This window comes from Microbacterium meiriae (genome assembly GCF_040702565.1).
Classification (GTDB): Bacteria; Actinomycetota; Actinomycetes; order Actinomycetales; family Microbacteriaceae; genus Microbacterium; species Microbacterium meiriae.
In genome coordinates, this window is the sequence record NZ_JBFBLJ010000003.1 from 386016 (window position 1) to 438734 (window position 52719).

Genomic DNA, 52719 nt, shown 5'->3' on the forward strand with positions numbered 1-52719 from the left:
CCGGCGCGGATCGCACCGAAGGCGTACTCATCGAGATCGAACGTCGTGAGGACGAGCACCCTCGTCTCGGGATGCGCGCCGACGATGGCTCTCGTCGCGGCGATCCCGTCGAGCTCCGGCATGCGGATGTCCATGAGCACGAGGTCAGGGGCGAGGGCAGCGCTCTGGGCGATCGCGGCGTTCCCGTCGGCGGCTTCTCCGATGACGACGATGTCGGGCTCCGCCTCCAGGACCATGCGGAAACCCAGACGGATCAGCTCCTGATCGTCGACCAGGAGCACGCGGATCGGCGCTGTCATGTGTTCTCCTCTCCGCCCGGCGACACGGCCGGGGCCTCGGCCGACGTCGGCAGGACAGCCCGCAGGGTCCATCGCCCCTCTCCGTCCGGCCGGGACTCCAGGGTGCCGCGGACGTGCGCGGCGCGCTCCGTGAGCCCTCGTAGTCCGAAGCCGCCCTCAGTGGGAGCCCCGGCTACGCCGTCGTTGACGATCTCCACCCTCACGGTAGCGGGCGTGTACTCGAGGCGCACGGACGCCGTGGTCGCCGTCGGCGCGTGCCGCATCGCGTTCGTCAGCCCCTCCTGCACGATCCGGCCGAGGGCATGGGCCACGTCGGACGACACCTCCGCCTGACCGGCTGTGGCGAGGGTGACCGGATACCCGGTCCGCTGCGCCGCCGCGACGGTCTCCTGTGGTGACGCGGGAGACACCGGCGCGAGGAGCAGCGGTGCGTCGTCGTCTCGCAGCACGCCGAGCATCGCCCGCATCTGGGTGAGCGCGCTGCGGGCGGTGTCCGCCGCGGAGGTGGCGGCTGCGCGGGCCTGCTCTCGGTCCGGGGTGGCGGCCGCTCCCTCGGACAGCGCCACGACCACGGTCAGGGAGTGCGACACGATGTCGTGCATCTCCCGCGCGATCCGCGCGCGCTCGGCGGCTGCGGCGAGCTGCGCCTGCTGATCCCGCTCCACGAGAAGCTGCCGCGAGCGGTCGATGACGGCGTCCAGATAGCGTTTGCGGTTGCCCACGTTCGCGCCGATCAGGGTGCCGATGAGCCCGAGCACGACCGTGCCGAGGAGCGCGTTGACCGCCTCTTGAAGGGTGAAGACGCCGGCCCAGAGGAGGAGCCCGGCCCCGGAGGCGGTCGTCGCGACCCCGATGCCGAAGGCCGTCCACGCCGCGCGGGCGGAGCGGTAGACGGCGAGGGAGTAACCGGCGATCAGCAGGAGCGGGCTGCTCCCGGGCAGGGCGGTGAACAGGAGGAAGGCTTCGAGCAGGATCGCCGCGACCGCGGGAAGCCAGGGCTTCCGTCGACGCCAGAGCAGGGTGGCGCACGCCGCGATCACGCACAGCGGCAGCAGGGCGGCGAGCACGAGCCCGACGGGCCCGCGGTCGGCGTCATCGATGCGCGCGGCGGGGGTGATCGTGAGGATGATGCAGAGCAGGGTGAGCAGGACGTCGGCGAGGACGGGATGGCGCGCCCAGAAACGACGGAACACCCCGGGAGGACGAGGGAGCCGCAGCCCCTCGTCCTCCCGGACGGTGTCCGTTCCGCGTCGCGTCGCCGGCACCCGGTCTCCTACGCGTCGCGCGTGCGGAGGACGGCCCAGGCGGCCAGCAGGCCGCCGACCACCCAGCAGCCCAGCGTGAGGTAGGCGACCGGAGCGTCGAGCGTCGCCGTGTCACCGGGCAGGATCGCGTTCTGCGCAGCGGCGACCGGCAGGTAGGCCGAGGCGTCGATCACCCAGGCCCAGGCCTCGCCGGCCATCGAGAAGAAGCTCGCGACGATCGGGAGCACGAACAGCAGACCGACCGTCGCCGCGATCGCCCCGGCGCCCGAGCGCAGGATGAAGCCGAAGGCCACACCGATCAGCGCGAAGACGGCCATGGCGAGCGAGGCGACCACGATCGGCAGGACGGAGCTCGAGGGGTCCGACCAGTCGATGCCCCGCTCGCGTTCCGCGACCACGGCGGAGACGGCCGCCGCCGCGGCACCGAAGATGACCAGCGACGACACGAACAGGAAGCCCGCGAGCACGAGCGACTTCGCCAGCAGCACGGACCCGCGGATCGGGTCGGCTGTCAGCGTCGAGCGGATCATGCCCGTGGAGTACTCCCCGGTCACCGAGATCGCGCCGATGATGCCGGCGAGCAGCATCGTGAACTGGATAGGCATGACGACGGCCTGGATCGGGTCGAACCCGGGGGCGTCGATCGCCTGGGCGATGAGGACGGCGATGCCGATCGTGAGCACGGCGGCGATCGCGATGGACCACCACGTCGACCGGAGGGTGGTGAGCTTGATGGCCTCGCCGCGCACGGCGCGCGCGAACGTGAGGCGCCGGCCGGAGTCGGCGGCGGGGGGTGCGACGGCCGGGGTCGTCACGGCGGGGGCGGCGGTCATGAGAGCTCCTTCGTGCGGTACTCGACGGCGTCGCCGGTGAGGGCGAGGTAGGCCTCTTCGAGGGATCCGGTGGTCGGGGTGAGTTCGTGCAGCGGGATCCCCCGCTCCGCGGCGAGGTCGCCGATGCGCGCCGCCGGGAGCCCAGCGATGTCGAGCAGATCGGGAGCCGCGCTGACGATCTCCACCTCGGGACCGCCCACGGCGGCCACGAGGTCGGTCGGGCGCGGCGTCCGCACGCGCACGCGGTTGGTCGTCCACGAACGGACCAGCTCGGCGAGCGGGGCATCGGCGAGGACCTTGCCCCGTCCCATCACGATGACATGGTCGGCGGTCTGCGCCATCTCGCTCATGAGGTGACTGGACAGCAGCACCGTCCGGCCCTCGGAGGCGGCGTGTCGCACGAACTGCCGCACCCAGCGGACGCCCTCGGGGTCGAGGCCGTTGACGGGCTCGTCGAGGATGAGGGTGTGCGGATCGCCCAGCAGTGCGGAGGCGATCCCCAGGCGCTGCCCCATGCCGAGGGAGAACTTCCCGGCGCGCTTCCGGGCGACCGAGCCGATGCCGGCGAGCTCGATGACCTCGTCGACGCGGGAGGTGGGGATGCCGTGCGTGGCGGCCATCGCGCGGAGGTGATCGCGCGCCGTCCGTCCGGTGTGCACCGCCTTCGCGTCCAGCAGCACGCCCACCTCGGTGAGCGGTGCGCGGAGCTTGCGGTACTCCCGCCCGGCGACGGTCGCCGTCCCGGCCGTCGGACGGTCGAGCCCGACGATCATGCGCATGGTCGTCGACTTCCCTGCGCCGTTCGGTCCGAGGAAGCCGGTGACGCTGCCGGGCTGCACGGTGAAGGACACGCCGTCCACAGCGGTCTTGTCCCCGAATCTCTTGGTGAGGCCTTCTGCGGTGATCATGGGTTCCACGCTACGGATCGGCGGGCCGCGGCGCGTCCTCCCGGAGGACGATTCCCGGAAGCGGTGGGATCGTCCTCTGGGAGGACCGTGTGGGGGAGGACGGGTGGGCTGCGTCGCTCCGATAGTGTCGACAGGTGACCCCCGCCCGCCGACTCCCCGCTCCTCTGGCCCTCGGGGGAGCCGTCGCGATCGGGGTCATGACCGCGGTCCAGGCGCGCATCAACGGCGTGCTGGGCGTGCGCGTCGACAACGGCATCGTCGCCGGTTTCCTGTCCTTCGCGGTCGGGCTCGTGGCGCTCGCCGTGGTCATCTCGTTCCTGCCCTTCGCCCGGCGCGGCGCGATGCGCCTCGGACGGGGGATCCGGGAGCGCAGCATCCCGTTCTGGATGCTCCTCGGCGGTGCCTGCGGTGCGCTCACCGTGTCCACTCAGGGGTTGACGGCGGGGATCCTCGGCGTCTCGCTCTTCACCGTCGGCGTCGTCGCGGGACAGACCCTGCACGGCCTCGTCCTCGACCGCATCGGCTTCGGCCCGGCCGGCGTCGTGGCCGTGACCCCCGGTCGCGTGATGGGCGGCGTGCTGGCCCTCGCCGCGGTCGGCATCTCCCTCTCCGGCGATGTGCTCGCGACCGCCCCGCTGTGGATGCTGCTGCTTCCGTTCGCCGCCGGCGTGGGCATCGCCTGGCAGGCGGCGACCAACGGGCGGCTGGCCCAGCGCGTGCAGTCGCCGATCGCCGCCACCCTGATGAGCTTCATCGCTGGCACCCTGGTGCTGGCGGTCGCCGCCGGCACCAGCGTCGCGGTGCGGGGGTGGCCGGCCGCGCTGCCGACCGAGCCCTGGCTCTACCTCGGCGGTTTCCTGGGGGCCGGCTACATCCTGCTCGGCGCGTTCATCGTCGCGCACACGGGCGTGCTGCTGATGGGCCTGGGCTCGGTGCTCGGGCAGCTCGTCACGTCCGTCGTGATCGACCTGCTCTGGCCGGCGCAGGCGGGACCGGCACTGTGGCAGGTGATCGCGATGGTGATCGTGGCGGTCGGCTCGGTCCTCGTCGCGGTGCCCTGGCGTCGCCGCCGGCTCTAGGAACCGCTCTTCCTGGCGGCCTTCTTCGCCTTCTTCTTCGCCTTCTTGCGGGCCTTCTTGCGGGCCTTCTTGCGGGCCTTCTTCTCCGCCGTGGCGGCCTTCTTGTCCGCGGCCTCCCGCGCGGCTTCCTCCGCAGCCGCCCGGGCTTCGGCGGAGAGCTTCGGCGGGCGGGTCAGGAGGGCGCGGGCGTCGACGGTCTTGCGTCGGCCCGGGCTCTTGCCCTCCGGCTTCGCGCCGACGTAGAGCCACCCGAGGAGTTCCTCGTCCGTACCCAGTCCATGCATCCGCGCGACCGGCTCCGAGCGCGTGTAGTGCCCGGTGCGCCAGATGACGCCCCACCCCGCCTCATCGAGCAGCAGGCTCAGCACATGGGCGACGCCGGACGCCACCGCCTCCTGCTCCCAGCGCGGTACCTTCTCGCTCGGGCGGTAGCTCGCGACCACCGCGATGAGGAGCGGAGCACGCAGCGGCTTCGTGGAGGGCTCCGCGTCCCCCTGCGCCTCGGCGATCGCGGCGCCGAGCGCCTCACGGTCCGCGCCGCGGAGTTCGATCAGACGCCAGGGGCGCAGCGACGAGTGGTCGGCGACGCGGCCGGCGGCGCCGACGAGCGTCACCAGCTCCTCACGTCCGGGAGCGGTGTCGCCGACCTTCGACCAGGACTGCCGTGCGCGGACGGCGTCGAGGGCGCTCACGACTCGTCGGGCGTGAAGTTCAGCGCGATCGAGTTCATGCAGTAGCGGTCACCGGTGGGCGTGCCGAAGCCGTCCGGGAAGACGTGGCCGAGGTGCGAGCCGCACGACGCGCACCGGACCTCGGTACGGACCATGCCGAGGCTGTCGTCCTCGAGCAGCTCCACCGCGTCCGGGCGGACCGACTCGTAGAAGCTCGGCCAGCCGCAGCCCGAGTCGAACTTGGTGCCGCTCTTGAAGAGCTCCGCACCGCAGGCGCCGCAGGTGTAGAGGCCGGCGCGCTCCTCGTCGAGCAGCTCACCGGTCCAGGCGCGCTCGGTCGCCGCCTGGCGCAGCACGGCGTACTGCTCCTCGCCGAGCTCTTCGCGCCACTCGTCTTCGGTCTTGTTCACGCTGTAGGGCATCGTGTCCTCCTGAGTCCCTTCCATTCTCCCTTGTGCGGAGCCTTCGTGGCGCTCCGCGTCAGAATGGACGAATGACCCACGCCGTGCACGAGCGCTATGCCCGATTCGCCGCGATGGAGGCGCCGGGGCGCAGCGCGCTGTATGCGGAGTGGGCGGCGGGGGTCGCCGAAGACCAGGAGATCACGCACCTCCTCCAGCGGATCCCTGCGACCCGACGTCAGCCTCCCCTCATCTTCGCCGTGTCCCGCCTGCTCGGTGCCGGTCATGGGCCGTACTCGGAGTGGCGTCGCTTCGTCCTCGCGCACGCCGACCGGCTCGTCGAGGAATGCACACGGCGCGCGCTCCAGACCAACGAGCCGCTGCGTACCGCCGCGCTGCTCCCGGTGCTCTCCGAGATCGACGGACCCCTCGCTCTGCTGGAGGTCGGCGCCTCCGCCGGCCTCTGCCTGTACCCCGATCGCTATTCGTATCGCGTCATCGACGGAGACGGACTCGTCCGTCAGGCGCTCGATCCCCTCGACGGCCCCTCGTCGGTGGTGCTGGAGAGCGTCGTCTCCGGCGACCTCCCGTCGCTGCGGATGCCCGAGGTCGTGTGGCGTGCGGGGATCGACCTCGCGCCGCTGGACGCCGCCGACGACGAGGATCGGCGCTGGCTGCGCGCTCTCGTGTGGCCGGGGGAGGAGGGGAGGGAGCAGCGCATCACGGCCGCTCTCGACATCGCGGCCGCCGACCCGCCTCTTCTCATCGCCGGAGACGCGGCCGTCCACCTGGAGGACCTGGCGCGGGCCGCCCCGGCGGACGCCACGCTGGTGATCACGACGCCGGGCGTTCTCGTGCACATCCCGCGAGCGGAGCGGGAGGCGCTGGTCGCGAGGATCGCGGCGCTCCCCGCGCGCTGGGTCACGATCGACCCGCCCGCCCTGCTCGACGTCTGGGATCCGCCGGTCGCCGCGGAGACGTGGCCCGGGTTCGTCGTCGCGCTCGACGGTCGGGTGCGCGCCGCAGCCGATCCGCTCGGCGCCCGGTGGGAGTGGCGCGCGGGCGAAACGCCGACCACGACCTAACCTGAGGACATGCCCGCAGACCACCTCACGGAGCGCGATCGCGCGATCCTCGCCCTGGAGGCCGCCTGGCCGCGCCACGGCGGCATGAAGGAGGAGGTCATCCGTACGCGGCTGGGGATGAGCGCGGCGCGCTACTACCAGCTCCTCGGTCGGCTCATCGACTCGGAGGCGGCCCTCGCCTTCGATCCGATCCTCGTCGGCCGCCTGCGTCGGCTGCGGGATGCCAGGAGCGCCCGGCGGTCGGCGCGGGTCCCCGGCTTCACGGGCTGACCCGACCCGCGGCACGCGATCGGGCTCGTCGCGGAACGGTTTGCCAGGGACGTGCCGCTAGCATCGAGGGGTGTCCAAGCCCCCCCGTGACCGTTTCGACGAGGTCCCCCGTTCCACCGGACGCGTGGGAGCACACCGCGCCGAAGCCCCGGGCATGAACGGCTGGGTCGTGCTGCTGTGGTCCTTCGTCGCCGCTCTCGTGCTCATCATCGCCGGCATCTTCGGCGCCCTGGCCGTCATGGGACGGATCGACCTCTTCCCGGAGGCGGCGCCGTCCGCGGCCCCCACGCCTGAGCAGACCGGGGTGATCGACCCGAGCTATTCGGTGCTCATCCTCAACGCGACCCCGGACAGCGGGCTGGACGATCAGATGCGCGACACCCTCATCAACGCCGGGTGGGCGGCGGCGACCGTGCTCGCCACCGACAGCGCCAGCGACGACTTCGAGACCACGACCGTCTACTACGTCAGCGCCGAGGACGAGGAGGCGGCGAAGGGCCTCGCCGGCGTCATCGGCGGTGCCGAGGTGCAGCAGAGCGACTACTACGCCGGCCAGACGGAGGACGGGCAGAAGCAGCTCACCATCGTGATCGGCGTCGACCGGGCCGCGTCGGTGCCGGAGACTCCCGCGCCCTGACGCCCGTCTCCCTCCCGGATCGTGCGGCTTGCACTCGATGGTGTCGAGTGCCAGAATGGCGTTAGCACTCTCTTACTCTGAGTGCTAAACCCACCGTCTACGTCCAGGAGGGACGACAAAACTCATGGCAAAGATCATCGCCTTCGATGAGGAGGCCCGCCGCGGCCTCGAGCGTGGCCTCAACATCCTCGCCGACGCGGTCAAGGTGACCCTCGGCCCGCGTGGTCGCAACGTCGTGCTCGAGAAGAAGTGGGGCGCCCCCACGATCACGAACGACGGTGTCTCCATCGCCAAGGAGATCGAGCTGGACGACCCGTACGAGAAGATCGGCGCGGAGCTCGTCAAGGAGGTCGCTAAGAAGACCGACGACGTCGCCGGTGACGGCACGACGACCGCCACGGTGCTCGCCCAGGCCCTGGTCCGCGAGGGGCTGCGCAACGTCGCGGCCGGCGCCGACCCCATCTCGCTCAAGCGCGGCATCGAGAAGGCCGTCGCCGCGATCACCGAGGAGCTGCTGAGCACGGCGAAGGAGATCGACTCCAAGGAGCAGATCGCCGCGACCGCCTCCATCTCGGCCGCCGACCCGGCGATCGGCGAGCTCATCGCCGAGGCCATCGACAAGGTCGGCAAGGAGGGTGTGGTCACCGTCGAGGAGTCGCAGACCTTCGGCACCGAGCTCGAGCTCACCGAGGGCATGCGCTTCGACAAGGGCTACCTCAACCCCTACTTCGTCACGGACCCGGAGCGCCAGGAAGCCGTCTTCGAGGACCCGTACATCCTCATCGCGAACCAGAAGGTCTCCAACATCAAGGACCTCCTGCCCATCGTCGACAAGGTGATCCAGGACGGCAAGGAGCTCGTCATCATCGCCGAGGACGTCGAGGGTGAGGCCCTCGCGACCCTCGTGCTGAACAAGCTCAAGGGCATCTTCAAGTCGGTCGCCGTCAAGGCTCCCGGCTTCGGCGACCGCCGTAAGGCGCAGCTGCAGGACATCGCGATCCTCACGGGCGGCCAGGTCATCACCGAAGAGGTGGGCCTCAAGCTCGAGAACGCCACGCTCGACCTGCTCGGCCGTGCGCGCAAGGTCATCGTCACCAAGGACGAGACCACGATCGTCGAGGGTGCCGGCGAGGCCGACCAGATCGAGGGCCGCGTCACGCAGATCCGTCGCGAGATCGAGAACACCGACAGCGACTACGACCGCGAGAAGCTGCAGGAGCGCCTGGCGAAGCTCGCCGGTGGTGTGGCCGTCATCAAGGCCGGCGCTGCGACCGAGGTCGAGCTCAAGGAGCGCAAGCACCGCATCGAGGACGCCGTCCGCAACGCGAAGGCGGCCGTCGAGGAGGGCATCGTCCCCGGTGGTGGCGTCGCGCTCATCCAGTCCGGCACGAAGGCGCTCGACGCTCTCTCGCTCGAGGGCGACGAGGCGACCGGTGCGAACATCGTGCGCGTCGCGATCGAGGCTCCGCTGAAGCAGATCGCGCTGAACGCCGGTCTCGAGCCGGGCGTCGTCGCCAACAAGGTGTCCGAGCTCCCCGCGGGCCAGGGCCTGAACGCCGCCAGCGGCGAGTACGGCGACATGTTCGCACAGGGAATCATCGACCCGGCGAAGGTCACGCGTTCCGCGCTGCAGAACGCCGCGTCGATCGCCGGTCTGTTCCTGACGACGGAGGCCGTCGTCGCCGACAAGCCGGAGAAGGCTGCTGCTCCCGCGGGTGACCCCACGGGCGGCATGGACTTCTGATCCTCTGACAGGATCGGAGACCCCGGTCTCACCTACAGAAAGCCCCCGGCTCCGGCCGGGGGCTTTCTGCGTGTCCCTCAGCGGAACAGGCTCGCCGAGTACTGATCTGCGTCGGCGTACTGGGTGGCCACGGCGCCGAGCGAGGTGCCGATACCGTCCAGGACGAGCTCGACGTGCTGCTGGGCGCCCTGCCACTCCTCCGCGCACCCCTGGAACGCCGTGGCGGCGGTGCCGACCCAGGCGGTCTGCAAGTGCCTGAGCTGCGACATGAGGGTGGCGGATTCGGCGCGCAGACGCTCGATGGTGGCGCGCGTCGCGGCTTCGGCCGCGTGGACGGCGTCGGTGTCGACGGTGAAGACGGTCATGGGAACTCCCTTCGAGGAAACCCCGACGATACGCAGGCGGCAGTCCCGGGGCGCCCGGAGAGGGAGCGCGGCACCGTGGACGGGAGAACGCCGCGGTGCGAGCCGACTGTGCAGAAGAGGCGGTTACGGCAGGTCGAGGCGGTCGAGCGGCTGCGTGTCCTCGAGGAGATGCTCCGGGGTCGAGCGCGCCGGCGCCAGTGGCAGCGTCACGGTGAAGGTGGCTCCGCCTCCAGGGCTCTCGGAGACCGCGATGTCGCCGTTCAGAGCCTTGAGGATGGAGGCGACGATGGCGAGCCCGAGACCGGATCCACCGGTCTCCCGTGCCCGGGACGTGTCGGCGCGCCAGAACCGCTCGAAGATCTGCTCCCGGATCTGCGGGGGGACACCCTCGCCGTGATCGACGATCGAGATGCTCGCGGTCCCGGCGACGCGGTCCGAGTCCACCACGATCTCGATCGGACTGTCCTCCGGGGAGAAGCGGCGCGCGTTCCCCAGGAGATTCGTGACCACCTGGCGGACCTTGTTCTCCTCGCCGAGCACGATCGGCGGCGTCCGGACCGGGATGTCCGCGACCTCGGTGAAGTCGATGGCGGGGGGCTGCTCCGGCGTGCGCGGACGGCGGCGCAGCCGCGACAGGGTGGCGCGGGGCCGGGTCTTGGGTGCGGGGTCCTGGGCGATGGGCACCACGGGCGTGCGGATGGGGGCGGTCGGGACGTTCTCGACCGTCCTGTCGATCACGGAGATCACGCGTCCGGGCGCCGCGGCGCGCACGTCGAGGGCGGCGTCGCGGGCGATGGGGCGGAGGTCGAGAGGGACGATCTCCGGCTCGCGCTCCTCGTCCAGCCGTGCGAGCGCGAGGAGATCCTCCACGAGCACGCCCATGCGGATCGCCTCCTTCTCGATGCGCTCCATCGCCCGAGCGGTGTCCTCCTCGCCCTTGATCGCGCCCATGCGGTACAGCTCGGCGTACCCGCGCACGCTGACGAGCGGGGTCCGCAGCTCGTGACTGGCGTCTCCGATGAACCGGCGCATGTGCTGTACCGTGCGGTCGCGTTGGGCGAGGGACCGGTCGACGCGGTCGAGCATCGTGTTGATGGCCGCATTGAGGCGGCCGACCTCGGTGGTCGGCTCCAGGTCGGTGAGCCGCTGTCGGAAGTCGCCGGCGGCGATCGACATGGCGGTCTGCTCCACCTGCCCGAGCCGTCGGAAGGTCAGCGTCACGAGGCCGCGGGTGAGCAGCGCTGCGACGAAGATCGTGATGAGGGCGATGGTGATGTAGATGCCGAAGTACTGACTGATGATGCGGTCGGCTTCGGCGAGGGGGAGCGCCACCATCTGGATGCTGAGCGGGTCGCCCTCCTGCTGCACGACCGCGGCAGCCGCGTGGTAGACGCCGCCGTCCGCGTCCTCGAGCGCGAGGACCTGCTCCTCATTCGCCTGGGCGTCGGAGAGCGAGTACTCGGCGGGGAAGACCGGAGCTCGGCCCGACGCGCTCGGCGCGGTCGCGCGCAGGGCTCCCTCCGCGTCGTAGACCGCGAACGAGAAGTCACGCGGCTTCTCGTCTCTCGGCGTGTATGTGGTGACGCCGTCGATCGTCGTCGTGTCGAAGTACCGGTTGACGAGGTCGCTGGTCACCAGCGCAGGGAGCTGCGCGTTGATGTTCTCCACCAGGGCGTTCCGCAGCAGCGGTACGGTCCCGATGCCCGCGACGAGGAGGCCGAGCGCGAGGACGGCCACGGTGACGCCGGTGACCTTGGCGCGGAGGCTGATGCGCCGCCACCACGCGGTGACCGCATCCGGCTTGTGCGCCATGCGGTCCTCCCTGCTGCGACGGCGGTGCCGTCCGGGGACGGCGGGTGCGGACTTGACGGTCTCAGACCGTCTTGCCCACCTTGAGCATGTACCCGAAGCCGCGCTTCGTCTGGATCAGCGACTCCTCGGTGTGCGGGTCGATCTTGCGGCGGAGGTACGAGATGTAGCTCTCCACGATGCCGGCATCGCCGTTGAAGTCGTATTCCCAGACATGGTCGAGGATCTGCGCCTTCGACAGCACCCGGTTCGGGTTCAGCATGAGGTAGCGGAGGAGCTTGAACTCGGTCGGGCTCAGGTCGATCGGCTCCTTGCCGACGTGCACGTCGTGCGTGTCCTGGTCCATCGACAGCTCGCCGGCGCGGATGATCGACTCCTCGTCGGCCTGCATCGTGCGGCGGAGGATGGCCTGGGCCCTGGCGACGATCTCGTCCAGGCTGAACGGCTTGGTGACGTAGTCGTCGCCGCCGGCGTTGAGTCCCTCGATCTTGTCCTCGGTGCCGTCCTTGGCCGTGAGGAAGAGGATGGGTGCGGTGAAGCCGGCGCCGCGGAGGCGCTTGGTCACGCTGAACCCGTTCATGTCGGGGAGCATGACGTCGAGGATGATGAGGTCCGGCTCCTCTTCGAGGACGGCGGAGATCGTGGCGGCGCCGTTGGCCACCGTCTTCACCTGGAACCCGGCGAAGCTGAGACCCGTGGAGAGCAGGTCGCGGATGTTGGGCTCGTCGTCGACGACCAGGATGCGCGCAGCAGTCATGACCCCATTATGGTGACTTCGGCCATGCGCGGGCTGATTATCCTGCGGAACGGCGTGGATGCGGTCGATCCGTCGGCAGGTGGATGTGCTGCACAGGCGGTCGGGGGAGGATCGAGGCATGAGTTCGATCGAGGACGCCACCGCCGCCCGCGTCACCCCGTCCGCCGCGTCTCCTGAGGGGTCCGGCGGAGGGCTCGAGTACCACCGTCTGGCGCTCCTCCGCCCGCGCCCCCGGTGGTGGAAGCCGCTGCTCACCGGGCTCCTCGGCATCGCGTTCTACCTCGCGATCCTCGTGCTCGTGATCGTGCCGCTGGTCGTCGTGTCCGCCCTCGTCCCGGGTTGGGCGGCGGAACTGCAGATGATGTTCCGGACCACCGCCTACTTCCAGCTCGACCGTCCGTGGCTCCTCGTGGCGCTCGTGCTCCCGCTCATCCTCATGATCCCGGCGCTGCTGCTCGCCTCGCGGGTGGTGCAGGGGCGGGGCGTCGGCCTGCTCTCCTCGGTCACCGGGCGGCTGCGGATGGGGTGGCTCGGCCGGACCCTCGGGCTGGCACTCGCCGTGTTCGTGGTCTACTTCGCCGTGGTGCTCGGCTGGTCGGCCGCTGCGGGCGACGCGGTGACGCCGGACTTCTCCCACCCGGGGCTGCTGCTCATGGTGGTGCTCCTGCTCGTGCTGATCCCGTTCCAGGCCGCAGCGGAGGAGTACGTCTTCCGGGGGTACCTCATGCAGCTCGTCGGGAGCTGGCTGAGGCACCCCGCCTTCGCGATCCTGCTGCCGGTGCCGCTGTTCGTGCTGGGGCACGGCTACGACGTCTGGGGTGCGGCGAGCGTCGGCCTCTTCGCCGTCGTCGCCGCCTGGCTGACGTGGCGCACGGGCGGTCTGGAGGCGGCGATCTCGCTCCACATCGTCAACAATCTGCTGATCTTCCTGCTCGGCTCCGTCGCCGTGGTCGATGCGAACGCGACCTCGGGCACGCCGGTCGATCTCCTCGGCTCCGCGCTGGCGATGCTCGTCTTCGCCGTCGTCGCCGACCGCTGGGCCCGCCGCCGGGGGATCGAGCGGACCGCAGCGATCACCGACGGCGCCGCGGGCACGCATCAGCTCCCGCGGATGCTGCGCGGCTGAGCGCCGTCACCGCCGTCAGGCGGCGATCGCCTCGGCGTCCATGATCGTGTAGCTGTACCCCTGCTCCGCGAGGAACCGCTGCCGGTTCTGCGCGTAGTCCTGGTCGATCGTGTCGCGTGCCACGAGCGTGTAGAAGCTCGCGGTGTGGCCGGACTGCTTCGGACGGAGAAGGCGCCCGAGGCGCTGGGCCTCCTCCTGCCGGGAGCCGAACGAGCCGGACACCTGGATGGCGACCGATGCCTCGGGGAGGTCGATGGAGAAGTTCGCGACCTTGGACACCACGAGCAGCGAGATGTCGCCCTCCCGGAATGCCCGGTACAGCTCTTCCCGCTCCTCGACCGGAGTGGACCCGGTGATCTGCGGGGCATCGAGCGCCTGCGAGAGCGCGTCGAGCTGGTCGAGGTACTGGCCGATGACGAGGATCTGCTCGCCCTGGTGAGCCGCGATCAGCTCGCGCACCGCATCGATCTTCGCCGGGGCGGAGGCCGCGAGTCGGTAGCGCTCGTCGTCGGTGGCCGCCGCGTACTCCAGGCGGTCCGCCGGGGGAAGGTCGACTCGCACCTCGAAGCAGGCGGCGGGGGAGATGAAGCCCTGCGCCTCGATCTGCTTCCAGGGGGCGTCGAAGCGCTTCGGGCCGATCAGGCTGAAGACGTCGCCCTCGCGGCCGTCCTCGCGGACCAGGGTCGCGGTGAGGCCGATCCGGCGGCGGGCCTGGAGGTCGGCGGTGAGCTTGAACACGGGCGCCGGCAGCAGGTGCACCTCGTCGTACACGATGAGGCCCCAGTCCAGCGCGTCGAGGAGGGCGAGGTGCGCGTACTCGCCCTTCCGCTTCGCGGTGAGGATCTGGTACGTCGCGATCGTGACGGGTTTGACCTCCTTGGCCTGCCCGGAGTACTCGCCGATCTCCTCGGGGGTGAGGCTGGTGCGCTTGAGCAGCTCGTCCCGCCACTGCCGCGCGGACACCGTGTTCGTCACGAGGATGAGGGTCGTCGTCTTGGTGGCCGCCATGGCCCCGGCGCCGACGATCGTCTTGCCCGCACCGCAGGGGAGCACGACCACGCCGGAGCCGTCCTTCGAGAAGGCGTCGACGGCGTCCTGCTGATACGGGCGGATGGCCCACCCGTCCTCGGCGAGCTCGATCTCGTGAGGGGTGCCTGGCGTGTAGCCGGCGAGGTCCTCCGCCGGCCAGCCGATCTTCAGCAGCTCCTGCTTGATCTGCCCGCGGGCCCAGGCGTCCACGACGAACGTCTCCGGGGTCGGGTGCCCGATGAGCAGGGGCTGGATGCGCTTGTTGTTCGCGACCTGGGCCAGCACGGCGGGGTCGGTCGAGCGCAGGATGAGCACGCCTTCATCGTCACGCTCGATGACCAGGCGGCCGTACCGGTTCACCGTCTCGCGCAGGTCGACGGCGACGGAGGGCGGGACGGGGAAGCGCGACCAGCGGTCGAGCGTCTCCAGCATGTCCTCGGCGGTGTGGCCGGCGGCGCGGGCGTTCCACAGCCCGAGCCGCGTGATCCGGTACGTGTGGATGTGCTCGGGCGCACGCTCCAGCTCGGCGAAGATCGCGAGCTCGTGGCGGGCGCTCTCGGCGTCGGCGTGGGCGACCTCGAGGAGCACGGTGCGGTCGCTCTGGACGATCAGGGGGCCATCAGACATAGCTGACCAGTCTACCGGCCCGTGGCTGCACGGGGCCTAGGTCGGGACGACGGTCGCGGCGCGGATGCTCGACACGGGCAGGGTGCGCTCGACATCGGCCGCCCTGTCCCTTCCCCGCAGCCGTCCGCCGCCGATCCCGGTGGCTTCGAGGAGAAGGTCCCTGGTGGATCCGTCCGGCATGCCGACCGTCACCCGCAGCACGGCCTTCGCGCGCACCGCCGCCTCCAGCTCCCTGTCCAGCCACGCGGCGTCCGCGTCGGGTCCCTGGCGTTCGCGCAGCCGCGCGATCAGCGGTGCGTAGTCGGGGGCGGGGGCGGGGTCGGGTACGGCAGCCGGGTGTCGCGTGCGTACAGCGACGGTCCCGTCGCGATCGACGAGGGTCGCGGGGTACCTGGCGTCGGTCAGTGCCCAGTAGACCGTGTCCTGCCCGACCTTGGTCGTCAGCGAGCCGACGTGCGCGGTGAGCCCGAGCGGCCGGAGCGACTGGTCGACCGCCATGGCTTCGAGGAGGTGCGCGTCCGTGCTCTCCACCCGCGTGCGCCCCGTCTCCTCGTCCACGGAGACCCGCACGAGTCCGTGGCGCTGGCCGGTCTGCGCGACGAGGTAGCCGAGGGGCTGCGGAATGCCCGTGAGTGAGATCTCGCCGAGGAACCCCAGGATCGAGGCCTCGTCCTCCCCTGCGGCGAACGCATGTGCGACCGACTCCGCGGTGAAGCGGTACGACGAGGCCTGGGAGGCGGACTCCCGACGGGCCATGGTCCGCAGCCGCACGTCCAGTGCAGGCTGCAGGGGGCCCGGCGCGATCGCGGTGAGGTCGTTCTGGAGGAAGATCCGGTCCACCTCCGCGGGTAGGAGCGCCGAAAGGGCGGAGGGATCGGCCGCCTCGCCGCGCCGCAGCGCCGCGGACCACGGGGGCTCGGAGCCGTCCTCCGCGATGAGGCCGAGAAGACGAGCGGCCTCGAACTGTCGAGCCGCCTCCTCCGGCCAGGCCGGATCCCAGGGATGGGCGAGGGGCCATTGACTCGGCGGCAGCCACCCTCCCGTCGCCGTGCGGATCCCGCGGGGGAGCGTGTCACGGAAGGCGGTGGCCAGGAGGTTCCAGCGTGCGGGCGCGGGGGAACGGAGCCAGTCCTCAGCGGCCGGGGTGGTGCGCAGCAGGCGCTCGACGGGAGCGGCGAGACCGGCGCGCACGGCGAGCGCCACCAGCGGATCGACGCTCTCGACATTGAGGCCCGTCTCGGTGAGCTGACGCTTCTGGCCCGCGCTCACCGCACCGCCCATGAGGAGGGTGAACGGCTGCTCCCTGGCGAGGAGCAGGATGTCGGCGAGCACGCCGACGGTGGTGAAGGCGCGCTCCGCGGCGTGCGCGGAGACGGACTCCTCCGCGGCCGGTGCGGGGGTCTCGTCGAGGGGAGCAGGCCGAGACCTCCCGGCCACCGCCTCGGCGACGGGCGGGTGCGGTGTGCCGTCGGCGCGGAGCAGGGCGAGCGCGGTCAGACGCTCGCGGCCGGCGCCGGCTCCGTTTCCCGCCACGGCGTCGACGAGCGCGGCGGCCTCCGCGGCGGTCAGAGCGGGCAGCGCACGGCCGATCGACGCGGCGTCCAGCAGGGCCTCGGCCGCGTCGAAGAGATCCTGCCAGGCGACATCGGGACGCACACCGCGCGCGGCCAGCAGCGCCGTCAGCTCGTCATCGCTCGCCGCGGCCAGGTCGTCGGCCAACGGGCGTGCGTGCGTGCTCATCGATGCGGCCTCAGCGACGCGACTCGGCGCGACCCTTCCGCACGAAGCTCATCACCAGCAGCGCGATGATCATGACGAAGGCGAGCGGCAGCCCCCAGTAGGGGATCGCGGCGATCACCGGCCACAGGCCCTCACCGAACGCGGCCCTGTCCATGCCGAGCGCGGTGCCGATGATGATGACGAAGAAGCAGATCACCGACGCGGCCGCGATACCGAGCGCGGTGAACGCCAGGATGCGGTCGATCCGACGGATGGGGACCTCCGGTCCGGGACTCTGCGTACTCATCCGCCCCAGCCTACTCGCACGCGCGGGAGCGGTTCCGTTCCGCCCGTGACCGGTAGGCTGGGGGACACGCGCACGAGCGCGCTCCGTCCGCATTCGATCCAGCGAGGTTCTCCCATGCCCACCGGCAAGGTCAGGTTCTACGACGAAGACAAGGGTTTCGGCTTCATCGCCAGCGATGACGGCCAGGACGTCTTCCTGCACGCCTCCGCGATGCCGGCCGGCACCGCGGTGAAGGCGGGTGCGCGCGTGGAGTTCGGCGTGGCCGACGGCAAGCGCGGTCTCCAGGCGCTGTCGGTCCGGGTGCTCGAAGCGCCGCCCAGTCTCGCGAAGGCGAAGCGCAAGCCCGCCGACGACATGGCGATCATCATCGAGGATCTCGTGAAGCTCCTCGACGGCATCGGCGGCGACCTGCGCCGCGGCCGCTACCCCTCCTCGAGCCACGGCCGCAAGATCGCGGCCGTCCTGCGCAAGGTCGCCGATGACCTCGAAGCCTGACGCCGACGCGCGGCTCGTCGAGGCGCACGACCTCGCGCTCGCCGCCCTGCGCGAGATCACCCCTGCCGCCACGGTCGGGCCGGCTGCCGGCTTCACGCCGGAGGAGGACGGATCCGTCTCCCTGCGATTCGAGAACCGGCTCCCCGGCTACCCCGGCTGGTACTGGACGGTGACGGTCGCCCGTGTCGAGGACGAGGAGCCCACCGTCCTCGAGGTCGAGCTGCTCCCCGGCGACGGTGCTCTGCTGGCCCCGGAGTGGGTGCCGTGGGCGGAACGCCTCGCCGAGTACCGCGCACACCAGGCGGAGCTGGCCGAGGCCGCCGCTGCCGGTGGTGAGGACGCCGACGGGGAGGAAGAGGACGCCGACGGCGACCTCGACGACGACGGCATCGACGATGACGAACTCGACGAGGACGGCTCCGACATCCTCCATGCCGGAGACCTCGACGGCGTGGACATCGACGAGCTCGACCCGTCCGATCAGGACGACGAGCTCGACGCGTCCGATGAGGACGATGAGGACGATGAGGCAGAGGACTCCGAAGACGACGACGCCGACGCCCGCGATGCGGACGCCGGCGACGAAGAGGAGTGAGGCGGACGCTCAGCCGGCCAGGTTCTCCTGCACGAAGTCGATGGCCCGGATGAGCTGACGCACGTCGTCCGGCTCGATCGAGACGAACGTCGCCACCCGCAGCTGGTTGCGGCCGAGCTTGCGGTACGGCTCGGTATCGACGATGCCGTTGGCGCGGAGCGCCTTGGCGATCGCCGCGGCGTCGACACTGTCGTCGAAGTCGATCGTCGCGACCACGGGTGAGCGGTGCGCCGGGTCGGTGACGAAGGGGGTCGCGACGGCGGACGCCTCCGCCCAGTCGTACAGCGCCGACGACGACTCCGCCGTGCGCGCAGCGGCCCAGGCGAGACCGCCGTTGCCGAGGATCCACCGCAGCTGGTCGTCCAGGAGGAGCAGCGTCGTGAGCGCAGGGGTGTTGAGCGTCTGGTTGAGCCGCGAGTTGTCCACCGCGTGCTTCAGGCTCAGGAACTCCGGGATGTAGCGTCCCGAGGCGGCGATCCGCTCGATGCGGTCGATCGCGGCCGGAGACACGGCGGCGAACCAGAGCCCGCCGTCCGAGCCGAGGTTCTTCTGCGGGGCGAAGTAGTAGACGTCGGCCTGCGTCATGTCGACGTCGATGCCGCCCGCGGCGCTCGTCGCGTCGATCACCGTCAGGGCACCGTCGGCGCGGACGCGCTCGATCGGCGCGGCCACGCCGGTCGAGGTCTCATTGTGCGGCCACGCGTAGACGTCGACGCCGTCGACAGGTTCGGCCGCGCTCCGCGATCCGGGCTCGGCGGAGCGGACATCCGGCGCCTCGAGCCAGGGGGCTCCTGCCGCCTTGGCGAACTTGCCGCCGAACTCACCGAACACGAGGTTCTGGCTGCGTCGCTCGATCAGGCCGAAGGCCGCGGCGTCCCAGAACGCCGTCGAGCCGCCGTTGCCCAGGATGATCTCGTATCCCTCGGGGAGACGGAAGAGAGCGGCGAGCTGCTCGCGGACGCTGCCGACGAGGTTCTTCACCGGTGCCTGGCGGTGCGAGGTCCCGAGGACGGAGGCCCCCGTCGTGACGAGCGCCTCGAGCTGCGCGCCGCGCACCTTCGAGGGGCCGCAGCCGAAGCGGCCGTCTGTGGGCAGGAGGTCACGGGGAATCTCGATCGCCATGGCTAGATTCTAGGGGGATCCCGCCGTTCCTCCCGTCCGCGACCCCGTCCGATGTCGCCGGAGGAATGTAGGCTTGCCTAAGAACTTCCGGAGGGCCCACATGACGGATCTGATCGACACCACGGAGATGTATCTCCGCACCATCCTCGAACTCGAGGAGGAGAACATCGTGCCGCTGCGGGCGCGCATCTCGGAGCGCCTCGGGCACTCCGGACCGACGGTCTCGCAGACCGTCGGTCGCATGGAACGCGACGGCCTCGTCGTGGTGTCCGAGGACCGCACGCTCGAGCTCACCGACGCCGGGCGCCGCAAGGCCGTCGACGTGATGCGCAAGCACCGCCTCGCCGAGCGTCTGCTGTCGGACGTGATCGGGCTGGACTGGGCCTTCGTGCACGAGGAGGCCTGTCGCTGGGAGCACGTCATGAGCGAGCAGGTGGAGCGTCGTCTCGTCGAGCTGCTCGGGCACCCCACCGAGTCGCCGTACGGCAACCCGATCCCCGGTCTCGACCAGCTCGGCGACCTTCCCGCCCGCACCTTCGACGAGGGTGTGATCGGTCTCGTGCAGCGGCTGAACGCCGCAGGCGAGCCGGTCGAGGGGACGGTCCGCCGTCTCGCCGAGCCGGCCCAGGTCGACCCGGAGCTCCTGGAGCAGCTGCGTGACGCGGGCGTCGTGCCCGGGGCCCGCGGCGACTTCCGCTTCAACGAGGGCTATGTGCTCATCCAGATGGACGGCAAGGAGGAGGGTCTCGAGCTCCCCGTGGAGCTGGCCTCGCACATCTTCCTCGTCGGCGAACCGGCCTGAGAAGCGCTCACCGAGGATTGTCAGTTTCCCAGGGTGACATGATCGTTATCTTCCGGTAACCTCGGTCAGGTCCTCAGCGAAGAAGCCCGCTGGGGGCGAACCGCGAAGATCCGCCTTCCGGCTCGTCGTCTTCCCGACAGGGACGCACTCGAACCCGAGTAGTGCATCTCTGCCCTGGGGCAGAACGTCGACGGGCCAGCACCACCCGAGGTGCGAGGGCTCAGGAGGACCACGTTTTGGCCGCAGACATCGAACCGACCGCGAAGACATCTGAAGATCGAGTACCCGCCCGGCGCACCGGTGCACGGGTCAGTGCTCGGAAGATCGCAGCCCCCCTCCGGTCGGTGGCGATCTTCGGTGCTGTCGGCGCTCTCGTCGCCGCTGTCGCGCTGCCCGCCTACGCGGCGTCCAAGCCGATGGACGCCACGGCGCAGACCGTGCAGCAGCTCGCCGCGGTCGACGCGCAGTCGCTCGTCGTCGCGTCGGAGGCCACGGCCGCTCCGCTCGTACGTGGTGCCTTCAGCGCGACCACGCCGGAGGAGATCGAGAAGAAGAAGGCCGAAGAGGCCGCGGCCGCCGCGGCGCGGGCCGCCGCTGCCGCTGCTTCCGCCTCCGCCTCCGCACCCTCGTCAGGCACCTTCAACACGGCCGGCTACGCACTCGTCGCTCCCGGCTCCGGCCAGGTCCGCTACCCGCTGCCGCTCGGCTCCTGGAACGTCAGCCGCACCGTCGGCGGCGGCCACAACGGCGCCGACATGCTCGCGCCCGCCGGCACGCCGATCTACGCCGCCGCGGCCGGCGTCGTGCGCGCCTCCGCCGAGAGCATCGGCGGCTACGGCGTCGCCGTCATGCTGGACAGCGTCGTGGGCGGTCAGCAGGTCCAGACCACGTACGGACACATGCTCTACGGGTCGCGCCAGGTGCAGGCCGGGCAGACCGTCGCCGCCGGACAGCTGATCGGCTATGTGGGCAGCACGGGACGGTCGACCGCGAACCACCTCCATTTCGAGGTCTGGATCAACGGCGGCCTCGTCGAGCCGATGTCCTGGCTCTCCGTCAACGCCGGCTGACCGGGACACGTTCTCGAGCATTCATCTCCCGTTCCGCCCCGGTCCTCGCGGGATGGGTTAGCCTGAACCCGTCGTCATACAGGCGGGAGAGGCTGATGGAGCGAACACCGAGCATCCGAACCATGGACGCTCTCGGTCGTCACGTCCTTCGGCATTGCCCGCAGGGATGCCGCGGTGCTGCCGCGCGCGAAAGGCGCCGTCTGTAGACGGCGCCTTTTCTCGTCCCTGCGAACACTCCTCCTCCTGCACGACGTCGTGTGAGTCGAGAGTGCCGGGAAGCCGTCCCGGCGGATCGAGAGGATGACGAATGCGCACACTGGTCCTGAACGCCGGATACGAGCCCTTGGCGATCGTGTCCTTCAAGAGAGCCCTCGTCCTGGTCATGAACGACAAGGCGACGGTCATCGAGAGAGTCGAGGACGACCCCGTCTGGGGAACCCACGGCGTCTACGATCGCCCGGCGGTGATCATCCTCTCCCGCTACGTGCGCGTCCCCCTCAGCCGTCGCGTGCCGGTCACCCGCCGCGGGGTCCTGCGGCGCGACGGGCATCGCTGCGGATACTGCGGCAAGGCCGCGGCGACGATCGACCACGTCCTGCCCCGCTCGCGCGGCGGCGCGGACTCCTGGGAGAACCTCGTCGCCTGCTGCCTGCGCTGCAACAACCTCAAGAGCAACCGCACCCCGCAGGAGATGCGGTGGCAGTTGCGGTTCACGCCGCGCCCGCCGCACGGGACGGCGTGGACGGTGCGCGGGGTGGAGCGCAGCGATCCCCGCTGGGAGCCCTACCTCGCCCTCGCCGCGTGAGAGCCAGCGCGAGGGCGCGCAACCGTGGTCCCGTAGACTGGCTGTGCGCCCTCGTAGCTCAGCAGGATAGAGCAGCCCTCTCCTAAAGGGCAGGTCGCAGGTTCGAATCCTGTCGAGGGCACTCCCGCTTCCGCATGCGTCAGGGCTGCCCGCGCCGCCACAGCTTCGACGGCCACCAGATGGTCTTCCCGATGTCGTAGGCGAGTGCGGGCACGAGGAGCGAACGCACCACGAACGTGTCCAGCAGCACGCCGAACGCGACGATGAACGCGAGCTGCACGAGGAAGAGGATCGGGATCACCGACAGTGCCGCGAACGTCGCCGCCAGCACCAGCCCGGCGGAGGTGATGACGCCGCCGGTGATGGAGAGCCCGCGGAGGATGCCCTCCCTCGTCCCGTGCTGCTTCGACTCCTCCCGCACCCTTGTCATGAGGAAGATGTTGTAGTCGATGCCCAGGGCGACGAGGAACACGAAGCCGTAGAGCGGGACCGCGGGGTCGGCACCGGGGAAGTCGAAGATGCCGTTGAACACCAGCGCCGAGACGCCCATCGCCGTACCGAAGGACAGCACCGTCGTGAGGATCAGCAGCACCGGCGCCAGGATCGAGCGCAGGAGCAGCATCAGGATGATCATGATGACGACGAGGATCACCGGGATGATGAGGTTGCGGTCGTGGATGGACGCGTCGTTCGTGTCGATCGAGGTGGCCGTCACCCCGCCCACCACGGCTCCGATGTCGTCGAGCTCTCCGCGCAGCTCGCGCACGGTGGAGGCGGCCGCGGCGGAATCGGCCGCATCCGTCAGCGTCCCCTGCAGGAGCACCTGGCCGTCGACCGTCGTGGGCTCCGGAGCGGGGGTCCCGGGAGGGCCGACGGCCGTGATCCCGTCCGTCGTCACCGGGGCGGACCCGCTCGGGGAATCGGCCGCGGTGACGGTCACCCCGTCGATCCCGTCGTTCGCGAGGAGCACGTCGGCGGCATCCTGCAGGCGGTCCTCGTCCACGATCACGGAGACGGGGCTCCCTGAGCCGCCGGGGAAATGCTCACCGAGTGCGACCTGACCGTCGCGCGCCTCCGACGCTCCGAGCACGAGGTCGGACTGCGGGACGCCCTGTGCGTCGAGCTGTGTGACGCCGGCCGCGCCGGCGAGGAGGACGAGGGTGGTCGCGATCCAGATGACGCGGGGGCGCTTCTTGATAAGGCCCGACAGTCGCGCCCAGAGGCCGGGGGTGCGCATGCCGTGCTCCTCGGCCACGACCTCGGGCTCGAACCGGGGACGCCGGGGCCAGAAGACCGCGCGTCCGAACAACAGCAGCAGCGCGGGCAGGAGCGTGAGGGCCGAGAGCATCGCGAACACGATGCCGATCGCCGCGACCGGGCCGAGCGTGCTGTTCGACTTCAGGTCGCTGAGCAGCAGGCACAGGAGTCCCGCGATCACGGTGCCCCCGGAGGCGACGATCGGTTCGACCGATCCCTTCCACGCGGCGAGGAGGGCGACGCCCTTGTCCTGCGCGACCCTCAGCTCCTCCCGGAACCGCGCGACGAACAGGAGCGCGTAGTCGGTGGCGGCGCCGATCACGAGGATGAAGAGGATCCCCTGGGTCTGCCCGCTGAGCAGCAGGATCTCCCATTTCGCCAGCCACCACACGACGAGGAGCGCGACGCACAGCGCGAACAGGCTCGTGGAGAGCACGACGAGCGGCAGCAGGAACGAACGGTAGACGAGGACGAGGATCACGAGCACGGCGAGCAGGGCGACACCGAGCAGGAGTCCGTCGATGCCGGCGAACCCGGCGGCGAGGTCGGCTGTGAAGCCTGCCGGCCCCGTGATGTAGACCGTGATGTCGTCCGGTACCGCCGCGCGCAGCTCGTCGCCGAGAGCGGCGGTGGCATCGCTGAGCTCGGCGTCGCCGTCGATCGGGATGAAGGCCTGCACGGCCCGGCCGTCCTCGGAGGGGAGCGCGGGGGAGACGTCGTCAGTGACCCCCTCCACGTCCGGGGCGTCCGCCACGGCGGCGGAGATCGCCTCGAGTTCGGACGGCGTCAGCTCCTCCTCGGAGGTGAAGACCGCGATCGCCGGGATCGCGTCGCTGTCGGTGAACTCACCGAGGAGCTGCTGCACCGTCGTGGCGTCCGCGGACTCCGGCAGGTACGTCGTCTGATCGTTGGACGACACCTCGTCGACCTTGCCGAACAGCGGACCGCCGAAGGAGGCACCCGCCAGCCACACCAGGATGAGGGCGACCGGGAGGAACACGCGCAGCCAGGAGTGGCGTCGGGTGCGCTCGCGGGTCGGCGGCGTCGGTGCGGGGGCGGGGCGGGACATCGGGGTCCTTTCGGGAGAGGGGGCGGGGCGCGAAGGGTCAGGAGACCCAGGCGAGGATGAGGATCATCGTGGCGAGGAAGCCGGCGATGTAGTTGAGTGCGATGAACCGGCGCCAGGCGCGGTTGGTCCCGGCCGACGTCTCGTCGGTGACGTTCCACCACGGCGCGGCGTTGACGATGTAGGGCAGCGCCAGCACGGCGGCGAGCGGTCCCGGCCACGGGGTCAGCAGCATCGCACCGCCGGCGACGGCCCACAGCACGAGGGAGAGCCGGACGGTCGCCCTCGCGCCGATCACGGTCGCGATGGAGGAGATGCCACCCTCGCGATCGGGCCCGATGTCCTGCACGGCACCGAACGCGTGAGCGGCCATGCCCCAGAGGAAGAACGCGACGAGCACGAGGACGCTGGTCGTGGTGACGGGCGCTCCGGCGAGGGAGAGGCCGACGAGGGCGGGGCTGACGAAGTGCGTGCTGGAGGTCACGGAGTCCAGGAACGGGCGCTCCTTGAAGCGCAGCACCGGAGCCGAGTAGGCGAGGACGGCGAAGACGCTCACGGCGAGCCACAGCCACGACGCCGGGGTGCCGACGGCGAAGAGGTAGACCAGGAACGGTACGTTCGTGGCGGCCGCCGCCCACAGCGTCGCGCGGTGGATGCGCGGGGACAGCAGCGCGCCCTCGATCCCGCCCTTGCGGGGGTTCGCCAGGTCGGAGGCGTAGTCGAAGACGTCGTTGATGCCGTACATCGCGAGGTTGTACGGCACCAGGAAGTACAGGGTGCCGATCACGAAGGTCGCGTCGATCTCCCTGGTGCTCAGCAGGTAGGCGGCGGCGAAGGGGAAGGCCGTGTTGATCCAGCTGATCGGCCGGGACGAGAGGAGGATCTGGGCGATGTCGTGGCCGATGCCGCCGCGGGAGGTCTTCTCCGTCATGCGTGCTCCTCCCGGTCTGCGGCGGTGCGCGTCCGGGATCGGCGCGCGCGCAGGGCGGTCCACAGCGCGGGGAGCAGCAGCACCCCGGCCAGCGGATACGCGAAGTCCTCGAGCGGCGCGAGACCGATGTGCACGCCGGCGAGCTGCGTCGGCGCGTAGTGGAACAGCCCGGTGGCGATCATGACGGTGTCGAACACGGCGGTCAGCACGAGGAGAGCGAGCGCGGTGAGCGTGAGGGCGCCGAGGTGCGGGGTGCGCCGCGCTCCGACGCAGAGGGCGACCGCGGCCAGAGCGGCGACGGCGAGGAACACGGCGGACAGCTGCAGGTAGGTCATCGCGCCGCTCCCTCCCCTGCGCTGACCCGACGGCGATCCAGAAGCCGGACGGCGCCGCCGTAGAGCACCATCGTGCAGACGACGAGGAAGATCAGGAAGATCGGCTCCTCCAGGGGGAGCTCCGGAGCCAGGACGATACCCGTGGCGATCGCCGCCTCGCCGCGGAAGAAGATCCCCGCCGCGATGCCGGCCACGTCCCAGACGAGGGAGAAGGCGAGTCCGACGATCGTGACGATGGCCGCCGCCACGGCATCCCGCCAGAAGAAGAGACGGAACCGCCAGTCGAGCAGCAGCATGCAGCCGAGGGAGACGAGCAGGGCGGTCAGGTAGATCGCGCCCATCATGCCTTCTCGGGTGTGGGGGTTCGGGTGGCCGGCTCCGGCAACGGGCCGGGCGAGTGGTCGCCTCGGATGCGCTTGAGCACGATCTCGGCGCTGATGAGGCACATCGGCACGCCGACGCCGGGCGCGGTGGTCGCTCCGGCGTAGTACAGCCCCCGCACGCGCCGGGAGGCGTTCTGCGCGCGGAACATGGCGCTCTGCGAGAGGATGTGCGCGGGGCCGAGCATCCCGCCCCGCCACGAGTGGTAGTCGTCGCGGAAGTCGGCCGGACCCACCGTCTCCCTGACCACGATCCGCTCGCGCAGGTCGGGGATCCCCGACCACGCTGCGATCATGTCGATCGCGGCGTCCGCGGCCTTCTCGACCTTCGGCGAGCCGGCGCCGTCGCTCCCGCCGTGGCCGAGCTCGACGTCGGCCGGGACCGGGATCAGGACGAAGAGGTTCTCGTGCCCGTCCGGCGCGACCCCCGCGTCCGTCGCGCTGGGCCGACAGACGTAGGTGGACGCCGGCGTGGGGACGCCGGGGGTGCGACCGAAGATCGCGTCGAAGTTCGCATCCCAGTCGTCGGTGAAGAACAGCGAGTGATGGGGGAGCTCGGGCAGGGTCCCGCGGACGCCGAGCATCACGAGCACGCCGCCGGGTCCGCTCGTGCGCCGCGCCCACCAGGACTCCGGATAGGACTGCAGCGTGGGAGGCAGCAGCGCCGTCTCGGTGTGGTGGAGGTCGGCGCCGGAGACGACGATGTCCGCGTCCTCGACGTGCTGATGGCCGTCGCGATCCGTCCAGCCGACACCGGTCACGTGGGTCGCACCGTCCGCGTCCTGCGTGCGGATCCCGGTGACCTCGGCACCCGTGACGATCCGCGCGCCGGCATCCTGGGCCAGCGCCGCCAACCGCTCGACGACACGCCAGAAGCCGCCCTGCGGATACAGCACGCCCTGGTCGAGGTCGAGCGCGCTCATCAGGTGGTACATCGCCGGCGCCGTCCGCGGGTCGGTGCCCAGGAAGACGGCGGGGTAGCCGAGGATCTGCCGCAGCACCGGGTGCCGGAAGCGCCGGGCGGCGAAAGCCTGGAGGCGGGTGCCGAGCAGCGAGAACAGTCGCGGCAGCGCGCGCACCACCTCGGGAGCGGCGAGCGTCCTGGTGCGGGTGAACGGATTGTAGAGGAAGTACCGCCTCGCCATGGAGCCGGCATCGTGGGCGGAGGCGAGATAGGTCTCGAGTGCCGCGGCGGAGCCCGGTTCCATCGACTCGAACAGCGCGGACACGGCTTCCCGCCCGGCGGGCACCGTCACGGGGTCGTCGCCGGACTCGGGCGAGCGGAAGACGCGGTACCCCGGATCCAGCAGCGTCAGGTCGAGCTGCTCCTCGGTGGTGGTCCCCATCATCGCGAAGTAGTGGTCGAAGACCTCGGGCATGAGGTACCACGACGGGCCGGAGTCGAATCGGAAACCATCGCGCTCGATGGTGCCCGCCCGTCCGCCGACGCGGTCGTTCTTCTCCAGCACCACGACGTCATGTCCGTCGCGCGCGAGCAGCCCGGCCGTGGCCAGACCGGCCACGCCCGCGCCGATGACGACGACGCGGCTCATCGGTCCCGCTCCAGGGCCGTGACGAGGACGGCGCGCGCAGCGAGCAGCGCCTTGATCGGGTCCGGCACGCGCACCCGGCGGCGGTACAGCTCCGCGGCCGGCGTGCGTGCGACGCGGTGCGTCAGGGCGGCGAAGAGGGCGAGGGCGCTCCGGACAGCGGCACGGGCGTCCTTCGGGAGCAGCGGGATCGCGGCTCTCGCGTCGGCGAGCTGACGGTGGACGGTGTCGACCCAGGTGTCGCGGTCGGCGTCGGTGAGAGGTTCCGTGCCGCCGAGGTAGCCGCGCTGCAGGCGGTCGGTGTCGTCGGCGAGGTCACGGAGGAAGTTCACGTTCTGGAACGCGGCGCCCAGCCGACGCGCTCCGCGGTCGAGGATGTCGAGCTCCTCCGGCGTCCGCGTGGCGTCGCGCAGGAAGACCCGCAGGCACATCAGGCCGACGACCTCCGCCGAGCCGTAGACGTACGCGGCGTGTGCGTCGGCGTCATAGGCGGTGAAGCCGGACGGGCCGGAGATGTCGGCCCTCATCGAGTCGAAGAACGGCTGGGTGAGGTCTTCGCCGATCCCGCACTCGCGCGCCGTTCGCGCGAACGCGTGCAGGATGAGATCGCTGCTGTAGCCGGTCCGCATGGAGCGATGGGTCTCCGTGATGTAGGAGTCCAGGGCCGCGGCCTGTGCACCGGCATCGAGTCCGGCCTCGGCGGCGACGCCGTCGACGATCTCGTCCGCGATGCGCACCATGGCGTAGATGTTGCGCACGTGCTGGCGATGGCGTCGCCCGAGAAGACGCGTCGCCAGTCCGAACGACGTCGAGTAGGTGCGGATGACGTCGGATGTCGCGATCTCGGCAGTCCGGCTGAAGCGTCGCAGCGCCGCGTCGTCGCGGGGCTCGGAAGGGGTCGCGGTCATCGGCTGCGGCCCTCGATCCGGTCGGCCAGAGCGAGGATGATGCGTCCGGCGTCGGCCGAGAGCGTGCCCGCCTCCTCGGCTTCCGCCAGGATTGTCGACACGGCCGCGAGCTGCTCCTCCACGAGTCCTCGGACGAATCCCTCCGCGCCGCACTCGCGGAGGCGGTCGCGCATCTCCGCCGCGTCGTCGATGCTGAGGTCGTTCTCGCCGAACCGCAATTCGATGCCGGGCCAGTGGCTGGTCATCCGGGCGTACGCGATGATCGCGGTCTCCTTGCCCTCGCGGAGATCGGAATACGGGTCCTTGCCGTGGGCGTCCGGGTCACCGAACACCGACAGCAGATCGTCCTGCAGCTGGTAGGCGAGACCGAGGTGGCCGCCGATCTCGGTCAGCTGCTCCTCGGCGGCGGTCGGAGCGCCGGACAGGATAGCCGCCGCGCGGAGCGGGAGGACGAACGAGTAGGCGGCGGTCTTCGACGCGCTGGTGGCGAGGATGGTGCGGAGGTCGGCCGCGATGATGCCGTCGCTGAGGGCGACGTCGGAGTGCTCCCCGGCGACGGTCTCGAACACGGTCGTCTCGAGGAGAGCGAGGAGCCGCTCCCGTCGCGGCGCGGGGACGTCGGCACGGGCGAAGCCGAGCACGGCGGTGGAGAGCAGGAGGTCTCCGAGGAGGATGGCGCTCGAGCGGCCCCAGTGCAGCGCCGCATCGCCGGCCTCGTCGGGGCGACGGGAGACCAGGGAGCCGATGAGATTGGGACGGCGGCGGCGGGTGAGGTCGCCGTCGATGACGTCGTCGTGCAGGAGGAACGCGAAATGCAGCAGCTCGACATGAGCGGCCACGTCGATCGCCCGCGCCGTGTCCTTCTCCGTGAGGGGGGTCGTGGCGAGTGCGGACAGCAGGTCCATGAGCATGCGCGGGCGCAGGAGCTTCCCGCCGAGGGCGTGCTCGGCGGCCGTGTGCCACAGGGCGGCGAACTCCGCCCCGTAGTGCTCGGCGGCGGCAGTGCGCTCGGCGAACCGTCGTCGCAGCACCGCCTCGATCCTGGTGCCGAGGTCTTCTTCTGTCACCATGACCGCCATGGCTCAGACCTCCCCGTGTCGACGGAGGAGAGGGAGCTGCTCGGCGAGCCAGGGGCTGAAGGCGAACGGGGTGCGGATGACCGCGGTGAGCAGGTCATCGACATCGACCCACTCCCACTCCGCCACCTCGTCCGGGTTCGCCGAGGGCTGCTCGTCGACCACCGCGACGTGCACCGGACAGATCTCGTTCTCCACGATGCCACTCGCGTCCACGGCGCGGTAACGGTAGTCGGGGAGAGCGAGGCGGATCTCGGTCACCTGGATACCCAGTTCGTCGGAGCCGCGCCGTCGCACCGCGTCGGCCATGTCCTCGCCGGGCTGCGGGTGCCCGCAGAAGCTGTTGGTCCAGACCCCGGGCCACGTGCGCTTGCCGAGCGCGCGACGCGTGACGAGGAGGCGTCCCTCTCGATCCTGCACATAGCAGGAGAAGGCGAGGTGGAGAGGAGTGTCGGTCGTGTGGACTTCGCTCTTGGGCAGGATGCCGACGGCAGTCCCGTCTTCGGCGAGGAGTGTGACGTTGTCCATAGCGTCCTCTCGTCGTTTAGCTAACCTGGCGAAATATCAACTTAGCATGAAGCTGTTCGTGTGTAACATGATCGCATGCCCTCCGAGCCCCGCACCACCCCGGTCGCCCACGCGACGGCGGCGGCGGAGCGGGACGAACTCGCTCAGGGGTCCATCTACGACGTCGACGCCAGCGACCCGCGCAGTACGCTCGTCGATCGCTCGGGCGTCGCCCCGGAGGATCTGCGTCAGATCGGACGCCTCATGGAGGCGCTCGGCGGGCTGCGCGAGGCCGAGCAGCGTCTCTCGCAGGCGTCCCGGCGCTACATGCAGCTGAACGAGACCGACATGCGCGCGCTGCACTACCTGATCGTGTGCGACAACCGAACGGTCGTGGCGACGCCCAGCGGGATCGCCCACCATCTCGGGGTCTCCACCGCCGCGACGACGAAGCTGCTCGACCGGCTGGAGAAGGGTGGGCACATCCGGCGCTCGCCGCATCCCACCGACCGACGAGCCCTCGCGATCACCATCACCCCCGAGACCAGGCACGCCGCGATGGAGACGGTCGGGCGGCAGCAGGCCAAGCGCTTCTACGCGGCGGCGCGTCTGTCGGCGGCGGAGCGGGAGGTCGTGATCCGCTTCCTCCTGGACATGACGGAGGAGATCACCCTCCGCGATGAGGCGTGGGCGCTCGAGGGTGCGAAAGAAGATCCCGCCCGACCGTGAGGTGGGGCGGGACCGGGTCAATGCGCGGCGCGGTAGGCCTCGAGGATGGGCGCCGGTACGCGACCCCGCTCCGAGAGCGTGTAGCCGTTCTCCTTCGCCCAGGCGCGGATCGCGGCGACCTCCGGGTTGCGTGAGGGCCGCTTCCGCGACGAGGACGAGGACGAGGACCGTCCTCCGCCGGACGCCGCTCCCGATCCGGCCCGACGCCCGGCCGTGATGTAGGGCTCGAGTGCCTGTCGCAATTCCTCGGCGTGCGCGGAATTCAGATCGATCTCGTAGGAGGTGCCGTTCAGCGAGAAATGCACGGTCTCGCCTTCTCCGACCTCCAGGACGGTGCCGTCGATGTCGTCGACCAGCTGGTGCACAATTCGTCTCGCCATGGGGCCGACTTTATCGCGGGTGCGGGAATGCGCACAACAAAGGCCGTTTCGTCATGGCGAACAATGACGCAGCCGCCGAGAATGTCGATTCAGGGGAGAAGGCCGGCGCGACGCGCTTTGGTCACGGCGGCATGCCGCGTCGACGCATCCAATTTCGACATCGCGGTGCCGAGATAGGCCTTGACCGTCCCTTCCCGCAGACCGAGGTGCGCGGCGATCTCCGCATTCGTCGATCCCAGGGCGGCGCAGGCCAGGACATCCGTCTCGCGCGGGGAGAGGTGGACGACGGGGACCGGGCCGGTCGTGGTCGTCGGCAGGTCGTCTCCGGCGAGGGTCAGCAGTCGGCGCTCGACCTGCGCCAGCCGCGCGCGGATGCCGGCGTCGTCGACGGTCGCGGCGATGCTGCGGAGCTCGGCGAAGCTCTCCCGCAGCTCCTCGCGCTGTGCCGGCGCGACCGCTGCGGGTGTCGGCGATGCGGCGCGGAGGCGCCGCTGCACCTCGTCGCGGATGCGCAGCTCGTCAGCGACGGACTGGGCGACCTGCATGGCCGGGGCCGTGGTCACGCCGCCGATCCTCTCCTCCGCCCACGCGCCGGCATAGAGCACGCCGCGAGGGCGGCCCTGGACGACGATCGGCAGGGCGAGCAGGGTCCGCAGGCCTTCGCCGAGGACGAAGACGTCGTAGTCGTGGGTGATCTGGCGGGAGGAGCCGTAGTCGCTCGTCATCCGCGGACGCAGCTCCATCATGGCCCGCCCGCCGAGACCGCGCTCGGGGCGTACGCGGAGACCGTCGAGAGCGCGTGTGCGGGCTCCGACGATGCTCGTGACGCTCACGACGCCCTCTTCGATCAGCCCACCGAACGCCACCGGGAAGCGCGTGCGCCGCGCCAGCTCGCGCACCGCGTTGGCGACGAGCTCCGCCTCGGGTTCGACGGTGATCGGAGAGCTCACGAATACCTACTTTCGGGGGTGACGGCGGTGTTCCCCGTTTCGTAGCGTCGACCCTACCACTCGGGCGGCGACGGCCGCGCGTGCAGCGGACATGTGGCAAGGAGGCCCCATGAGCGAACAGGTTCCGACCCCTCAGAACGGTGCGATCGATTACGTCGCCGTCGAGCAATCCCCTCGATTCCTGCGGTTGAAACGGACGCAGCGGTCATTCATCTTCCCCCTCGCCGCGTTCTTCCTGGTGTGGTATTTCGTCTACGTCCTGCTGGCCGCATTCGCCCGCGATTTCATGGCGCAGCGCGTATGGGGGGATATCACCGTCGGGCTGCTTTTCGGGCTCGGGCAGTTCGTGACGACGTTCGCCATCACGATGGCATATGTCGCGTTCGCCAACAGGAAACTCGATCCGTTGGCGTCGGAGATCCGTGAAGAACTCGAGAAGGCGCAGGCCGACGCATGAGCATCATCCGCACGGCCACCGAGGATGTCGCGCTCGACATCAACCCGGTGTTCAACATCTCGATCTTCCTGGCCTTCGTCGCGGTGACATTGTTCATCGTCATCCGCGCCAGCAGGAACAACAAGACCGCCGCCGATTATTACGCGGCGGGGAGGTCCTTCACCGGACCTCAGAACGGATTCGCGATCGCGGGCGACTATCTGTCCGCCGCATCCTTCCTGGGCATCTGCGGTGCCATCGCGATCAACGGCTACGACGGATTCCTGTACTCCATCGGCTTCCTCGTCGCCTGGCTGGTCGCCCTGCTGCTGGTGGCCGAACTCATGCGCAACACGGGCAAGTTCACCATGGCGGATGTGCTCTCGTTCCGGTTGCAGCAGCGGCCGGTGCGGATGGCGGCGGCGATCACCACGCTCGCGGTGTGCTTCTTCTACCTCCTCGCGCAGATGGCCGGGGCAGGCGGTCTCGTGTCGCTGCTCCTGGGGATCGACGGGAGGGTCGGGCAGTCGGTCGTCATCGCCGTCGTCGGCATCCTCATGATCGTCTACGTGCTGATCGGCGGTATGAAGGGCACCACCTGGGTGCAGATCGTCAAGGCGGTGCTGCTGATCGGCGGCGCCCTCGCGATGACCATCTGGGTCCTCGCGATCAACGGCTTCAGCCTGAACACCCTGCTGGAGGCCGCCGTGGCGAACTCCGACAAGGGAGAGGCGGTGCTGGCGCCCGGCCTGCAGTACGGCGCGAACCCGTGGGACTTCCTCTCGCTGGGGATGGCCCTGGTGCTCGGCACCGCGGGCCTGCCGCACGTGCTGATGCGCTTCTACACCGTGCCGACGGCCAAGGAGGCGCGGCGTTCGGTGGTGTGGGCGATCTGGCTGATCGGCGGCTTCTACCTGCTGACGCTCGTGCTCGGCTACGGCGCCGGCGCGCTCGTCGGCGCCGACGTGATCGCGGCGGCACCAGGGGGCGTGAACTCCGCGGCTCCGCTGCTGGCGCTCAAGCTCGGCGGTCCGGTGCTCCTCGGGTTCATCTCCGCGGTAGCGTTCGCCACGATCCTCGCCGTCGTCGCGGGACTCACGATCACCGCGGCGGCGTCGTTCGCCCACGACATCTACGCGAACGTCATCCAGAAGGGACGCAGGGACGCGGAGGGGAAGCCCGTCGAGCCCGATCCCAACGGCGAGGTGCGGGTCGCCCGTCGGACGGTGATCGTCATCGGCATCCTCGCGATCGTCGGCGGCATCGGGGCGCAGGGGCAGAACATCGCCTTCCTCGTGGCCCTCGCGTTCGCCGTGGCGGCGTCCGCCAACCTGCCGACGATCCTCTACTCGCTGTTCTGGCGCCGATTCACGACGCGCGGTGCGGTGTGGAGCATGTACGGCGGGCTCGGCTCGGCGATCATCCTCATCATCCTGTCGCCCGTGTTCTCCGGCACACCCACGTCGATGATCCCCGGCATCGACATCGCGATCTGGCCGCTGAACAACCCGGGCATCGTCTCGATCCCGCTCGGGTTCGCGCTCGGCTGGCTCGGGACCATCACGAGCACCCGGCGCGAGTCGCCCCAGCTGGCCGCCGAGATGGAGGTGCGCTCTCTCACCGGCTTCGGTGCGGAGAAAGCCGTCGATCACTGACGCGTCACCCCTCGGGTGCGGGCCCGGCGGCCTACTCGCCGGGCCCGCACCCGAGGAGCGGGGAACTCACCGGGACTCGAGGTCCAGCAGGAACCTCTTCCGTTCCGGGTGACCGCCGTAGTGCCCTGCGGAGCCGTCGGACCGCACCACCCGGTGCACGGGCACGATGAGGGAGAACGGTGTGAGCCGACAGGCGGTGCCGACGGCCCTGGCCGCTCCGGGGTGGCCGGCGAGGACCGCGACCTCCCCGTAGCTCAGTGTCTGTCCCCACGGGATCTCGCAGACGGTGCGCAGCGCCGCCCGGTGGAAGCCGTCCACGAGGCGCCAGTCGAGAGCGACATGCTCGTCGAAGCGCACGGGCTCTCCGTCGAAGTACGCCTCCAGGAGCGGGACGAGCTCGTCGGCAGCTCCGGGCACGGGCTCCGGGACGGCGCCGAGCTGCCGAGACACGCCCTCCAGCAGCCAGGGCACCTGCGGATCCGCGGACTCGGACAGATCGAAGCGCACGATGCCGTCGTCGGAGAAGACCGCGAGGGCGTCGCCGAAGGGCGTCGGAGCGAAGTCGTAGCGGAAGGTCATGTCCCCATCCTGACCGTCCGGGTCGACAGCGGAGAACCGGTCGCCGGGTCCGTCGCGCGTTCCGTGGACAACGAGAGCGCACGACCATGCGGGCAGGAGTAGTCCGAGCGAGTGCCGCACCGGCGGTTTTTCACCGGAAACCCGCCGGGGATACCGATCTCCGGCGGTGTCGCGCCTAGGGTGTCAGTGTGTGGCGACGGGAAAGCAGGTCTGCGAACAACACGGCGGTGGACAACGCTGTGTCCCTCGGCGACCTGCGCGACTCGTCCACCGGCGTCGGCATCGCGCACGCCGCGGAGGCGGAGCGCACGCGGCTGCGGGCGGAGGCGGCTGATCTGGGTGGGCCTTCGCCGTTGAGCAGCTTCCGCGACGGCCCGGAGTCGGGCATCGACATCTCCAAGGCGCACCCCGGCAGCCTCCCGCAGTTCATCACCGGCAAGTCGACGCTCCTGTCCAACCTCTTCCGCGATGAGGTGGGTCTGCGCACCGCGCGGCTCGCCGCCGAGCGCATCACGGCCAAGAACACCGAGCTGCGCACCGTCCGCGGCATCGAAGCGGTCCACCTCGCCGTCGGCGTCGCACGGTGGCGCATCGGCGGGGCGACCTTCGCCGCCCCCGTCCTGCTGCGGCCGCTCGCGATCCGCCGCCATCACACCGATTTCGAGCTCAAGCTGCAGGGGGCGTTCGAGGTGAACCCGGAGCTCGTGCGGGTCGCCCGCGAGCACTTCGGGCTGACCCTCGATGCGTCAGCGCTCGCCGCACTCGCGTACGACGGCGGCATCTTCAAGCCCCAGCCCGTGATCGACAGCCTGCGCGCGCTGACCCGATCCATCGAGACGTTCTCCGTCGAACCGCGACTCGTCGTCTCCACCTTCGCCGACGTCGCCGGCGCCATGGCCCAGGACGGCGGCAGCCTCGATCATCCCGTCCTCAACGCGCTCGGCGGCCACGTCGGCGATCGTGAGCAGGTCACGGCACCCCGCGCCGTCCCGCACCACGTCGGGCCCGACGACCGTGCGCCCGCCTCGGACAACCTGCTGCTCGATGCGGATGCGGAGCAGGAGGCCGTGCTGGCCCGCATCGCCGCCGGGCACTCCCTCACCGTGGCGACCCTTCCGGGCACCGGAGGGACGCAGACCGTCATCAACGCGCTCGGGGAGCTCGTCCGCGCCGGGAAGAAGGTCCTCGTCGTCTCGGCCCGGCGGTCCACGCTCGACGGTGTTCGTCATCGCCTCGCCGGTATCGGGCTGGACAGCCTCGCGGTGTCGCCGGGGAGCCTGCGCCGCGATCTCGTCCGCGCGATCGGACGCAACGAGAAGGCGACGGCTCCGAAGGTCAGCGAGGTCGACGACGCGCTGGTGCGGCTGCGCACGGTGCTGCGCGACTACCGAGACGCGCTGACCGTCCCCGTCCCCGGTCTCGACGCCTCCGTGCTGGACGCGACCCGACACCTCACCCGCCTCGCCTCGCTTCCCGTCCCCCCGTCGACGACAGCGCGGTTGAGCGTGGATGCGCTGCGCAGGCTGGCAAGGGACCGCACGGACGCGGCCGCGGCGCTGGCGCAGGCCGCGCGCCTCGGAGAGTTCCGCGTCGGGCCGAACGACTCGCCCTGGTACGGCGTCACCTTCGGCAGCACCGAGGCGGCCCGCGCCGCGCACGAGCTCGCCGGACGCCTGCACGCCGACAGCGTGCCCGCCCTGCTCGAGCGCGGGTACGAGCTCATCGCGCAGACGCACATGCGGCCCTTCTCGACGATCGACGAACTCGGCGAGTACCTCGGGCTGCTGGAGGGCATCCGCGACACGCTCGACCGCTTCAGTCCCACCGTGTTCGAGCGGCCGCTCGGGGAGCTCATCCAGGCCCACGGTTCGCGACGGGACGCGCCAGGGATGTCGGGGGCCAATCGTCGTCGGCTTCGTCGCCTGGCCAAGGAATACGTCCGCCCGGGCGTGCACGTGACGGAGATGCACGAGGCGCTGCTGCGCATCCAGACCCAGCGCACCCAGTGGCAGCGGTACGTGGAGGCGGGCGTCGCTCCGGAGATCCCGCTCGGTCTGGCCGATGTGTCCTCCGCATGGCAGCGGGTCGAAGCGGAGTTGGCGGAGCTCGATGCCGCCCTCGGCCGCCGCGAGCCCCTCTCGTCCCTGCCGGTCGCACGGCTCGTGCGCATGCTCGCCGGCCTCGCCGCGAAGTCGGACGTCTTCGAGAACCTCGTCGAGCGTGCCCAGCTGCGCGACGAGCTCGCCCTCCTCGGCCTGGAGCCGCTGCTGACCGAGCTCTCGGTGCGGCACGTCTCCGAGGCGCGGGTGGGGGAGGAGCTCGAGTACGCCTGGTGGCAGTCCCTCCTGGAGCGCGCACTGCAGGACAACCGGGCGCTGCTCGGCGCGAACACCGCCGTGGTCGACCGCCTCGAGCGCGATTTCCGGCTGGTGGACGAGGCCCATGCGGCCATGGCAGGGCCGCTGCTCGCGTGGCAGCTCGCGAACCAGTGGCGCATCGCCATCGTCGACGAGCCCGAGCAGTCGCAGAACCTCCGCCGCGCCCTGACCCAGTCCGCGACGACGGCCGCGGAGGTCGTCAGCGCCGCGCCGACCCTCGTCGACGTGCTGGCTCCGGTCTGGATCTCGTCGCCCTATCTGGTGCCGGAGATCCCGGATGCGGTGGAGTTCGACACCGTGCTCCTCGTCGACGCCGCGGCCATCAACCTCGCCGAGGCGGCGCCGGCCATCCGCCGCGCCCGTCAGGTCGTGGCGTTCGGCGATCCGGTCACGCAGCGTCCCTCTCCCTTCCGCATCGCGGTCGACCCCGCCGAGGAGTGGGAGGAGGAGGTTCCGTTCGATGACGTCTCGGTCTTCGAGCGCCTGTCCGAGCTGTTCCCGGTGATGACCCTGACCCGCAGCTACCGGGCCGGCGGCGAGGATCTCGCGGAGCTCATCAACGACGCGTTCTACGGCGGCGAGATCGTCTCCCTCCCGTGGGCCGGTTCGTACCTGGGGCGCGGCAGCCTCACCGTCGACTACGTCGAAGGCGGTACCGGCGCGCCCGACCCCGTCTCGGGCGCCGTCGAGAGCCCGGACGCCGAGGTCGCCCGCGTCGTCACCCTCGTCGTCGAGCATGCGGTGCATCGCCCGACCGAATCGCTCATGGTCGTCACCGCCAGCACTCGCCATGCCGAGCGCGTGCGCGCCGCCGTGACCGCCGCCTTCGCGGGACGCTCCGACGTCGCCGACTTCGTCGCCCGCGACACCGCGGAGCCGTTCGCGGTGCTGACGCTCGAGGAGTCCGTCGCGGAGAGCCGCGACCGCGTCATCTTCTCCCTCGGCTTCGGGCTCACGAAGCACGGCCGTGTCCTCAGCGACTTCGGCGACCTGTCGACGCCCGACGGCGAGCGACTGCTGACCGTCGGGATGACCCGCGCACGGCGCTCGATGGTCATCGTCTCGTCCATCCGCCCCTCGGCCTTCGACGACGGGCGCCTCGAGCACGGCGCGGCCACGCTCATGTCGATCCTCGGCGGTCTCGCGGCCCGTGCCCGCGACGCGCGACTGGAGGACCTGGCCGACCCGCTCACCCTCGCACTGGCCAGGGAGCTCCGGCGTCTCGGGGCTTCGGTCGACGTCGACTATCGGGGACTCCTGCCGCTCGTGGCGCAGCACAACGGCAAGGCGGTCGTGATCGAGTCCGATCCGGAGTCCCGGGGAGAATCCCTGCGCGAGACGCTGCGGCTGCGCCCTCATGTGCTCCGTCGCCTCGGCTGGCACTACGTCCGCGTGCACGCGTTCGACCTCTACAGCGACCCGCGCACCGTGGCGTCCCGGATCGCGACGGTGCTCGGCATCTCGGAGACGGCCCCGCGCGCGGAGAACGACACGCAGCCCCTCGATCTCGGCGATCACCGGAATGACTGAGGGCCGGGACGAGCCGCGGCAGCGGGTCGTCCGGGTGCCGGGCTCCCGGCGGGCGCGGCTGACGCCGGTCGATGGCAGCGATCCGGCACCGGAGGTCCCGGAGGGCGGCGCGCCGCAGCGGTCGGCGCCCGGCGACCGGAAGGGTCCCAACGACGACCAGCTCCTCCGCGACGTGCCCCCGCATTACTGACGCGTCCGCCCCCGGAAAAAGGAAGACCCACGGCCCTCCGAGGAGAGCCGTGGGTCGTGAGGGCGGTGCGGTCAGACGCCGCGCGGGCCCTGCTGGGTCTTGAGCAGATCGCGGATCTCGACGAGCAGCTCCGCCTCGGTCGCGGCGGCCGGCTCCTCCTCCGGCTCCTCGGCCGGCGTGCCCTTGCGCGCCTCGACGTGGGCCTTGAACGTGTTCATCGGCAGGACGAAGACGAAGTAGACCACCGCGGCGACGGCGAGGAAGCTGATGAGCGCCGAGATGAGGTCGCCGATCGGGAAGACGACCTCTTCGCCGTAGATGTTGGTGACAGGGATGCCGAACTTGCCGGCGGCATCGGCCTTGAGGAAGAGCGCGATGAGCGGGTTGATGATGCTGTTCACCACGGCCGTCACGACGGCCGTGAAGGCGGTGCCGATGACGACCGCGACGGCCAGATCGATGACGTTCCCGCGGAGCAGGAAGTCCTTGAAACCTTTGAGCATGGAAACCCCCAAGTCGACTGGGCCTCAGTTCGAGGCGGGAGTCGACGCAGCAGCCGGTTTGGCGCTCGTCGTCGAATCCGACTTCGATGATGCCGAAGCATCCTTCGAACCCCCGGATTTGGCGCGCGAGTCCGTGCGATAGAAGCCGGAGCCGTTGAAGGTCACGCCGATCGAGCCGTACTGCTTGCGCAGGGCGCCGCCGCACTCGGGGCAAACCGTGAGCGCGTCGTCGGAGAAGCTCTGGACGGCGTCGAACTGGTGCCCGCACGCGGTGCAGGCATAGGCGTAGGTGGGCATGGCGGTCCTTGCGGGTCAGCGTCGCCGGGGCGACAGATGCAGCGTCTGCGACGGGGTCACGATGCCGTCGACCGGCTGGTCGTGCACCTCACGCGGCAGTTCGTCGAGTACCTCGGAATCATAGATCACCGCGTACACCGGAGGGCATTTCTCCATGGAGCCGATGGTCTTGTCGAAGTAGCCGCGGCCCCAGCCCATCCGCATCCCCGAGCGGTCGACGGCGGCGGCGGGGACGATCATCAGGTCGACGTCGTTCACCGCGATCGGACCGAGCACCTCGCCGGTGGGCTCCGGCAGCCCGTACAGGCCCTCCGCGATCTCCTCGGTGTCGTCGGCGACGGCCCAGTCCAGCAGTCCGTCGGAGCGGGTGACCGGGAGGAGGACCCGGATCCCGCGGCGGACCGCGCGAGTCACGAACTCCCTGGTGCCCGGCTCCGTGGTGGTGGAGAGGAAGCAGGAGACGGAGCGGGCCCCGAGCTCGTCGACGAGGGCGTCGAGGCGTTCGCCGATCGCCTCGGCGGCGGCCTCGCGCTGCGGATCGGACAGCAGCTGACGCCGCTCGCGCAGCTCGGCGCGGAGGGCTCGCTTGGCGTGCTCGACGTCGTTAGCCATGGTCCGAGTCTAGGGCGGCCCCCACCGGTAGGCTGTGGGAATGGCTCACGAGAAGATCAAGGCTGTCATTCCCGCTGCCGGGCTGGGGACACGATTCCTGCCCGCGACGAAGGCGATGCCGAAGGAGATGCTCCCCGTCGTCGACAAGCCGGCGATCCAGTACGTCGTCGAGGAGGCGGCGAACGCCGGGATCGAGGACATCCTCGTGATCATCGGGCGCAACAAGAACGCCATCTCCAACCACTTCGACTCCGTGCCGGAGCTCGAGGTGAAGCTCATGGAGAAGGGCGACACCGGTCGCCTGGAGCGCGTGATGAAGTCGAGCGACCTCGCCGACATCCACTTCGTCCGCCAGGGCGAGCCCAAGGGTCTCGGCCACGCCGTGCTCCGCGCTCGGACGCACGTCGGCGACAGCTCGTTCGCGGTGCTGCTCGGTGACGACCTCATCGACGAGCGCGACCCGCTGCTCACGGAGATGATCGCGGAGCACGAGCGCACGGGTGCCGCCGTCATCGCCCTCATGGAGGTCGACCCGGACAACATCCACATGTACGGCGCCGCCGCCGTCGAGGCGATCGAGGGCTCGGACGCCGTTCGTGTCACGGGCCTCGTCGAGAAGCCCGCCAAGGAGGACGCCCCCTCCAACCTCGCGATCATCGGTCGCTACGTGCTCCCGGCGTCGGTCTTCGAGATCCTCGAGCGCACCGAACCCGGAAAGGGCGGCGAGATCCAGCTCACCGACGCGCTCCAGGAGCTGGCGACGGCGGACGGCGGACCCGGCGTGGTCGGCGTCGTCTTCGGAGGCCGCCGCTACGACACCGGTGACCGCGTGGACTACATCAAGGCGATCGTGCAGCTCGCGGCCGACCGTGACGACCTGGGCTCCGAGCTCCGCCCCTGGCTCAAGGACTTCGCGGAGCGCCTCTAGGCGCCTCGTGGTCGTCGGAGGTGCGGCGTGGAGCTGTCGACGGGGATGCGGCACGGACCGGTCGAGCTACGTCTCATCCGGACGAAGGACGCGCGGCCTCTGCAGCAGGAGCTGCTCGCCAATCGCGCGTGGCTGCAGCCGTGGGAGGCGACCATCCCGCACGGAGCGGTCTCCTTCGACATGCGGGTCAGCATCCGTCGCCTGCTCCAGCAGTATCGGGACGGCGGCGGCTACCCGTTCGTGATGGAGTACGACGGCGAGGTCGCCGGACAGCTGAACGTCTGGGGCGTCGCCCGGGGCTCGCTGTGCTCGGCGACGATCGGCTACTGGGTGAGTGAGCGGTTCGCGGGTCGGGGGATCACCCCGACCGCGGTCGCGCTCGCCACGGACGCCTGTTTCACGGAGTACGGGCTGCATCGGATGGAGATCTGCATCCGCCCCGAGAACGCCGCGAGTCTGCGGGTCGTGCAGAAGCTCGGCTTCCGATACGAGGGGCTGCGCCGCCGGTACATCCACATCGACGGGGACTGGCGTGATCACTACGCCTTCGCCCTCACGCAGGAGGAGGTTCCGCAGGGTGTCCTCGCCCGGTGGATCCACGGACAGGTGCCGCCGCAGGCGGCGACGATCCCGCCGGCGGACCGTCTCACCCTCTGACGCCCCCATCGCGGGAGGACTCGCCGCGACACGCGCCCCGACTGCACGGCGCGGCCGGTCCGCCGCCGTTACCGTTGACCTATGGACGGGCCGGTGCTGAGTGGGGGAGTGATCGTGCTCGTCGCCGTGCTCCTGTGGATGCTGTATCTCCTGCCCTCCTGGCGGGGCCGCTTCCAGTACAACGCCGCTGAGCGCAACGCCGTGCGGCTGAATCAGGCGCTGCGGATCCTCGCCGAGACGAGTGAGACTCCCGGCGAGGTGCACATGGAACTCAACGCCCGCACCGTCGTCGCGCAGCAGAAGCTCGCGAAGCGGTTGCAGGCCGAGCGGGAGGCCGCAGAGCTCGAAGCGCTCCGCCAGGAGCTCGCTGCGACCCGCGCCGATCCCGTGATCCGTCAGGCCCGCGCCCGCCGCCGCGTGCGTCTGGCGGCGACCGGCGCGCTCGTGCTCGGACTCGTCGCCGTCGGTCTCGGCATCTGGCAGCTCCTCGCCACCGGGGGCGCCGTGCTCCTCTGGAGCGGTGGAGCCACGGCGCTCGTGGCGACCATGGTCCTGCAGCGGATGGCGTCGGTCGCGCTGCGCGCCGCCCGTCGTCCGCAGGCCGCGGCGGTCGAGACCGTCGAGAGGAGAGAGGCCCCGGTCCTGCACGACCAGGGCCCCGCCACCTGGACTCCGCGTCCGCTTCCGGAGCCGATGGTGTCGGTCACAGGATCCCGCGCACAGGCGGCTCGCGCCGAGATCGATGCGCAGGAGGAGCGCCGCAAGGCCGCCCGAGTGGCCGCGCTCCGTGCCCGTGCCGAGGAGATGGCGCCGCCGGCGCCGGTCACCCTCCTGGCGGCATCGACGGAATCGCCGTACGCACGTATGGGATTCGTCGACGACGCCGAGATCGAGGAGCACGTGCGCCGGCTTCTGCAGCGCCGGGCCGCCGGTTGACGGCTGCGGTGAGCGCGGGTCTCCACCGCTGATACCGGATGCGGGAGAGTGTCGCTCCTCGCGTCAGCGCCGCTCGGGGCCGTAAAGTCGTGGGATGGGAACCATGCAGTACGGCTCCGGCAGCGAGATCCAGATCGAGGACCGCGCCCTGGCCCATCTGAAGGTCGCGATCGCGACCAAACTCCGTCGGAACGAGAGCTTCACGCTGTCCTGGAAGCACCCCGACGGGGATGTGCCGGGGCGCTCGACGATCTGGCTGCATCCGTCGATCCCGCTGCGCTTCACCTTCGGCGAGCCGGAGACGCCGGAGCTGAACGTGAAGTGGGTCCAAGCCCTCATGGTCGAGGCGAGCTCGTCGGGGGGCATCAGCCTCGTGGACGAGGTCATCGACGGCCCGGCCGACTGAGCGCCTCCGCTACTCGGCGGGGTACGCCTGTGTGGCGAGCTGCTGCGCGAGGTGCGCCGCGTTCCGGGCTGCCGTCGTGATCGCGGAGCTCACGGCCTCCGGAGTCTCGTCGAGGTCCTTGTAGTCCACGGTCTGCATGGCCTCGCCGTTCCAGTAGACCGAGGTCTGCGCGGGGATCGTGTACCCGATGTCGTTCAGCGCCTGGAAGAGGATCGCGGAGATGTGGTGAGCGCCGTCCTCGTTCCCGAGCACGCCGGCGATGGCGACCTTGTCGAACAGGATCGGGCGGCCCTGCTCGTCCGTCTCGCTGAGCTCGGCGTCGAGGCGCTCCAGCACGCGCTGGGCGACGCTCGAGTGCTGTCCCATCCACGTGGGCGTGACGAACACGAGGATGTCGGCGTCGAGGACGCGCTGTCGCAGGGTCGGCCACTGGTCGCCGTCACCCATGTCCTTCTCGACGCCGGGTCGGATGTCGACATCGACCGCTCGGACGAGGTCGCCCGTCACGCCGTGCTCGGCGAGGGCATCGAGGAGCTGACGCGCGAGCAGATCCGAGCTCGACGACGCGGGGGAGGGCTTGAGCGTGCAGGAGATCGCGACGGCGGTGAGTGGAGTGTTCATGCTCCGACCCCACCAGAGATCCGGGCGGCGGCACAGGGCCTTTCCGGGTCCGGGCTATCCTGGTAGAGCACCGACGACAGGAGATCCCGTGATCCTCAGCTTCCTCTTCTTCATGATCATGTTCCTCGGAGGCTTCTGGCTGCTGGGGATCGCGCACGAGATGCCGGACACGCTCGCCGCCCTCACCTTCGTCGGCGGCATACTGCTCGTCTCGCTGGCCCTCGGGTTCGCGATGCGTCAGCGCGGTTCCGCCACGCGTCGCTCCAAGAACTGGACCGGCAGCCCGACCGAGTGATCGCCGCGGGGCTGTGCCCCGCGCTCACCGTCGCCGGGCGAGCCTCGCTTCGAGGTTCGCCCGCACCGCCGGCCACTCCGGCTCGATGATGGAGTACTCCACGCTGTCCCGGAGCGCGCCGTTGCGGTAGCGGCTCATGGCCCGCATCACGCCGTCCTGCTTCGCGCCCAGTCGCTCGATCGCGGCGCGCGACTGGAAGTTCACCCACTGGGTCGTCAGCCCGACCCGGAAGACCCCGAGCGTCTCGAAGGCGTGGCGGAGGAGCAGTAGCTTCGATTCCGCGTTAGTACCCGTGCCGTGGGCGGACGGGCGGTTCCAGGTGTATCCGATGTGCAGCCGGGGGACGTCGGCGACGATGTCGTAGTACGAGGTGAGCCCCAGCACGCGACCGGCGGCGTCGAAGGCCGTGAACGGCACCATCTCGCCGGTGGCGACGAGGCCCAGGCGCCGGTCGACCTCGGCGGCGACTCCATCGGGTGCAGGAACAGAGGTGTACCAGGCCGTCTTCCACAGGTCGCCCTCGGTGACCGCTTCGACGAGCCCGTCGACGTGCGACCGGTCGAGAGGGCGGAGCTCGACGAGCTCACCGGTGAGAGTGACGGGGGCGGGGGCGACGTGGAAGGCCATGAGGTCATTCAACCAGCGTCGGGCGCTGCGCCCGGCCCTCAGGCGGGGACGGCCAGGTGCTCCCGGCTCAGCACGCGCTGGAACGCGAGGACGATCTCGATCGTCACGTCCAGCTCGAAGGCGAGGCTGGCCAGATGTGTGCCGCGCAGCTGCTCCGCCGCCGCGTAGGCCGCCGGCGTGATCAGGCGTCGCGCGGCCCACTCGTCGGCCTGCCGCTCCTGCCGAGCGCGAAAGGCGGGGTGCCGTGTGGGCACGTGGCCGAGGTGGGCGTGACCGAGTTCGTGGGCGAGCACGCTGCGGGCGGTGCGCCTGCTCATCCCCGGAGCGAGCCGGATCGTCCGGGTGGCGGGTTGGAAGCCGCCGGGTGTGGGCCCGGGTCGCTCGACCACGCGAAGCCCGAGGTCGTCGGCCAGACGGAGGAGCTGCTGCATGGGCCTCCGTCCGATCGGTGTCGTCTACTCGTAGAGGTCGTCGGTGTCCGTCTCGCCGGTGGATCCGGATTCGAAGGCGACCTCGCGGGCATTATCGCGTGGGGTGGCGACATCGGTGCGGCGCCGGAGGGGAGTGACGATCGCCGACGTGCCGTCGGCGGCCAGACGCTCCTCGGCCCGGGCGACGAGGATGTGCGGCTCGACTCCCAGCGTGGCGCACACCGCGTAGACGACGGGCACCGGGATCGCGCGCTTGCCGGTCACGTAGTTGTCCAGCGCGCTCCGGGCGATGCCCACGTCGCGTGCCATGGCGGCGATGCTGCTTCGTGCCGCCGCGATCTCCGCCCGCATCTGACGGCCGACCGCCTCGTTGAACTCCTCGGCTGGTGTCTTCATCCGGCTCACCTTAGCAGCGGGCCGAGAGCAGGATGCCGTCATATTGGTCTCTCGTGACCCGACGAGTGTCCGTGCGTGGCGGTACCGTAGGCGCATGGGGACAGAACTGCGTCATCTGGTGGCATCGGCGGTGGAGGCTGCGCGCCTGCACGCCGGAGTGTCGTTCATCGAGCTCTCGGAGCGGGCCGGAATCGCGCCGGCCGCGCTGACCGACCTTCTCGAAGAGCGCGCGGACTTCACGATGGAGGATCTGGCAGGGATCGCGACGGTCCTCGGCGTCCCCGTCACGTGGCTGCTTCCCTGCGCGCCGTAGACGATCCCCGCTCGCGCCTCGGACCGGGCGATGCGATGAAGTAGCGTGGGCGCATGAAGACCGTTTCCTTCGGATCGACGACCGCTCCGGCCCTGATCGCCGGGATGATGCGCATCGACAGCCTCGACGACGAGCAGATCCGCGACCTGTACGCGACCGCCCGCGACGCGGGCATCGACTTCTTCGACCACGCGGACATCTACGGCGGGCAGATGCACCGCTGCGAAGCGCGATTCGCCGATGCCCTCCAGCTCAGCGCCGCGGAGCGGGACGAGGTCGTGCTGCAGACCAAGTGTGGCATCGTGCCGGCGCAGGGCATGTTCGACTTCTCCTACGACCACATCATCGCGCAGGTCGAAGGCTCGCTCGCGGCCCTCCGCACGGACCGCATCGACGTGCTCCTGCTGCACCGGCCGGACGCCCTGGTCGAGCCGGACGAGGTGGCGCGCGCCTTCGATCATCTCGAGTCCTCGGGCAAGGTGCGGGCGTTCGGGGTGTCCAACCACACGCCCTCGCAGATCGAGCTGCTGAAGACCGCGGTGGGGCAGCCCCTGGTCGCGAACCAACTGCAGCTGTCCCTCACACACGCGCCGATCATCGCGCAGCCGGTGGCCGCGAACATGGCGGGCCACGACCAGAGCATCGGACGGGACGGCGGCGGCATCGTCGACTACTGCCGGATCCACGGCATCACCGTGCAGGCGTGGTCGCCGTACCAGAGCGGCTTCGGTGGCGGGGTCTTCCTCGGGCACCCGGACTACCCCGAGCTCAACGCCGTGATCGAGCGCCTGGCGGGGGTCCACGGAGTGACGCCGACGGCGATCGCCACCGCTTGGATCACCCGTCACCCCGCCGGGATGCAGGTGGTCCTCGGGACGACGACACCGCACCGCGTCCAGGAGGCCGCGGCCGGGGCGGATGTCGTGCTCACCCGGGCCGAGTGGTACGAGCTCTTCCGCGCCGCGGGGCACCTGCTGCCGCGATCCCTCCGCTCCGGCCCGCGCGTCGTCTACCCTGATCCCATGCCGTTCCTGTTCTCGCTCCTGGTCATCGCGCTGATGATCGGTGCACTGATCGACATCATCACGCGCGACGACTCGCAGGTGAAGTACCTGCCGAAGATGGTCTGGATCATCATCGTGATCCTCCTGCCGTTGATCGGCAGCGCGCTGTGGTTCGCGATCGGCCGGGAGTACGGGGAGGCCGGCGTCCCCCTCCCGCGGATGCGGCGAGCCGAGCGTCCGTCCGCCCCGACGGCCACCGTCGCACGGCCCGCGCCGTCGGTGGACACCCGTTCGACCGAGCAGCAGATCGCGGACCTCGACCGCGAGATCGAGGAGTGGCGGCTGCGCGAGGAGATCGAGAAGCGCCGTCGCGAACGCGGAGACGACGCCCTCCCGCAGTCCTAGCGATCGACCGCTCCGGGCTGTCAGGATGCCGTCATGAGCATCCTCGTGAACGTCGACAACTTCGCCCTCGCCGAGACACACCGCATGATGCGCGACCTCCAGAAGGAGGCCGGGGGTGTGGATCGGTTCCTGCACAACAGGGCTCCGGCCGCGATCGACCGGCAGACCGTGATCCGGCTGAACCGGGACACGCTCTACAGCTTCGCCGTCCTGGACATCAGCGAGGGAGCCGCCTTCACGATCCCGGAGCACGGCGACCGCTACCTCTCGGCGATGGTCGTCAACGAGCATCACTACGTGGATGCGATCTTCCACGAGGCGGGCGAGCACACCCTCACGACGGCGCAGTTCGGGACGCCGTACGTCGTGCTCGCGGTGCGCATCCTTGTCGACCCCACCGACCCGACCGATGTGGCGGCGGTGACCGCCCTCCAGGACCGCATCGCCCTGCGCAGCGGGGCGGCCACGCCGTTCGCCATGCCGGACTACGACACCGTCAGCCTCGACGAGACCCGCCGGGCGCTGCTCGCGTTGGCCCGGAACCTCCGGGGCTTCGACCGCATGTTCGGCAGCGCGGACGAGGTCGACCCGGTGCGGCACCTCATCGGCACGGCGGCGGGCTGGGGAGGGCTTCCCTCGTCCGAGGCGAGCTACATCGGCGTCGACCCGCGTCTGCCGGTGGGGCGGTACGAGCTCACGGTCGGCGAGGTCCCCGTCGACGGCTTCTGGTCGATCTCGGTGTACAACGCGGACGGCTTCTTCGAGCCGAACGATCGCGACGCCTACACGATCAACGACATCACCGGCGTCCGCAACGACGACGGCACGCTCACCGTCCGCTTCGGCGACCACCCGGAAGGCCTGCCGAACGTCCTGCCGATCACGGAGGGCTGGAACTACCTGGTCCGGCTCTATCGCCCCCGTCCCGAGGTGCTCGACGGAAGCTGGACGTTCCCGACGCTCCAGGAATCGGCTTGACCCTGACGCGGCGTGAGGGGCGACCGTGGAGTCATGACTGATCACTACAACGCCTTCGAGATGAGCCCGGTGCCGACGCCCGGGCCCGACACGGTCGCACCGGAGCTGTTCCGGGGCATCTACGGGATGCCCGCTTTCATCACCGTCCCCACGACGGATCTCGCCGCCTCGGTCGAGTTCTGGACGCGGGGCCTGGGGTTCTTCGAGCTCTTCGGGGTGCCGGGGCGGATCGTCCACCTCCGGCGGTGGGCCTTCCAGGACGTGCTGCTCGTGCCGGCGGAGACTGAACAGGAAGCCGTGCCGGACTTGCGGGTCAGTTTCGCGTGCGTGCTCGGCCAGATCGACCCGCTCGTCGAGGCCTGCCGGGCGTGGGATCCCGGCGCCGTCGGGGAGCCGATCGACACGCCCTGGAACACGCGGGATGTGGAGATCGTGACCCCTGAGAAGGTGCGTGTCGTCTTCACGGCGGCGAAGCCCTACGAGCCGGGGAGCGTCGAGGCGGCCACCCTCGCGCAGATGGGTATCCGTCCGCCCGCGGACCCGGCGGACAGCGGAGGAGGAGCGGATGCCGGATGACAGCGGCACCGCGGACCTGACCGTCGGTCGGGCCGCGGCGCTCGCCGGAGTGACGGTGCGGACGCTGCATCACTGGGACGACATCGGCCTGGCTCGCCCGTCCGCGCGTTCGTCGGCGGGATACAGGGTGTACACGGACGTCGATCAGGAGCGCCTGCGGCGGATCGTCGTCTATCGAGAGCTCGGTCTCGGTCTCGACGCGATCCGTCGGCTGCTGGACGATCCGGCCACGGACATCCTCACCGCGCTGCGCACGCAGCAGGGGGAACTCGCGGCCCGGATCGCACGTCTGACCGCTCTGCAGGCCGATCTGGAGCGGATGGTGTCCGCCCACGAGCGCGGTCTGATGCTGAGCGAGGGCGAACAACGCGCAGTCTTCGGGCCGGACTGGAACCCGGCCTGGCCTCTCGATGCGCGCCGTCGCTGGGGCGACACGGTGCAGTGGCAGCAGTACGCGGAGCGATCCGCCGCGCGTGATGCGGGGGAATGGCAGGCCGTCGCGGACGCGATGCGGGAGGTGGAGTCGGCCCTCGCGACGGCGATGGATGCCGGTGCGGCTCCGGGGACGGCGGACGCCGACGCGCTCGTCGAGCGGCACCGCGCGGTCTTCTCGGCCTACTTCCCGCTGACCAGGGAGATGCAGGTCATCCTCGGCCGGCTGTTCACCACGGACCCCGGCTACGCGGCGCACTACGACGGCATCCGCCCGGGGCTGGCGGAGTGGTTCCGGCGCAGCATCGAGGCCGAGGCCCGGCGTCACGGCGTCGACCCGGAGTCCGCGACCTGGCGGTGACCCCGCTCCGCCCGTCGGGATCAGGCCGCGCGCGGTCCGGAGCTCAGGTCGGCGACGGCGAACGAGGCGCGGACGGCCTCTTCCAGGTCGGGGTAGCGGAAGGTGAAGCCGGCGGCGGTGAGCTTCTCGGGCAGGACCCAGCGGCTCTTCAACACGAGCTCGGTCTCGGTGCGGATGCCGATCGCGCCGAGCTCGAGCATCCAGCGCGGCATCGGCGGGCCGACCTTCGCCCCCAGCACCCGGCGCACCGTGGCCATGAAGGCGGCGTTGTCGACGGGGTGCGGCGAAGCGGCGTTGACCGGGCCCTCCAGCGCCGGGGTCTCCTCGAGGAACTCGATGATGCGCGCCACATCCTCGATGTGGATCCAGCTGAAGCGCTGCCGACCGCGACGGGCGCCGGGGAGGTGTGCGGTCCCGGCGGCCCGGCGCGCGGGGCCGGCCGGCCAGAACCCGTCGTACTGCGGGCCGCCGAGGCCCAGTCGGGCGAGCGTGCGGAGCGGTTCCAGCACGCCGCCGTCGCCGAGGACGATGGCGCTGCGGAGAGCCACGCGACGGGTGCCGGGCAGGGCGTCGGCGAAGAGCGCGCGCTCCCACGCCTTGGCGACCTCGACCGAGAAGCCGGTGCCGATCTCGCCGGATGACTCCGTCATCGGCCGGTCCTCGGCATGTCGGTAGATGGTGGCCGTGGAGGAGTTGACCCACAGCGGCGGCGGAGTGGCGGCGCGGGAGATCGCGCGGCTCAGGGCTGCGGTCGTGTCCAGTCGGGAGCGGAAGATCTCGGCCCGGTTGCGCGGCGTGTACCGGCAGTTCACGCTCTTGCCCGCGAGGCCGATCACGAGGGACGACCCATCGACGGCGGCATCGATGCCGCCCTGGTCGCCCCAGGACAGGTCGCTGCCGGAGCGGGAGATCGTGACGACCTCGCGCCCGGCATCCCGCAGGCGTGCAGCGAGATACCGTCCCATGAAGCCCGTCGCTCCGCCGATGACCACCCGGTCCGTGCTCATGCGTCGTCGTCCTTCCGATCCGGTTCCAGGATGTAGCTGAAGTCGCCGCGGTATTCGTAGAGGCGCCCGAGGAGCGGCGCATCCACGGTCAGCCGCACGCGCTGCCGCTCGGCCTCCTCGTCCCAGCGCTCGACGAGCCGGACGACAGGGGCCACGACCCGCGGGATGCGGAGCCGGAAGCGCCCGACGCGGATGCCCACCGCGCGACTCGTCAGGTGCAGGGCGCCGGCACGGGGCTCCACGTCGAAGCAGGCCACGACCAGGCCGGGCTCGCCGAGCTCGTCGACGATGCGGCCGTGCCTGGTCGGGGCCACGGCATCGCGCATCACCCACGGCCCGCCCGCGAATCGGAAGGTGCGCTCGGCGATCGCCCGGGAGGCGATGGTGCGGTTCTCGATGCGGAACGGCACGTCGCGCTCCCAGCGGGCGGCGATCACCCCGCGCCGTTCGAGCCGGCGGAGCAGGGGCCAGAGGGCCCGGCGGGGCGTGCCGACGCGCTGGAACGTCCCTTCGCCGACGCCGACCATCCCGTCGGGGACCGCCTGGAAGTAGGCCCGCAGCCGGGGGTGCAGCTCGGTGAGACGCGCGCCGAGAGCCCTCGCGTACGGGGACTGCGGCACGGGCGTCACGCTTCGAGCCTAGCCCGCGGAGGACCCCTCCCGGCCCGCGTCGTCGGTCGGGCGGAGCAAGCGGTCGAGGAGGGCGAGGGCCTCATGCTGCGGAGCGGTGTCGTCCAGGAGCCACTGCGTCTGCAGGCCGTCCGAGGCGGCGACGACGAGGGCGGCGACCGCGAGCGGATCGACGTCCGTACGGATGCTTCCGTCCTTCTGCTGCTCCCGGACCGTCTCGGCGATGTCGGCCCGCAGGCGGGCGAAGCGCTCGGTCGCGAACCTGCGGGCGGCGGGGTGGCCCTCCTCGAGAGCGCTGGCGACGAGCGTGGAGTAGAGCTGCACCAGACCGGGCACCTCGCGGTTGGCCCTGGCCGACCGGATCATGCCCTCGACGGGGTTCGCGGGTTCCGGGTCGGTCTTCCGTTCCGGCGCGTTGCTCTCGACGTAGACCGCGACGAGCAGCTCCTCCAGCGACCCGAAGTAGTGGGTGAGGGCGGCATGCGTCACCCCCACCGCCTTCGCGATCGCCCGCAGGCTCGTGCGGTCGGCGCCCCGGGCCGCGAACACCTCGATCGCGCGGTCCAGGATCTCCTGGCGCCGCGCGACGCCCTTGGCGTAGGCGCCGCGCGGGCGCGGGCGTTCGGAGTCCTCGGAGGGTGCGGGGGGCATGGCCCGAGTCTATCGGCAGAAAACTTCCATGTGGAGGTATTCGGTGCTAGCGTGCCTCCGGGGCGCGATGCCCGCCTGTCACCGACGACCGAGGAGCACGACCGATGACGATCCAGACCTCTCTCCAGCTGTTCACGATCCGCGAGCAGTTGGAGGCCGACCTTGAGGGCACGCTCACCGCCGTCGCGGCGCGCGGATTCAGCGCGGTCGAGCCCTACGACTTCGTCCGCCGGGCGGAGGCGATGGCGGCCGCGGTGTCGGCCGCTGGACTGACGGCGCCGTCGGGGCATGCGTTCCTCGCGACCCCGACCTTCGTGCGCCCGGACGGTTCCGGTACCACGGCCCCCGTGCCTTCACCCGCGGAGGTCTTCGCGGCCGCGAAGGCGCTCGGCATGGACACGGTGATCGATCCGTACACCGAGCCCGCTCGCTGGGAACAGGTCGATCAGATCGTCGAGACCGCCCGGCTGCTCAACGAGGCGGCGGAGATCGGCGCCGAGGCCGGCGTCCGGGTCGGCTACCACAACCACGCGCATGAGCTGGAGGCGGTGTTCGACGGGGTGACCGGGCTCGAGGTCCTCGCGGAGCACCTCGATGAGCGCGTCGTGCTGGAGGTCGACCTGTACTGGGTGGCCCGCGGCGGTGTCGACCCGGTGACCCTCGTGGAGCGTCTCGGCGAGCGCGTGATCGCCGTGCACGCGAAGGACGGCACCCTCGACCCCGCGCTGCTGGACGCCTACCCGCCCGCGGATCAGGTGCCCGCGGGCGCCGGGGCGGTGCCGCTCCGGGAGGCCATCGCCGCCGCGCCGGCGCTCGAACTCGCCATCGTCGAGTTCGACCACTACGACGGCGATCTGTTCGACGCCATCGAGCGCAGCCGGGTCTTCCTCGACGCCGAGGCGGCGCGCTGATGGTGCGCGGCGGCGACGTCGTCGGCGTCGGCCTCATCGGCGCGGGCAACATCAGCGACCAGTATCTGCAGAACCTCACGCGCTTC

62 protein-coding genes, 1 tRNA gene and 1 pseudogene (2 of these 64 running past the window's edge) are annotated in these 52719 nt (G+C 70.7%); 30 read left to right on the plus strand and 34 right to left on the minus strand.

The window, feature by feature from the left end:
• The 4 genes in view from AB0310_RS15640 to AB0310_RS15655 are tightly spaced (at most 8 nt apart) and all read right to left on the minus strand, a layout consistent with a single transcriptional unit that may run on beyond the window.
• Positions 1 to 299: the 5' end (the start) of a response regulator transcription factor gene (locus AB0310_RS15640; protein ID WP_268776753.1), read on the minus strand. 376 nt of this gene lie to the left of the window's left edge; the window shows 299 of its 675 coding nt (coding positions 1-299); the start codon lies at positions 297 to 299; its stop codon lies beyond the left edge, outside the window.
• Positions 296 to 1564, minus strand: coding sequence for a sensor histidine kinase (locus AB0310_RS15645; RefSeq protein WP_259951418.1), 1269 nt, complete (start codon positions 1562 to 1564; stop codon positions 296 to 298). Before AB0310_RS15645 ends, AB0310_RS15640 begins: the two co-directional genes overlap by 4 nt.
• 8 nt (positions 1565 to 1572) lie before the next feature.
• Positions 1573 to 2397 (minus strand): ABC-2 transporter permease, encoded by an 825-nt coding sequence (locus AB0310_RS15650; RefSeq protein ID WP_363447171.1) that lies wholly within the window; start codon positions 2395 to 2397, stop codon positions 1573 to 1575.
• Positions 2394 to 3305 carry an ABC transporter ATP-binding protein gene (locus AB0310_RS15655; RefSeq protein ID WP_363447168.1) on the minus strand — a complete coding sequence of 304 codons (912 nt, stop codon included), beginning with the start codon at positions 3303 to 3305 and terminating at the stop codon, positions 2394 to 2396. The genes AB0310_RS15650 and AB0310_RS15655 overlap by 4 nt, the downstream gene beginning before the upstream one ends.
• A gap of 164 nt (positions 3306 to 3469) precedes the next feature.
• Between AB0310_RS15655 and AB0310_RS15660 the strand changes: the two genes are divergently transcribed.
• Complete coding sequence (locus AB0310_RS15660) at positions 3470 to 4384, plus strand: DMT family transporter (protein WP_187664202.1); 915 nt, start codon at positions 3470 to 3472, stop codon at positions 4382 to 4384.
• Here the strand turns inward: AB0310_RS15660 and AB0310_RS15665 are convergent.
• Both AB0310_RS15665 and msrB read right to left on the minus strand, forming a co-directional pair.
• Positions 4381 to 5076 carry a nitroreductase family protein gene (locus AB0310_RS15665; protein WP_197971842.1) on the minus strand — a complete coding sequence of 232 codons (696 nt, stop codon included), beginning with the start codon at positions 5074 to 5076 and terminating at the stop codon, positions 4381 to 4383. The two genes, AB0310_RS15660 and AB0310_RS15665, sit on opposite strands and share 4 nt — an antisense overlap.
• Entirely contained in the window at positions 5073 to 5477 is a 405-nt protein-coding gene (msrB, locus tag AB0310_RS15670) for a peptide-methionine (R)-S-oxide reductase MsrB (protein WP_101848572.1), read from the minus strand. Before msrB ends, AB0310_RS15665 begins: the two co-directional genes overlap by 4 nt.
• A gap of 71 nt (positions 5478 to 5548) precedes the next feature.
• On the opposite strand from msrB, the gene AB0310_RS15675 reads away from it, so the two are divergent.
• The 4 genes from AB0310_RS15675 to groL all read left to right on the plus strand — a co-directional run bounded on the left by AB0310_RS15675 (position 5549) and on the right by groL (position 9192).
• Positions 5549 to 6541, plus strand: a complete 993-nt coding sequence (locus AB0310_RS15675) for a DUF2332 family protein (RefSeq protein ID WP_366237597.1) — start codon at positions 5549 to 5551, stop codon at positions 6539 to 6541.
• Positions 6542 to 6550: 9 nt separating this feature from the next.
• Positions 6551 to 6811, plus strand: a complete 261-nt coding sequence (locus AB0310_RS15680) for a DUF3263 domain-containing protein (protein ID WP_259951423.1) — start codon at positions 6551 to 6553, stop codon at positions 6809 to 6811.
• A gap of 70 nt (positions 6812 to 6881) precedes the next feature.
• Positions 6882 to 7448, plus strand: coding sequence for a LytR C-terminal domain-containing protein (locus AB0310_RS15685; protein ID WP_332107624.1), 567 nt, complete (start codon positions 6882 to 6884; stop codon positions 7446 to 7448).
• Positions 7449 to 7572: 124 nt separating this feature from the next.
• Complete coding sequence (groL, locus tag AB0310_RS15690) at positions 7573 to 9192, plus strand: chaperonin GroEL (protein WP_025105526.1); 1620 nt, start codon at positions 7573 to 7575, stop codon at positions 9190 to 9192.
• A 77-nt stretch (positions 9193 to 9269) separates the two neighbouring features.
• Here groL and AB0310_RS15695 read toward each other — a convergent pair whose 3' ends face one another.
• The 3 genes from AB0310_RS15695 to AB0310_RS15705 form a co-directional block, all read right to left on the minus strand.
• A complete protein-coding gene (locus AB0310_RS15695) occupies positions 9270 to 9557 on the minus strand; it encodes a WXG100 family type VII secretion target (RefSeq protein WP_187662068.1) in 288 nt (95 codons plus the stop codon).
• Positions 9558 to 9680: 123 nt separating this feature from the next.
• The gene (locus AB0310_RS15700) at positions 9681 to 11369 is read right to left on the minus strand and encodes a sensor histidine kinase (RefSeq protein WP_268776759.1); all 1689 of its coding nucleotides are present in this window, start codon (positions 11367 to 11369) and stop codon (positions 9681 to 9683) included.
• Positions 11370 to 11430: 61 nt separating this feature from the next.
• Positions 11431 to 12123 (minus strand): response regulator transcription factor, encoded by a 693-nt coding sequence (locus AB0310_RS15705; protein ID WP_025105529.1) that lies wholly within the window; start codon positions 12121 to 12123, stop codon positions 11431 to 11433.
• A gap of 118 nt (positions 12124 to 12241) precedes the next feature.
• Between AB0310_RS15705 and AB0310_RS15710 the strand changes: the two genes are divergently transcribed.
• Positions 12242 to 13249 carry a CPBP family intramembrane glutamic endopeptidase gene (locus AB0310_RS15710; protein WP_366237598.1) on the plus strand — a complete coding sequence of 336 codons (1008 nt, stop codon included), beginning with the start codon at positions 12242 to 12244 and terminating at the stop codon, positions 13247 to 13249.
• 15 nt (positions 13250 to 13264) lie between these two features.
• Here AB0310_RS15710 and AB0310_RS15715 read toward each other — a convergent pair whose 3' ends face one another.
• The 3 genes from AB0310_RS15715 to AB0310_RS15725 are packed head-to-tail and all read right to left on the minus strand — an operon-like array spanning position 13265 to position 16931.
• Positions 13265 to 14905, minus strand: a complete 1641-nt coding sequence (locus AB0310_RS15715; protein WP_259951427.1) for a DNA repair helicase XPB — start codon at positions 14903 to 14905, stop codon at positions 13265 to 13267.
• 36 nt (positions 14906 to 14941) lie between these two features.
• Positions 14942 to 16645, minus strand: coding sequence for a helicase-associated domain-containing protein (locus AB0310_RS15720; protein WP_366237599.1), 1704 nt, complete (start codon positions 16643 to 16645; stop codon positions 14942 to 14944).
• 10 nt (positions 16646 to 16655) lie between these two features.
• Complete coding sequence (locus AB0310_RS15725; protein ID WP_187662063.1) at positions 16656 to 16931, minus strand: multidrug ABC transporter ATPase; 276 nt, start codon at positions 16929 to 16931, stop codon at positions 16656 to 16658.
• Between the two features lie 114 nt (positions 16932 to 17045).
• On the opposite strand from AB0310_RS15725, the gene AB0310_RS15730 reads away from it, so the two are divergent.
• Positions 17046 to 17426 carry a cold-shock protein gene (locus tag AB0310_RS15730; RefSeq protein ID WP_025105533.1) on the plus strand — a complete coding sequence of 127 codons (381 nt, stop codon included), beginning with the start codon at positions 17046 to 17048 and terminating at the stop codon, positions 17424 to 17426.
• Positions 17410 to 18021 (plus strand): DUF3027 domain-containing protein, encoded by a 612-nt coding sequence (locus AB0310_RS15735; RefSeq protein ID WP_187662062.1) that lies wholly within the window; start codon positions 17410 to 17412, stop codon positions 18019 to 18021. Before AB0310_RS15730 ends, AB0310_RS15735 begins: the two co-directional genes overlap by 17 nt.
• A 9-nt stretch (positions 18022 to 18030) precedes the next feature.
• Here AB0310_RS15735 and serC read toward each other — a convergent pair whose 3' ends face one another.
• Complete coding sequence (serC, locus tag AB0310_RS15740; RefSeq protein WP_366237600.1) at positions 18031 to 19143, minus strand: phosphoserine transaminase; 1113 nt, start codon at positions 19141 to 19143, stop codon at positions 18031 to 18033.
• A 100-nt stretch (positions 19144 to 19243) separates the two neighbouring features.
• Between serC and AB0310_RS15745 the strand changes: the two genes are divergently transcribed.
• From AB0310_RS15745 to AB0310_RS15760, 4 genes are all read left to right on the plus strand, one after another.
• Positions 19244 to 19945, plus strand: a complete 702-nt coding sequence (locus tag AB0310_RS15745; protein WP_025105536.1) for an iron-dependent transcriptional repressor DtxR — start codon at positions 19244 to 19246, stop codon at positions 19943 to 19945.
• Positions 19946 to 20289: 344 nt separating this feature from the next.
• Positions 20290 to 21015 carry a M23 family metallopeptidase gene (locus AB0310_RS15750; protein ID WP_366237601.1) on the plus strand — a complete coding sequence of 242 codons (726 nt, stop codon included), beginning with the start codon at positions 20290 to 20292 and terminating at the stop codon, positions 21013 to 21015.
• Positions 21016 to 21322: 307 nt separating this feature from the next.
• A complete protein-coding gene (locus AB0310_RS15755) occupies positions 21323 to 21820 on the plus strand; it encodes an HNH endonuclease (RefSeq protein ID WP_060921795.1) in 498 nt (165 codons plus the stop codon).
• 47 nt (positions 21821 to 21867) lie between these two features.
• Positions 21868 to 21941: transfer RNA gene (locus AB0310_RS15760), tRNA-Arg, on the plus strand.
• An 18-nt stretch (positions 21942 to 21959) separates the two neighbouring features.
• On the opposite strand, the gene AB0310_RS15765 is transcribed toward AB0310_RS15760, so the two are convergent.
• The 8 genes from AB0310_RS15765 to idi are packed head-to-tail and all read right to left on the minus strand — an operon-like array spanning position 21960 to position 29851.
• Positions 21960 to 24146 (minus strand): MMPL family transporter, encoded by a 2187-nt coding sequence (locus AB0310_RS15765; RefSeq protein WP_366237602.1) that lies wholly within the window; start codon positions 24144 to 24146, stop codon positions 21960 to 21962.
• A gap of 37 nt (positions 24147 to 24183) precedes the next feature.
• Positions 24184 to 25074, minus strand: a complete 891-nt coding sequence (locus AB0310_RS15770; protein WP_187662058.1) for a prenyltransferase — start codon at positions 25072 to 25074, stop codon at positions 24184 to 24186.
• Positions 25071 to 25409 (minus strand): lycopene cyclase domain-containing protein, encoded by a 339-nt coding sequence (locus tag AB0310_RS15775; RefSeq protein WP_187662057.1) that lies wholly within the window; start codon positions 25407 to 25409, stop codon positions 25071 to 25073. Before AB0310_RS15775 ends, AB0310_RS15770 begins: the two co-directional genes overlap by 4 nt.
• A complete protein-coding gene (locus AB0310_RS15780) occupies positions 25406 to 25750 on the minus strand; it encodes a lycopene cyclase domain-containing protein (RefSeq protein ID WP_366237693.1) in 345 nt (114 codons plus the stop codon). The genes AB0310_RS15775 and AB0310_RS15780 overlap by 4 nt, the downstream gene beginning before the upstream one ends.
• Positions 25750 to 27342 carry a phytoene desaturase family protein gene (gene crtI / locus AB0310_RS15785; RefSeq protein WP_366237603.1) on the minus strand — a complete coding sequence of 531 codons (1593 nt, stop codon included), beginning with the start codon at positions 27340 to 27342 and terminating at the stop codon, positions 25750 to 25752. Before crtI ends, AB0310_RS15780 begins: the two co-directional genes overlap by 1 nt.
• Positions 27339 to 28247 (minus strand): phytoene/squalene synthase family protein, encoded by a 909-nt coding sequence (locus AB0310_RS15790; RefSeq protein ID WP_259951437.1) that lies wholly within the window; start codon positions 28245 to 28247, stop codon positions 27339 to 27341. The genes crtI and AB0310_RS15790 overlap by 4 nt, the downstream gene beginning before the upstream one ends.
• Complete coding sequence (locus AB0310_RS15795; protein WP_366237604.1) at positions 28244 to 29317, minus strand: polyprenyl synthetase family protein; 1074 nt, start codon at positions 29315 to 29317, stop codon at positions 28244 to 28246. The genes AB0310_RS15790 and AB0310_RS15795 overlap by 4 nt, the downstream gene beginning before the upstream one ends.
• Positions 29318 to 29329: 12 nt before the next feature.
• Positions 29330 to 29851 carry an isopentenyl-diphosphate Delta-isomerase gene (idi, locus tag AB0310_RS15800; protein ID WP_366237605.1) on the minus strand — a complete coding sequence of 174 codons (522 nt, stop codon included), beginning with the start codon at positions 29849 to 29851 and terminating at the stop codon, positions 29330 to 29332.
• Between the two features lie 75 nt (positions 29852 to 29926).
• Here idi and AB0310_RS15805 point away from each other — a divergent pair, with 75 nt between their 5' ends.
• Entirely contained in the window at positions 29927 to 30559 is a 633-nt protein-coding gene (locus tag AB0310_RS15805) for a MarR family winged helix-turn-helix transcriptional regulator (protein ID WP_187662052.1), read from the plus strand.
• A 17-nt stretch (positions 30560 to 30576) separates the two neighbouring features.
• Here the strand turns inward: AB0310_RS15805 and AB0310_RS15810 are convergent, their stop codons facing one another.
• Positions 30577 to 30939 (minus strand): histone-like nucleoid-structuring protein Lsr2, encoded by a 363-nt coding sequence (locus tag AB0310_RS15810; RefSeq protein ID WP_268776767.1) that lies wholly within the window; start codon positions 30937 to 30939, stop codon positions 30577 to 30579.
• 89 nt (positions 30940 to 31028) lie between these two features.
• Positions 31029 to 31889 carry a LuxR C-terminal-related transcriptional regulator gene (locus AB0310_RS15815; RefSeq protein WP_315637896.1) on the minus strand — a complete coding sequence of 287 codons (861 nt, stop codon included), beginning with the start codon at positions 31887 to 31889 and terminating at the stop codon, positions 31029 to 31031.
• A 109-nt stretch (positions 31890 to 31998) separates the two neighbouring features.
• Here AB0310_RS15815 and AB0310_RS15820 point away from each other — a divergent pair, with 109 nt between their 5' ends.
• Positions 31999 to 32346: a DUF485 domain-containing protein gene (locus AB0310_RS15820; RefSeq protein WP_060921784.1), complete on the plus strand. Its 348-nt coding sequence runs from the start codon at positions 31999 to 32001 to the stop codon at positions 32344 to 32346.
• Positions 32343 to 33980, plus strand: coding sequence for a monocarboxylic acid transporter (locus AB0310_RS15825; RefSeq protein WP_366237606.1), 1638 nt, complete (start codon positions 32343 to 32345; stop codon positions 33978 to 33980). The genes AB0310_RS15820 and AB0310_RS15825 overlap by 4 nt, the downstream gene beginning before the upstream one ends.
• Before the next feature lie 66 nt (positions 33981 to 34046).
• On the opposite strand, the gene AB0310_RS15830 is transcribed toward AB0310_RS15825, so the two are convergent.
• Positions 34047 to 34559, minus strand: a complete 513-nt coding sequence (locus tag AB0310_RS15830) for a methylated-DNA--[protein]-cysteine S-methyltransferase (RefSeq protein ID WP_187662048.1) — start codon at positions 34557 to 34559, stop codon at positions 34047 to 34049.
• A gap of 227 nt (positions 34560 to 34786) precedes the next feature.
• Here AB0310_RS15830 and AB0310_RS15835 point away from each other — a divergent pair, with 227 nt between their 5' ends.
• Both AB0310_RS15835 and AB0310_RS15840 read left to right on the plus strand, forming a co-directional pair.
• Positions 34787 to 38467 carry an AAA family ATPase gene (locus AB0310_RS15835; RefSeq protein ID WP_232089062.1) on the plus strand — a complete coding sequence of 1227 codons (3681 nt, stop codon included), beginning with the start codon at positions 34787 to 34789 and terminating at the stop codon, positions 38465 to 38467.
• Entirely contained in the window at positions 38460 to 38657 is a 198-nt protein-coding gene (locus AB0310_RS15840) for a hypothetical protein (RefSeq protein ID WP_187662047.1), read from the plus strand. Before AB0310_RS15835 ends, AB0310_RS15840 begins: the two co-directional genes overlap by 8 nt.
• A gap of 71 nt (positions 38658 to 38728) precedes the next feature.
• On the opposite strand, the gene mscL is transcribed toward AB0310_RS15840, so the two are convergent.
• The 3 genes from mscL to AB0310_RS15855 are packed head-to-tail and all read right to left on the minus strand — an operon-like array spanning position 38729 to position 40069.
• Entirely contained in the window at positions 38729 to 39160 is a 432-nt protein-coding gene (gene mscL, locus AB0310_RS15845) for a large conductance mechanosensitive channel protein MscL (RefSeq protein WP_259951442.1), read from the minus strand.
• Positions 39161 to 39184: 24 nt separating this feature from the next.
• On the minus strand, positions 39185 to 39457 hold the full coding sequence (locus tag AB0310_RS15850) for an FmdB family zinc ribbon protein (protein WP_025105556.1): 273 nt from the start codon (positions 39455 to 39457) through the stop codon (positions 39185 to 39187).
• Positions 39458 to 39472: 15 nt separating this feature from the next.
• Positions 39473 to 40069 (minus strand): 5-formyltetrahydrofolate cyclo-ligase, encoded by a 597-nt coding sequence (locus AB0310_RS15855; RefSeq protein ID WP_187662044.1) that lies wholly within the window; start codon positions 40067 to 40069, stop codon positions 39473 to 39475.
• Between the two features lie 40 nt (positions 40070 to 40109).
• On the opposite strand from AB0310_RS15855, the gene galU reads away from it, so the two are divergent.
• From galU to AB0310_RS15875, 4 genes are all read left to right on the plus strand, one after another.
• On the plus strand, positions 40110 to 40997 hold the full coding sequence (gene galU, locus AB0310_RS15860; protein WP_187662043.1) for a UTP--glucose-1-phosphate uridylyltransferase GalU: 888 nt from the start codon (positions 40110 to 40112) through the stop codon (positions 40995 to 40997).
• 45 nt (positions 40998 to 41042) lie between these two features.
• Entirely contained in the window at positions 41043 to 41654 is a 612-nt protein-coding gene (locus AB0310_RS15865; RefSeq protein ID WP_187664199.1) for a GNAT family N-acetyltransferase, read from the plus strand.
• 81 nt (positions 41655 to 41735) lie between these two features.
• On the plus strand, positions 41736 to 42590 hold the full coding sequence (locus tag AB0310_RS15870) for a hypothetical protein (protein WP_259951443.1): 855 nt from the start codon (positions 41736 to 41738) through the stop codon (positions 42588 to 42590).
• 94 nt (positions 42591 to 42684) lie between these two features.
• Positions 42685 to 42996 (plus strand): DUF7882 family protein, encoded by a 312-nt coding sequence (locus tag AB0310_RS15875; RefSeq protein WP_187662041.1) that lies wholly within the window; start codon positions 42685 to 42687, stop codon positions 42994 to 42996.
• Between the two features lie 9 nt (positions 42997 to 43005).
• On the opposite strand, the gene AB0310_RS15880 is transcribed toward AB0310_RS15875, so the two are convergent.
• Entirely contained in the window at positions 43006 to 43617 is a 612-nt protein-coding gene (locus AB0310_RS15880; protein ID WP_259951445.1) for a flavodoxin family protein, read from the minus strand.
• An 88-nt stretch (positions 43618 to 43705) separates the two neighbouring features.
• Between AB0310_RS15880 and AB0310_RS15885 the strand changes: the two genes are divergently transcribed.
• The gene (locus AB0310_RS15885; protein WP_025105563.1) at positions 43706 to 43912 is read left to right on the plus strand and encodes a hypothetical protein; all 207 of its coding nucleotides are present in this window, start codon (positions 43706 to 43708) and stop codon (positions 43910 to 43912) included.
• A gap of 24 nt (positions 43913 to 43936) precedes the next feature.
• Here the strand turns inward: AB0310_RS15885 and AB0310_RS15890 are convergent, their stop codons facing one another.
• Genes AB0310_RS15890 through AB0310_RS15900 form a run of 3 tightly spaced genes read right to left on the minus strand, consistent with a single transcriptional unit; the run spans position 43937 to position 45366 of the window.
• Positions 43937 to 44539, minus strand: a complete 603-nt coding sequence (locus AB0310_RS15890) for a GNAT family N-acetyltransferase (protein ID WP_187662039.1) — start codon at positions 44537 to 44539, stop codon at positions 43937 to 43939.
• Positions 44540 to 44577: 38 nt separating this feature from the next.
• Positions 44578 to 44970 carry an ImmA/IrrE family metallo-endopeptidase gene (locus AB0310_RS15895; RefSeq protein ID WP_259951447.1) on the minus strand — a complete coding sequence of 131 codons (393 nt, stop codon included), beginning with the start codon at positions 44968 to 44970 and terminating at the stop codon, positions 44578 to 44580.
• Positions 44971 to 44994: 24 nt separating this feature from the next.
• Complete coding sequence (locus tag AB0310_RS15900; RefSeq protein ID WP_232089061.1) at positions 44995 to 45366, minus strand: helix-turn-helix domain-containing protein; 372 nt, start codon at positions 45364 to 45366, stop codon at positions 44995 to 44997.
• A 94-nt stretch (positions 45367 to 45460) separates the two neighbouring features.
• Here AB0310_RS15900 and AB0310_RS15905 point away from each other — a divergent pair, with 94 nt between their 5' ends.
• The 6 genes and pseudogenes from AB0310_RS15905 (at position 45461) to AB0310_RS15930 (ending at position 49435) form a co-directional block, all read left to right on the plus strand.
• Entirely contained in the window at positions 45461 to 45679 is a 219-nt protein-coding gene (locus AB0310_RS15905) for a helix-turn-helix domain-containing protein (protein ID WP_366237607.1), read from the plus strand.
• Between the two features lie 53 nt (positions 45680 to 45732).
• Positions 45733 to 46659, plus strand: a pseudogene (locus AB0310_RS15910) (aldo/keto reductase); the annotation flags it as partial.
• A 78-nt stretch (positions 46660 to 46737) separates the two neighbouring features.
• Complete coding sequence (locus AB0310_RS15915) at positions 46738 to 47088, plus strand: PLDc N-terminal domain-containing protein (RefSeq protein ID WP_366237694.1); 351 nt, start codon at positions 46738 to 46740, stop codon at positions 47086 to 47088.
• Positions 47089 to 47121: 33 nt separating this feature from the next.
• Positions 47122 to 48066 (plus strand): DUF1214 domain-containing protein, encoded by a 945-nt coding sequence (locus tag AB0310_RS15920; RefSeq protein WP_259951451.1) that lies wholly within the window; start codon positions 47122 to 47124, stop codon positions 48064 to 48066.
• Positions 48067 to 48099: 33 nt separating this feature from the next.
• A complete protein-coding gene (locus AB0310_RS15925; RefSeq protein WP_259951452.1) occupies positions 48100 to 48642 on the plus strand; it encodes a VOC family protein in 543 nt (180 codons plus the stop codon).
• Positions 48632 to 49435 carry a MerR family transcriptional regulator gene (locus AB0310_RS15930; protein ID WP_259951453.1) on the plus strand — a complete coding sequence of 268 codons (804 nt, stop codon included), beginning with the start codon at positions 48632 to 48634 and terminating at the stop codon, positions 49433 to 49435. Before AB0310_RS15925 ends, AB0310_RS15930 begins: the two co-directional genes overlap by 11 nt.
• Positions 49436 to 49455: 20 nt before the next feature.
• On the opposite strand, the gene AB0310_RS15935 is transcribed toward AB0310_RS15930, so the two are convergent.
• From AB0310_RS15935 to AB0310_RS15945, 3 genes are read right to left on the minus strand one after another with little or no spacing between them, the layout of a single operon-like run.
• Positions 49456 to 50442: an epimerase gene (locus AB0310_RS15935; RefSeq protein ID WP_366237608.1), complete on the minus strand. Its 987-nt coding sequence runs from the start codon at positions 50440 to 50442 to the stop codon at positions 49456 to 49458.
• Positions 50439 to 51071 (minus strand): DUF4166 domain-containing protein, encoded by a 633-nt coding sequence (locus AB0310_RS15940; RefSeq protein ID WP_259951455.1) that lies wholly within the window; start codon positions 51069 to 51071, stop codon positions 50439 to 50441. The genes AB0310_RS15935 and AB0310_RS15940 overlap by 4 nt, the downstream gene beginning before the upstream one ends.
• 9 nt (positions 51072 to 51080) lie before the next feature.
• Complete coding sequence (locus AB0310_RS15945) at positions 51081 to 51722, minus strand: TetR/AcrR family transcriptional regulator (RefSeq protein ID WP_259951456.1); 642 nt, start codon at positions 51720 to 51722, stop codon at positions 51081 to 51083.
• A gap of 104 nt (positions 51723 to 51826) precedes the next feature.
• On the opposite strand from AB0310_RS15945, the gene AB0310_RS15950 reads away from it, so the two are divergent.
• Together AB0310_RS15950 and AB0310_RS15955 are read left to right on the plus strand one after the other, a co-directional pair.
• On the plus strand, positions 51827 to 52633 hold the full coding sequence (locus AB0310_RS15950; protein ID WP_366237609.1) for a sugar phosphate isomerase/epimerase family protein: 807 nt from the start codon (positions 51827 to 51829) through the stop codon (positions 52631 to 52633).
• Positions 52633 to 52719, plus strand: partial view of a Gfo/Idh/MocA family protein gene (locus AB0310_RS15955; RefSeq protein WP_187662027.1) — the beginning only. 1050 nt of this gene lie beyond the right edge of the window; the window shows 87 of its 1137 coding nt (coding positions 1-87); it begins with the start codon at positions 52633 to 52635; the stop codon falls past the right edge of the window. The genes AB0310_RS15950 and AB0310_RS15955 overlap by 1 nt, the downstream gene beginning before the upstream one ends.

What these genes read in the sequence shown, in the direction of transcription:
- AB0310_RS15650 (WP_363447171.1), bottom strand. Translation starts at nt 2,397, where the DNA reads ATGACCGCCGCCCCCGCCGTGACGACCCCGGCCGTCGCACCCCCCGCC.
- AB0310_RS15655 (WP_363447168.1), bottom strand. Translation starts at nt 3,305, where the DNA reads ATGATCACCGCAGAAGGCCTCACCAAGAGATTCGGGGACAAGACCGCT.
- msrB (WP_101848572.1), bottom strand. Translation starts at nt 5,477, where the DNA reads ATGCCCTACAGCGTGAACAAGACCGAAGACGAGTGGCGCGAAGAGCTC.
- AB0310_RS15675 (WP_366237597.1), top strand. Translation starts at nt 5,549, where the DNA reads ATGACCCACGCCGTGCACGAGCGCTATGCCCGATTCGCCGCGATGGAG.
- AB0310_RS15680 (WP_259951423.1), top strand. Translation starts at nt 6,551, where the DNA reads ATGCCCGCAGACCACCTCACGGAGCGCGATCGCGCGATCCTCGCCCTG.
- groL (WP_025105526.1), top strand. Translation starts at nt 7,573, where the DNA reads ATGGCAAAGATCATCGCCTTCGATGAGGAGGCCCGCCGCGGCCTCGAG.
- AB0310_RS15695 (WP_187662068.1), bottom strand. Translation starts at nt 9,557, where the DNA reads ATGACCGTCTTCACCGTCGACACCGACGCCGTCCACGCGGCCGAAGCC.
- AB0310_RS15700 (WP_268776759.1), bottom strand. Translation starts at nt 11,369, where the DNA reads ATGGCGCACAAGCCGGATGCGGTCACCGCGTGGTGGCGGCGCATCAGC.
- AB0310_RS15705 (WP_025105529.1), bottom strand. Translation starts at nt 12,123, where the DNA reads ATGACTGCTGCGCGCATCCTGGTCGTCGACGACGAGCCCAACATCCGC.
- AB0310_RS15710 (WP_366237598.1), top strand. Translation starts at nt 12,242, where the DNA reads ATGAGTTCGATCGAGGACGCCACCGCCGCCCGCGTCACCCCGTCCGCC.
- AB0310_RS15715 (WP_259951427.1), bottom strand. Translation starts at nt 14,905, where the DNA reads ATGTCTGATGGCCCCCTGATCGTCCAGAGCGACCGCACCGTGCTCCTC.
- AB0310_RS15720 (WP_366237599.1), bottom strand. Translation starts at nt 16,645, where the DNA reads ATGAGCACGCACGCACGCCCGTTGGCCGACGACCTGGCCGCGGCGAGC.
- AB0310_RS15725 (WP_187662063.1), bottom strand. Translation starts at nt 16,931, where the DNA reads ATGAGTACGCAGAGTCCCGGACCGGAGGTCCCCATCCGTCGGATCGAC.
- AB0310_RS15730 (WP_025105533.1), top strand. Translation starts at nt 17,046, where the DNA reads ATGCCCACCGGCAAGGTCAGGTTCTACGACGAAGACAAGGGTTTCGGC.
- AB0310_RS15735 (WP_187662062.1), top strand. Translation starts at nt 17,410, where the DNA reads ATGACCTCGAAGCCTGACGCCGACGCGCGGCTCGTCGAGGCGCACGAC.
- serC (WP_366237600.1), bottom strand. Translation starts at nt 19,143, where the DNA reads ATGGCGATCGAGATTCCCCGTGACCTCCTGCCCACAGACGGCCGCTTC.
- AB0310_RS15745 (WP_025105536.1), top strand. Translation starts at nt 19,244, where the DNA reads ATGACGGATCTGATCGACACCACGGAGATGTATCTCCGCACCATCCTC.
- AB0310_RS15755 (WP_060921795.1), top strand. Translation starts at nt 21,323, where the DNA reads ATGCGCACACTGGTCCTGAACGCCGGATACGAGCCCTTGGCGATCGTG.
- AB0310_RS15765 (WP_366237602.1), bottom strand. Translation starts at nt 24,146, where the DNA reads ATGTCCCGCCCCGCCCCCGCACCGACGCCGCCGACCCGCGAGCGCACC.
- AB0310_RS15770 (WP_187662058.1), bottom strand. Translation starts at nt 25,074, where the DNA reads ATGACGGAGAAGACCTCCCGCGGCGGCATCGGCCACGACATCGCCCAG.
- AB0310_RS15775 (WP_187662057.1), bottom strand. Translation starts at nt 25,409, where the DNA reads ATGACCTACCTGCAGCTGTCCGCCGTGTTCCTCGCCGTCGCCGCTCTG.
- AB0310_RS15780 (WP_366237693.1), bottom strand. Translation starts at nt 25,750, where the DNA reads ATGGGCGCGATCTACCTGACCGCCCTGCTCGTCTCCCTCGGCTGCATG.
- crtI (WP_366237603.1), bottom strand. Translation starts at nt 27,342, where the DNA reads ATGAGCCGCGTCGTCGTCATCGGCGCGGGCGTGGCCGGTCTGGCCACG.
- AB0310_RS15790 (WP_259951437.1), bottom strand. Translation starts at nt 28,247, where the DNA reads ATGACCGCGACCCCTTCCGAGCCCCGCGACGACGCGGCGCTGCGACGC.
- AB0310_RS15795 (WP_366237604.1), bottom strand. Translation starts at nt 29,317, where the DNA reads ATGGTGACAGAAGAAGACCTCGGCACCAGGATCGAGGCGGTGCTGCGA.
- idi (WP_366237605.1), bottom strand. Translation starts at nt 29,851, where the DNA reads ATGGACAACGTCACACTCCTCGCCGAAGACGGGACTGCCGTCGGCATC.
- AB0310_RS15805 (WP_187662052.1), top strand. Translation starts at nt 29,927, where the DNA reads ATGCCCTCCGAGCCCCGCACCACCCCGGTCGCCCACGCGACGGCGGCG.
- AB0310_RS15810 (WP_268776767.1), bottom strand. Translation starts at nt 30,939, where the DNA reads ATGGCGAGACGAATTGTGCACCAGCTGGTCGACGACATCGACGGCACC.
- AB0310_RS15820 (WP_060921784.1), top strand. Translation starts at nt 31,999, where the DNA reads ATGAGCGAACAGGTTCCGACCCCTCAGAACGGTGCGATCGATTACGTC.
- AB0310_RS15825 (WP_366237606.1), top strand. Translation starts at nt 32,343, where the DNA reads ATGAGCATCATCCGCACGGCCACCGAGGATGTCGCGCTCGACATCAAC.
- AB0310_RS15830 (WP_187662048.1), bottom strand. Translation starts at nt 34,559, where the DNA reads ATGACCTTCCGCTACGACTTCGCTCCGACGCCCTTCGGCGACGCCCTC.
- AB0310_RS15840 (WP_187662047.1), top strand. Translation starts at nt 38,460, where the DNA reads ATGACTGAGGGCCGGGACGAGCCGCGGCAGCGGGTCGTCCGGGTGCCG.
- mscL (WP_259951442.1), bottom strand. Translation starts at nt 39,160, where the DNA reads ATGCTCAAAGGTTTCAAGGACTTCCTGCTCCGCGGGAACGTCATCGAT.
- AB0310_RS15850 (WP_025105556.1), bottom strand. Translation starts at nt 39,457, where the DNA reads ATGCCCACCTACGCCTATGCCTGCACCGCGTGCGGGCACCAGTTCGAC.
- AB0310_RS15855 (WP_187662044.1), bottom strand. Translation starts at nt 40,069, where the DNA reads ATGGCTAACGACGTCGAGCACGCCAAGCGAGCCCTCCGCGCCGAGCTG.
- galU (WP_187662043.1), top strand. Translation starts at nt 40,110, where the DNA reads ATGGCTCACGAGAAGATCAAGGCTGTCATTCCCGCTGCCGGGCTGGGG.
- AB0310_RS15865 (WP_187664199.1), top strand. Translation starts at nt 41,043, where the DNA reads ATGCGGCACGGACCGGTCGAGCTACGTCTCATCCGGACGAAGGACGCG.
- AB0310_RS15870 (WP_259951443.1), top strand. Translation starts at nt 41,736, where the DNA reads ATGGACGGGCCGGTGCTGAGTGGGGGAGTGATCGTGCTCGTCGCCGTG.
- AB0310_RS15875 (WP_187662041.1), top strand. Translation starts at nt 42,685, where the DNA reads ATGGGAACCATGCAGTACGGCTCCGGCAGCGAGATCCAGATCGAGGAC.
- AB0310_RS15880 (WP_259951445.1), bottom strand. Translation starts at nt 43,617, where the DNA reads ATGAACACTCCACTCACCGCCGTCGCGATCTCCTGCACGCTCAAGCCC.
- AB0310_RS15890 (WP_187662039.1), bottom strand. Translation starts at nt 44,539, where the DNA reads ATGGCCTTCCACGTCGCCCCCGCCCCCGTCACTCTCACCGGTGAGCTC.
- AB0310_RS15895 (WP_259951447.1), bottom strand. Translation starts at nt 44,970, where the DNA reads ATGCAGCAGCTCCTCCGTCTGGCCGACGACCTCGGGCTTCGCGTGGTC.
- AB0310_RS15900 (WP_232089061.1), bottom strand. Translation starts at nt 45,366, where the DNA reads ATGAAGACACCAGCCGAGGAGTTCAACGAGGCGGTCGGCCGTCAGATG.
- AB0310_RS15905 (WP_366237607.1), top strand. Translation starts at nt 45,461, where the DNA reads ATGGGGACAGAACTGCGTCATCTGGTGGCATCGGCGGTGGAGGCTGCG.
- AB0310_RS15915 (WP_366237694.1), top strand. Translation starts at nt 46,738, where the DNA reads ATGATCGGTGCACTGATCGACATCATCACGCGCGACGACTCGCAGGTG.
- AB0310_RS15920 (WP_259951451.1), top strand. Translation starts at nt 47,122, where the DNA reads ATGAGCATCCTCGTGAACGTCGACAACTTCGCCCTCGCCGAGACACAC.
- AB0310_RS15925 (WP_259951452.1), top strand. Translation starts at nt 48,100, where the DNA reads ATGACTGATCACTACAACGCCTTCGAGATGAGCCCGGTGCCGACGCCC.
- AB0310_RS15930 (WP_259951453.1), top strand. Translation starts at nt 48,632, where the DNA reads ATGCCGGATGACAGCGGCACCGCGGACCTGACCGTCGGTCGGGCCGCG.
- AB0310_RS15935 (WP_366237608.1), bottom strand. Translation starts at nt 50,442, where the DNA reads ATGAGCACGGACCGGGTGGTCATCGGCGGAGCGACGGGCTTCATGGGA.
- AB0310_RS15945 (WP_259951456.1), bottom strand. Translation starts at nt 51,722, where the DNA reads ATGCCCCCCGCACCCTCCGAGGACTCCGAACGCCCGCGCCCGCGCGGC.
- AB0310_RS15950 (WP_366237609.1), top strand. Translation starts at nt 51,827, where the DNA reads ATGACGATCCAGACCTCTCTCCAGCTGTTCACGATCCGCGAGCAGTTG.